We start from the raw sequence: 57,365 nt of genomic DNA, 5'->3' as shown, positions 1-57,365 counted from the left end.
TCCGCCCGCGTGATGAAGCAGGCCGTTGCTCACCTGATCCCGTTCATCGAACTGGAAAAAGGCGACAAACCGGAAGCCAAGGGCAAGATCCTGATGGCCACGGTCAAGGGCGACGTGCACGACATCGGCAAGAACATCGTCGGCGTGGTGCTGGGCTGTAACGGCTACGACATCGTCGACCTGGGCGTGATGGTGCCGGCGGAGAAGATCCTGCAGGTGGCCAAGGAAGAAAAGTGCGACATCATCGGCCTGTCCGGCCTGATCACGCCGTCGCTGGACGAGATGGTTCACGTGGCGCGCGAGATGCAGCGCCAGGACTTCCACCTGCCCTTGATGATCGGCGGCGCGACCACCTCCAAGGCGCACACGGCGGTGAAGATCGAGCCCAGGTACAGCAACGATGCGGTGGTTTACGTCACCGACGCCTCCCGCGCCGTGGGCGTGGCCACGCAGTTGCTGTCCAAGGAACTCAAGGCCGGTTTCGTCGAGAAGACCCGCGAGGAATACATCGAGGTCCGCGAGCGCACCGCCAACCGCAGCGCCCGCACCGAACGCCTGAGCTACGCCGCCTCGATCGCGAAAAAGCCGCAATTCGACTGGAGCACCTACACCCCGGTCAAGCCGACGTTCACCGGCAGCAAGGTGCTGGATAACATCGACTTGAAAGTGCTGGCCGAGTACATCGACTGGACGCCGTTCTTCATCTCCTGGGACCTGGCCGGCAAATTCCCGCGCATCCTGCAGGACGAAGTGGTCGGCGAAGCCGCTACTGCCCTGTACGCCGATGCCCAGGAAATGCTCGCCAAGCTGATTGACGAGAAATTGATCAGTGCCCGTGCGGTGTTCGGTTTCTGGCCGGCCAACCAGGTACGCGACGATGACATCGAGCTCTACGACGATCATGGCAAGCCGCTGGCCAAGTTGCATCACCTGCGCCAACAGATCATCAAGACCGATGGCAAGCCGAACTTCTCCCTGGCCGACTTCGTTGCGCCGAAGGACAGCGAACTGACCGACTACGTGGGCGGCTTCATCACCACCGCCGGCATCGGTGCCGAGGAAGTGGCCAAGGCCTACCAGGACGCCGGTGACGACTACAACTCGATCATGGTCAAGGCCCTGGCCGACCGCCTCGCCGAAGCCTGCGCCGAGTGGCTGCACCAGCAGGTCCGCAAGGAATACTGGGGTTACGCCAAGGACGAAGCATTGAACAACGAGGCGTTGATCAAGGAGCAATACAGCGGCATCCGCCCTGCTCCGGGTTACCCGGCCTGCCCGGATCACACCGAGAAAGCCACGCTCTTCGCCCTGCTCGACCCCGAAGCCGCCGAAATGCGCGCCGGCCGCAGCGGCGTGTTCCTCACCGAACACTACGCCATGTTCCCGGCCGCCGCCGTCAGCGGCTGGTACTTCGCCCACCCGCAGGCGCAATACTTCGCCGTGGGCAAGATCGACAAGGACCAGGTGCAGAGCTACACCTCGCGCAAAGGCCAGGAATTGAGCGTGACCGAGCGCTGGCTGGCGCCGAATCTTGGGTATGACGACTAAGGCGCCTGACCCGAATCTGCCTTGAACCTGTGGGAGCGGGCTTGCTCGCGAAAGCGTCGTTACAGCCGACGGTTGTGTCGATTGGACTACCGTCGCGGGCAAGCCCGCTCCCACAGTGTTTCGCGCCGTACGCAAAGGCTGGGCTCACTTCAATACCTGTGGGAGCGGGCTTGCCTGCCCCCACACAGACCCCGCGTGGCTCGCAGGATTGGCTATGCTCAGTGGGCTTACGTCAAGACGAGGGGTTTATGGACGATCCAATCGACAACAAGCCGCCGACCTTCTGGCAAATGCTGCACAGTGTCATGGCTGCGGCATTCGGGGTGCAGAGCGGGAAGAACCGTGCCCGGGACTTCACCCACGGCAAGCCCAGTCATTTTGTGATCCTGGGGATTGCGTTCACGGCAGTGTTCGCCCTGTCGCTCTATGGCATCGTGCAACTGGTGCTGTTTCTGGCCGGGGTCTAGCGCATCAGGGTCTGCAGGTTGAACGGGTAGCGATAGGACGACGGCCGGCCCTTTGCGGACAGGCGACGGAAGTTCACCTCGTAGTCCGGTGAGTCGCCCATGGCCAGCATTCGCTTCGCGGTAGCCGTGTCGATCAATTGCAGCAACGGGATCTGTCGATCCCGCCCGCCGTAACGGCCGATGTCCACGCCCCGGTCGATGTCGTGCAATTGCACCAACGCCCAGCCACCGAGGGTGAAATGCCCACCCACCAGCACGCTCAGGCGCCCCTGCACTTTGGCCTGCAACGCCGCGGCAGAGGTGTTGACCGCGCTGAACAACACGTCTTTTCCGGGCACGCTGCCCGCCTCGGTATACGCCTGCATGGCACCAAAGGCCATTTCATCATTGGCCGACCACACCAGCGAAACATTCGGGTAGCGATGGCGCAGCAGTTTCGCCTGTTCGTAGGCCCGTTTGCGCGTCCAACCGCCATAGACCAGTTGTCGCAAGCGCACTTCGGGGTGCTCGGCCAAGGCCCGCATCATGCCTTTCTCACGCAGTTGCGCCGAAGGGGTGATCTTCAGGCCGGAGAAGGCGAGCAATTCGATTTCCTCGCCGGGGGCCACGGGCGGATGCTGGCGAATCAATTCCTTGAGCATCAGGTAACCGCCCTCCTCGTCGTTGGGCACCAGGCTACCCAGGCGATCCGGGCGCTCGCCGAGCAGGCTCAGTTGGTTCGGCGTCAGCGACGCGTTGACCATGAACAGTTTCACACCGCTGCCCTGCGCCAGCCGCAGCACTTGCGGGGCGATGTACTGTTCGTTGGCGAAGAGCAGATAGTCTGGACGATCGGGACCTTGCAACGCCTGGCGGGCCTGCGCCACCGTCAGCTCCGGCATGCGCCGGGAATAAAGAATGCGCAGGTCGATGCCCAGATCGCGGGCGGCCGCCTGCATGAACTGCGAGTAGCTGACCCAGAACGCTTCGTCCACATCCCCGGGATTGAGGAACAGCACCGACTCCGCACGCGCGGCAGAACCGTAACCTGCGCCCAGCACCAGCAGGAAGGTGTAGAAAAACTTCAGCATGGATCGTCCGAGCCCCCGGAAATTCGCCGCGCATTATAGCCAGCGATTCCCGTTTAACGGTGCTAATCCCACAGATTGTCGGACAAACTGTGGAGCCAGGGCCCGGACCGGGTCAATTATTGATGGCTGACCCAGAACACGGCCGTGCCCACGACCAGGATGATCAGAAACAGAATGGCCCAGGCATCGACCGTACTGTCAGGCTTTGAAGCTTTGGTAGGGTTGCTCATTGCATCGCCTCTTGTCGGTTTTATCGGTGATTGCACGAAGACTCGAGCAGAGTAAAGACGACGATTGCCCATACTACAAATGCGGGTATAGCAATAACGATTCTCGTTAGTCGTTTTGGTTCTTTACATATACTCAAACATCACTTTTGCGCATAACTCCAAACTGGTATCTTGCCCCGGCTCCGTATGGAGTGCGCGGCCGTGCGCGCAGAATTGCCGAGGCAGTATCGGAGTCTTCAGCCAGCGACAAACGCAACTGGATCCGACCGGCCCAGCCTGAGAACAGGACTTATATGTACGTATACGACGAGTACGATCAGCGGATCATCGAGGACCGCGTCAAGCAGTTCCGTGATCAGACCCGACGCTATCTGGCAGGCGAGCTGAGCGAGGAAGAGTTTCGCCCCCTGCGCCTGCAGAACGGGCTTTACATCCAGCGTTTCGCCCCCATGTTGCGGGTGGCGGTGCCTTATGGCCAGCTGACCTCGCGCCAGGTGCGCATGATCGCGAAGATTGCCCGCGACTACGACAAGGGCTACGCCCACATCAGTACCCGGCAGAACATTCAGTTCAACTGGCCGGCGCTGGAAGACATCCCGGACATTCTGGCTGAACTGGCCACCGTGCAGATGCACGCGATCCAGACCAGCGGCAACTGCCTGCGCAACGTCACCACCGACCAGTTCGCCGGTGTCGCTGCCGATGAACTGATCGACCCGCGGCCGTGGTGCGAAATCGTTCGTCAGTGGACCACGTTCCACCCCGAGTTCGCTTACCTGCCACGCAAGTTCAAGATCGCCATCAACGGCTCGACCTCCGACCGGGCGGCCATCGAAGTCCACGACATCGGCCTGGAGCCGGTGCGCAACGCGGCCGGCGAAGTCGGTTTCCGCGTGCTGGTGGGGGGTGGCCTGGGCCGCACACCGGTGGTCGGCGCGTTCATCAATGAATTCCTGCCGTGGCAAGACCTGCTCAGCTACCTCGACGCCATCCTGCGTGTCTACAACCGCTATGGCCGTCGTGACAACAAGTACAAGGCGAGGATCAAGATTCTGGTCAAGGCCCTGACGCCTGAAGTGTTTGCCCAGAAAGTCGACGCGGAAATGGAACACCTGCGCGGTGGGCAGACCACGCTGACCGAAGCCGAAGTGCATCGCGTCGCCAAGCACTTTGTCGACCCGGACTACAAGGCGCTGGACAACCAGAGCGCGCAACTGGCCGAGCTCGACCAGCAGCATCCAGGCTTTGCCCGCTGGCGCAGCCGCAATACCCTGGCGCACAAAAAGCCGGGTTACGTGGCCGTGACCCTGTCCTTGAAGCCGACCGGCGTAGCGCCGGGCGACATCACCGACAAGCAGCTGGACGCCGTCGCCGACCTGGCCGAGCGCTACAGCTTCGGGCAACTGCGCAGCTCCCACGAGCAGAACATCATTCTGGCCGACGTTGAACAAAGCCAACTGTTCACCCTGTGGGGCGAACTGCGCGAGCAAGGTTTTGCCACGCCGAACATCGGCCTGCTGACCGACATCATCTGCTGCCCCGGCGGTGACTTCTGCTCCCTGGCCAACGCCAAGTCGATCCCGATCGCCGAATCGATCCAGCGCCGTTTCGACGACCTGGACTACCTGTTCGACATCGGTGAACTGGACCTGAACATCTCCGGCTGCATGAACGCCTGCGGTCACCACCACGTGGGCCACATCGGCATTCTCGGGGTGGACAAGAAAGGCGAAGAGTTCTACCAGGTGTCCCTGGGTGGCAGCGGCAGCCGCGATGCCAGCCTGGGCAAGATCCTCGGCCCGTCCTTCGCCCAGGACGACATGCCTGACGTGATTTCGAAACTGATCGACGTGTACATCGAACAACGTACCGAAGACGAGCGTTTCATCGACACCTACCAGCGTATTGGCATCGACCTCTTCAAGGAACGCGTCTATGCAGCGAATCATTAAGAACAACGAAGTCGTCGACGAAACCTGGCACCTGCTGCCCAAGGACTTCAACATCGACGACATCAGCAACTGCGACGACTACATCGTGCCGTTGCAGTTGTGGCGTGAACACGGGCGCATGCTCCTGGCCCGCGATGGCGGCCTGGGCATCTGGCTGGATGCGGACGAAGAAGCCGAAGAGATTGGTGAAGACGTAGCCAAGTTCCAGGTCATCGCCCTGAACTTCCCTGCCTTCACCGACGGTCGCAACTACTCCAACGCCCGCCTGCTGCGTGACCGTTACGGTTTCAAAGGCGAGCTGCGGGCGATTGGCGATGTGCTGCGCGACCAGCTGTTCTACCTGCGTCGCTGCGGGTTCGACGCCTTTGCCCTGCGCGCCGACAAGGACCCGTACGAAGCCCTTGAAAGCCTCAAGGACTTCTCGGTGACCTACCAGGCCGCCACCGACGAGCCGCTGCCGCTGTTCCGTCGTCGCTGAGCCGTAGCCAGCTGTCCAGGCAAGGCCCTGATCCCATACGGGATCAGGGCCTTGTCGTTTTCAGGGATGGTCCTCTTCTACCGGAAACGGTCGTCCCAGAGCCACCCAGTCGTGATAAACCCGCGCACGCCCTTCCAGTGCCGTGAATACCGCCACCGGGTTGTCCAGCGCCCCTGAGGGCGCAGGCCCGTCCTGGGTCAGCCGTTCCCACAAGCCCTGGGAGGCATCGGCCTCGGCCAGCAAGCGCCAGACCCGCGCCTGCAGGTCCAGGTAATTCACCTGAAAATCCGCGGTGAGCGTCAAGGTGTTGATCGACCCCAGAAACCGTCCACCGCGCGGCTTGAGTGCCAGCCGCCGCCAGACGTGCAGGTGCGCCTCGCGCTGCGCCGGCGCAATGACGCGCAACCAGACCGCCGGGTCCGAATACTGTGCGTCCTGGGCACGCAGCCACAGGTTGAGCCCGGTGCGTTCCCGGTGCCGGACCAGTCGCTGCAAGGTGTCCTCATCGGTCAGCGGGTTGTTCCACAGCAGCACGCGGTCCCTGGCGATGGCTTGATTGAGGATGGCCTGCGGAACACGATGGATCTGGTTGTTGCGCAGGTCCAGCGTGGTCAGGCAAGGGTGCTCCATGATCCCGACGGGGCACGCGCTGATGCCGGTGTCGTTGAGTTTCAACACCCGCAACTGATCCATGCCCATCACCACCGGCGGGACCCCCAGCGGGTTGTGGCTCAAGTCCAGGTATTGCAGCTGGGTCAACGAACTCAATTGAGCGGCGGTGTTTTCCCGAAACGTCAGCCGGGTCGATCGCAGGTTCAATGTCGTCAGGTGCTGTAACCGGGGGATAGTCGACGGCAAGGCACCTTGCAGTTGCCCATTGATATCGGGCAGGCGCAAGTCAGTGTCTTCGAGATTCAAGGTACGCAGGTTGGGAAAGTGCTCGAGAAAGCCGTTGAGTGTCCCGCGTTCGAACACATGGATCTTTTCCAGGTTCAACCCGACCACGTCGTTGAAGCGGACATTGAGCACCGGCAGTCGATGAAATTCTTCGCGGCTCATTTCCAGCGTATAGCCGGCGATATGATCCCCGGTAAACAGGCTGCCCTCCTGAGGCGCCTGTTTGCGCAGGATGGCAATCAGTTCATCCCCTACTTCGACGCGGGCCTCGACTTCGGACGCCAGCGCCGCCTGCACCCGCTGGGCATTCAATTGCCCAAGCTCGAACAGGTCGAGCGTCTCGGTACCCGGGTCGCCAGGCTGCAGCAAGGGGATATCCATCATTTCGATATCCTGCGCAACCTGCTCGATCCATTGATCGAGGCCCACGCAGAGTTGATGCAGGTGCTGGCGGGCCCTGTCGAAATGCGCCTGAGCGCCGTCACCCAGTGCTTGCAACAAGGCCTCGGCGTCGTCATTGGAAAACTCGGGGTAGGCTTCCCTGACCTGCAACCGCATCATGGCGCGCGTCAAGTCGGCCTGTTGCGGGGTGGGTGGAAACCCTCCGCCTCGCAGGCCCTGGGCGTCGAACGGCAAGCGCGAGTCCATCCGGCCCAGCCCCAGGGCCAGTTCCGAGCGGGAAATCGGCTGTCCGCCGAGTCTGAGCCGCAGCGCCGCCCCAGGCTCCACGGCAGGCAAGTGCAACGCCGCGCGTTCCATCTCGGAAAGCAGCTCGGAGATGGCCTCCGCAAAATCGCTGGTGTCGGTTGAAATACCGTAAGCCTGATAACCGCTCGCGGACTTGATCAGGCGTCGGCAATCCGGTGCGTCCACCGGGCCACAGTGATCCAGCAGCCGACCGCCGTCGTCGAGCACTTCGATCCGTACCCCTGGCGGCCACCCCGCAAGGTTGTTCAGCGAGTGCAAGGCCAGGGTGTCCGACTCGGGGCTGGGCACAGAGCTAAGATAGAGCCCCTCATAGGCCCGGTTCAGGCGTACATGCTGCTGAAACTGGCGCGCCTTGCTGTCAAGCTGTCGGAACAGGTGCCGGGCTTGCCCTGCGTCGGGTGCTGTCGTGAAGTCGATGCCGTAACGGTCGAGCATCTGCTCGATGGCGGCCTTGGGCACGCCGGGGTATTGCCGTTGGAACAATCGAACCCATTCGTGCTCAGATTGCTGCAAGCGCAGGTAGCGGCTGTTGAACAACGCGCTGCGCCCGGCGGGCGAATCGGCCAACCCGGCGATATCCTGCTCAATCCGAAAGCGCTCGATGATGTCCGCCAACAGGGGCGTCGGCGGTCGCCCGGCCTGCATCAGGCGCAGCATGTCATCGTCGATGGCGCTGACCCTGGCAATCTGCGCCAGCACCTCGTCACTGAACGTCCCGGCGGGCGCGCCGATGCCGCGCAGAAGCTGCACACGGGTGGGCACGTGCAGTGTCTGCGTTGCGTTCACGGCCACGTCGGCCATCGCTCCAGACGCCAAATCGCCCGCGTCGACCTCACGGCTCAGCAGGCCCGCTTCGGCACCTTCGCGAGCGATCAAGACGGCGCCTGCGGCCAGGGGCAAGGCATTGAGCAAGCCGAACACCGTGCGGCTCGCACCCTGCGCGCGCTGGCCGGTCGTCTCGCCGTTGAGCGTCTGATCCAGCCCAAAACCCGCGTCGATCAGCCCCGCCAGCGCCATCACGCCCTCACCGCCCGGGACGAACAACGCCAAGGGGCCGAACCGGTTGATCCATTGCACCAGCGGCTCGACGAATGCAGTCAGGTTGTCACGGTTGACCTGAGCATCGTTGCGAATGGTTTTGACGCTGTCCTGGGCCGCCTGCTTCATGCTCAGCACCAGTTGCGCATAGGGATCGGTGCCCGAGGGTGGACAGTCGAAGCCGATGTAGTCGGCGGGGTCCCAGTAGCCGTCGTTGTTGAAGAAACCGGCCTCTTTGCTCAACCGGTGCTCTGACGGAAACATCGCCATGCCGTCCAGTGCGGTGAGCACGCCTGCGTGGAAGGTGCCGTCACGGCGATCGTCTTCGGCGAAGTGCGCCGCGAGCGCCTGGCGGGTGGCGGCGTTCCTTGCCTGCTGCACCACCCATTGGCGCACATGGCCGGTGTCGGCAAACTCATGCAGGGGCGAAGAGTTGCCCGGCACGTACATCAACACCCGGCCGCTGGCACGGTGCCGATAGCACCAGATGTCCGTGGCGGTGTAGCGGTAGAGCCGCAGCCGGCTGGCTTCGACCAGCGGCGCCGGCCGGGTTGGTGCTTGCAACTGCGCCAGCGTCAGGGCGTCCCATGTCTGGTCCGGTGCCAACGCCGCCGCCTGCATGGCCAGCTCCAGGCCCTTGTCCGTCAGGCGATTTTCGTGCCGCTGCAGCCAGGCCGTCATGACAAACGCGGCTTTGGTCGAGGTCCTCAGGGGATAGGGTTCGCGCCCGCGAACCACTTCATCAGCGGGCCAGGCCTGATCGACATAGGCCTGATACAACTCGTCGAAAAACAGTGTCCAGACCCATTGTCTGAAGTCTGCCGGTCGCAGGCTGAGCTGGGTCTGCGGACCGTAGGTTTGCGGCACGGTGTGCCGGTAGATGCCCTCATAGGTGCGGTGGTCATCGGTCGGATCGGGGCCCTCCATGAGGCTCACCGACGGGCCGACATCCGGCGGCGTGTACAGCCCGAAAGCCGTTTCGCCAAAGCGCCCATCGCCCACTGTCTGGTCGTTGGACAACAGCACCTGCACCAGGGACTGCGAACGCGCAACGCGCCCCTGATGGCTGCCGCCGAGCGGCGCGCGCAACCAGTAGTCGTAATGCAGCGTCACCAACTGTGCGGTCTGCGGATCGAGCCCCTCCCCCCATTTTTCGCGGATCTTGCGTTCGGCGAACCCGGCCGGGGTTTGGGGCAGCGCGATATCGACCGCCGCCTGCAATTCGTCACGCAGGCGCGGCGCGAGCGGCGGGTCAGGCACGACCGGCAAGGCATGTGATGGCTGTTCTGATTGATCGAAAGAAACGCCCGTTGGAGCGGGCGGCAGGTTGGGCGGTGTTGCGTGACGCGTGTTCACATCCATGTTGAACGACCTTGAAGCCAAAAGGAGCCCCTCAGCTTAGGATCGAACTTTTGCTGAAAAAAGCGCAATTGCCCGATGGGTATTGGCGCTAAAACACCCGGAATCCGAGAGCAAAAAACAGATATGTACCGCCGCCGTGCTGGCTCGGTATGCAACTGGGGCCTGAAACGGATTCAGGCCCCTGCCCAGGGCTTACCAGAAGCGTTGTTGGGTCAGACGGCTCCACCAGCTCAGGAGCACGCGATCGACCGAACCGCTGGCCGCCATGCCGATACGCTCCTGCAGGCTTTTGCGCTCGGCGTAGTGCAGGTGATAAACCTCGGATTTCTTCGCTCGCTCGGCCAGGTATTCATCGCTGGTTTTGAGCTCGTCCACCAATTGCTTGTCCAGCGCGGCGATACCGAGCCAGATTTCCCCGGTGGCCACTTCATCGATGGCCAGTTGCGGGCGGTAGCGCGACACGAAGTTCTTGAACAGCTGATGGGTGATGTCCAGGTCCTCCTGGAATTTTTCGCGACCTTTCTCGGTGTTTTCACCAAACACGGTGAGCGTGCGTTTGTACTCGCCCGCAGTCAGTACTTCAAAGTCGATGTCATGCTTTTTCAGCAGGCGGTTGACGTTGGGCAACTGCGCCACCACACCGATCGAGCCAAGGATGGCGAACGGTGCACTGATGATCTTCTCACCGATGCACGCCATCATGTAGCCGCCACTGGCCGCGACCTTGTCGATGCAGACGGTCAGCGGTACACCGGCGTCGCGGATACGCGCCAGCTGCGAAGACGCCAGGCCGTAGCTGTGGACCATGCCGCCGCCGCTTTCCAGGCGCAGCACCACTTCATCCCCGGGCGTGGCCAGGGTCAGCAGCGCGGTGATTTCATGGCGCAGGCTTTCGGTGGCCGAGGCCTTGATATCGCCGTCGAAATCCAGCACGAACACCCGCGGTTTGGCTTGCGGTTTGTTCTTTTTCTTCTTGTCGGTCTTGTCAGTCTTGGCTTCGACCTTGCGCAGGGCCTTGAGCTGATCCTTGTCGAGCAGGGTCTGTTCCAGGCGCTCACGCAACCCCTTGTAGAAATCGTTGAGCTTGCTGACTTGCAACTGGCCGCTCGATTTGCGTCGCCCTTTGCTGCGCAGGGCCGCGAAACTGGCAAGGACCACCAATATCGCGATCACCAGCGTCACGGTTTTAGCCAGGAAAACGGCGTAATCGGTCAAAAAATCCACAGGGACTCCTTCAATACGATGCGCTGCACTACGCGCGCGGGATGACACCAGCATACCCATGCGCCGGGCCTGCGGCCAGCCGGAAACCTTTGGCAACACGGCTGGAACAGGCATTTCAAACAAGCGTATGTTTTTTCATTGACAGCTCACCCTCATCCTCATAACCTCGCCGAACCTTCAACGTACCGGGAAGACGCGGACGTGGGCAGCATCTATCTGATTCGACATGGCCAGGCCTCCTTTGGTGCAGACGATTATGACGTTCTGTCGCCGACCGGTATTCGTCAGGCAGAAGTCCTCGGCCAGCACCTCGCCGGGCTGGGCCTGAGCTTCGATCGCTGCCTGGCAGGCGACCTGCGCCGCCAGCAACATACCGCGAGCAGCGCACTGGCACAGTTCGCCGCCGTGGGCCTGCCGGTGCCGATCCTCGAAACCGACGCCGCGTTCAACGAGTTCGATGCCGACGCCGTCATCCGCGCCCTGCTGCCCGCCATGCTCGATGACGAGCCCGAAGCGCTGGACATCCTGCGCAACGCCGCGCAAAACCGTAGCGAGTTTCAGCGCATCTTCGCCCTGATCATCGAGCGTTGGCTGGCCGGGACCCATGACACTCCGGGCCTGGAAAGCTGGCTGGGGTTTGTCGAACGGGTACAGGCCGGCTTGCACCGAATTCTGGAAGCCGCCGACAATACCCAGAAAATCGCCGTGTTCACCTCCGGCGGCACCATCACCGCCCTGCTCCACCTGATTACGCAAATGCCTGCCCGCCAGGCGTTTGAACTGAACTGGCAGATCGTCAACACCTCGCTCAACCAACTGAAGTTTCGTGGTCGCGAGGTGGCACTGGCTTCTTTCAACAGTCATGCGCACCTGCAACTGTTGAAAGCCCCGGACCTCATCACCTATCGCTGAGTCCGGACTGTTGTGACCCTGGCTGTAACTCACCCAAAAAGGATCGAACCATGACCTCCGTAGCTGATGCCGTACAAGCAATGCAAGCCAAGTTCAACCCAGCCGCTGCTGCCGGTCTGGACCTGGTTTTCGGTTTTCGCATCGACGACACCAAGCACTTCTCGCTGATCGTCAAGGACAGCACCTGCGAGCTGAAAGAAGGCGAAAACCCTGACGCCCAGGTCACCCTGGTGATGGATGGCGAAACCCTGGAAGGCATCGTCAGCGGTGAAACCGACGGCATGCAGGCCTTCATGGGCGGCAAGCTGCGCGCTGAAGGCGACATGATGCTGGCGATGAAACTGTCCGAGCTGTTCCCGGCGTAAGACGGCCGCGACTGCACACGAAACCCGCCGTTGTGGCGGGTTTCGTCGTTTCAGGGCCGGTGTCGCCCATTGTGGGAACAAGCCTGCTCGCGGGTGCGGTGCGTCAGGTGTCATTGATGCTGGCGGTGATGACCTTGGCCGGAGCGCCGCCCGCAGCACGCCCGTTGTCACGGATTTACCGTGAGCAACGCCACCTGTCGCGGCTGTGACATCTCGCCACAGTGCTCTTACAATGCCATTACTTTCCGCACCGGCTACCCCATGGACATCGATCTCGCCCGCACCTTTCTGGAAATCGTTCGCCACGGCAGCCTCGCCGCGGCCGCCGAAAAGCTCCACGTCACCCAGACCGCGATTACCGCGCGGGTGCAGAAACTCGAAAGCCAACTGGGCAGCACCCTGTTCGTGCGCAATCGCGCCGGTGCGCGCCTGACGCCCAACGGCGAAGCCTTCGTGGTGTATGCCAACCAACTGGTGGAGACCTGGGAAGCGGCGCGTCGGGACCTGCCGCTGCCGGAGGGTTATCACGACGTCCTGCACATCGGCGGCGAGGTCAGCCTGTGCAATCCGTTGATGCTCAGTTGGGCCGGTGAGTTGCGCGAGAAAATTCCGAGCCATGCGCTGCGCATGGAGATTCGTGACGGCGAAAACCTGCTGCGCCAGCTCGAGTTGGGGGTGCTGGATGCCGCCCTGGTCTATCAACCGGAATACTGGCCGCGCCTGCAGGTCGAGCAGATTCTGGAAGAAAAACTCATTCTGGTGCGCCAACCCGGTCGCGAGACGCCCTACGTGTACATCGACTGGGGCCAGGATTTCCGCCGTCAGCACGATGCCGCCCTGCCGGAAAAAGCCAAGGCCGCGCTGAGCTTCAACCTCGGCCCCCTGGCCTTGCAGTACATCCTGGAAAATGGCGGCAGCGGCTACTTCCGTACCCGCGTGGTGCAGAGCTACCTGCAGAGCGGCATGCTGGAGCAGGTGCCCAAGTCCCCGGAGTTCAGTTATCCGACCTACCTGGTCTACTCCCGTGACCGCGACTCGGCGACCCTGCAGCGGGCCTTCAACCTGCTGCGTGAAGTGATCCGCGCCGACGACGACTGGTCGCAACGCTGGAACCCCCTGACCTGAAATCCGCCATACACCGGAACATGGCATTTGTGTCCCCCAGGTTCAACCGGCGCAGGCGCTGAGATCGACTAATCTGCTGGGACAACGATCAACGCGGGGTGCATGCAGTGAGGCAGACCACCGACTCTTTTCGTAGCCGCTACCGGGCGGCCATTCACCCCCGCTACAACCCTTGGCTGCACGGCAGCTTCGTCCTGCTGTTCGGCCTGCTGGCCGTTGCTGCCTTCTGGAGCACGGTGCATGAGGTACTGGCGCTGCAATGGCTGGCAGTACCGGTGACCTTATTGCTGTTCAACCTGGGCGTGTACGTCGTACATCGCCACCTGGGGCATCACAAAAAAAGCTTTGCGCGCATGTTCTACGCGCGCCATGCCGGCGACCACCACAGTTTTTTTGCCCCGGGCAGCATGTCCTGGGAGGAGCCGCGAGACTGGCGCGTGATCCTGTTCCCGGCCTGGCTGATCGTCGTGCACACGCTGCTCGTCACCCTGCCGATCTGGTGGCTGCTGCAACGTTTCGATGCCAACGTCGCGGGCCTGGTCGCCGGCTTTCTGGTCCTGGGCTACCTGGCCTATGAGGTGTTCCATGCCTGCGAGCACCTGCCCCACACCCATCCCCTGGCACGCTGGCCGTGGATTCGGCAGATGCGTCGCCTGCATGAACTGCATCACCGTCGCGAACTGATGCAGGAACGCAATTTCAACATCGTTTTCCCCCTGATGGATTATCTGTTCGGCACCCTCTACTGGGAGCCCGAACCCACCCGACTGGACATGACGAGAGCACCCATGACCCGCATGCAGCATCAGATCAGGATTGCCGGTAATCCGATTGACGTACTCGCCTACGCCAGCACCGTGACCCGCTGGCCGGAGTGGCACCCCTCGTCGCTGAGGATCGATGGCCAGGGCGGTCCGCTGCATGCCGGTGCACGCTTCGAAGAAGACATCCGCGCAGGTGGCCGTGACGGGCACCTGCGCTGGCGGGTGACCGAGTACCTGCCCGGCCGACGCTGGAGCGCCGAGGCGGCTGGCGACAATGGCCTGTCGCTGGTGTTGACCTACGAATGCGCCGCCGAAGACGATGGCACGCGGTTTATCCGCACCCTCGAGTATCAATTCAGCGGGCTGGCCATGCGGATCGCCAATCGCCTGCTGCTCAAGCGCCGTATCGATCGGGAATCGGCCGCGTCGATGCGGGCCTTGCGTGACCGAGCCGAAAGTAACCTGGTCGCCGCAGGAGTCACCGTGTGAGGCGAAGCATCAGGTTTCATCACCTGCTCTTGTCCGTCATCGTCGCCATCGCCGCCTTCCTGCTGCTGATGCCGACCAAGGTGCAACCGGTGGCCTGGACACCCCCGCCGGCGCCTTCGCTGTCCAACGGCCCCTACGCCGACAACCAGCGCCTGAAAAGCCTGGAGCGCGTGGGACCCGACGACATCGACGGCCCGGAAGCCTTGCTACTGGAAAATGACTGGCTGATCACCGGCTTGCATGACGGGCGCCTGATCCGCAGCAGCCTCGATGGCAAGACCAACCAGGTGCTGGCCGATACCGGTGGGCGGCCGCTGGGCCTGGCGCGTCACCCCAACGGCTTGCTGGTGATCGCCGATGCGGTCAAGGGCCTGCTGTCACTGGACGCTCAGGGTCGGCTGATCGCACTGAGCACGGCGGCGAATGGCGTGCCCTTCGGTTTCACCGACGACGTGGTCATCGAAAAGTCCGGCCACTACGCCTATTTCACCGATGCCTCCAGCCGCTTCGGCTACGGCCACGACGGCGAGGCGATCATTGAACACAGCGGTGATGGCCGCCTGCTGCGCTATGACTTCCAGACCGGTAAAACCGCCCTCCTGCTGGACAAGCTGGAGTTCGCCAACGGCGTGAGTCTGGGGCCGGACGAGGCCTTTGTGCTGGTCAACGAAACCGGCGCCTACCGCATCAGCCGCTACTGGCTCAGCGGACCGAACGCCGGTACCCACGACCTGTTCATCGACAATCTGCCAGGGCTGCCCGACAACCTGTCGTTCAATGGCCGCGACCGCTTCTGGGTGGCGCTGTACGCGCCGCGCAACGCCTTGCTCGACGCCACGGCACCTTACCCTTTCGTGCGCAAGATGATCACACGGGCGTTGCTGGTACTGCCCAAACCGGTGGAGAAACGCGGATTTGCGCTGGGGCTGGACCTCGAAGGCAAGGTGATCGCCAACCTGCAGGATGGCAGCAACGGCAATTATTCGCCGATCACCACGGTGCGTGAGTATGGGGAATGGCTGTATTTCGGCTCACTGAAGGAAAATTACATGGCGCGATTGCCGTTGAGCACGGCATTGAAGGACTGACATTTTCCCACCTGTGGGAGCAAGCAGGCTCGCTCCCACATTTGATATCAGTGTGGCGGAATCAGCGGGGATTGATCTGCCCATCGCGCTCGGCATTATCGGTCTCTTCCTGCACCCGCTCCGGGTCAAGGTCGGTACCGTCATCCTGCCTCAGGGGAATCGCGCCTTCATTGTTCGGCAGTTCGTCGATGCCCGGTTCGTCTTCGGGGTTGACGGTCGTGCGCCCCGGGCTCAAAGGCTGGGGTTCGGTGGGGATGGGGTCGTAGCCGCCCTGCTCTTCGCTGGGGAATTTGGGATCGTTCATAGGGCACCTCGCATGGAGCCGGAAATTCGGACTCTGATCATTCGAGGTGCCGGGCTTTAGCGCCGTTCCAATTATTCAGTCACCGATTGTCGGTGGCTGGCGCGAATGTTTCAGGACGGCGCCTGAAGCTGTTGAACGATCTTGTCCTTGACCTGCAACCGCTTCTCCTTGAGTTTTTTCAGCGCGTCATCGCTGGGCGCATCCGATTGGGCGGTTTCCGCCTTCACCACATCAGCGTCCGCTTGCAAATACTTGTTGAGCAGTGAATCCAGTAACGGATCCTGGGTGCGTTTTTGCTGGATATCTTCCTTTGAATACTTCAAATCCTCGTAAAGATTGTGTGGCACCGGCATGGAACACCTCCGTTAGTTGGTCAGTGGCAAACGCGATCGATTGCGCTCGCCAACCATCAGAATGGCCTCGGTCGACGTATTCTGTCGACCGCCTATCAGACCAGCGGTGGCCGTTCGTCGCCCTTTTTCAAACCCGAGTAAACCTTTGACCGCTCGTCAGCCTCCACTGATCAACGATCATCTGATCGCATAAAACCAGCGTGGAGAATGACCCATGAAAGGATTTACCTTGCGCCACCTCGCCCTGGCCGTTGCCCTGAGTAGCAGCATGGGCGCGGCACTCGCCGCCACTTCCAATGATTTCGTCGACAATGCAGCCGCAGGCGGCATCGCCGAAATCGAAACCAGCCGCCTTGCCCTGGAAAAAAGCCAGTCAGCCGACATCAAGGCCTTCGCCAACATGATGATCACCGATCACGGCAAGGCGAACGACGAGCTGGCGACCATCGCCAAGAAGAACGACATCGAAGTGCCGGACACCACCACGCTGGTGAAACAGGCCAAGGAAAAGATCCTCGACATGCGTGACGAGTCGTTCGACGCCGCCTATGCCAACAATCAGGTCAAGGCTCACGAAGAAACGATCGAGCTGTTCAAGAAGGAAGCCAACTCCGTCACCGACGACAAAGTCAAGGGCGCAACCGAGCTCAAAGGTTTTGCGCAGAAAATGTTGCCGGCGCTGGAGAAACACCTGGAGATGGCGAAGAAACTGCAGGCTGCCCGCCCAAGCAAGTAATTCGCCCATCGCCCATCAAAAAGGCCGCACTCCTGGAATGCGGCCTTTTTATTTACCTGATCAACCGCTAGCCACCATCGGTATCGATATCGGCATCCGTGTCGTCACCCGACTGTGGCCGGTCGGGGTCCGGCTTGAAGCCGGGGCTGAACTCGTTGTCGTTATCGGTGTGATGGTTCTTCTGGTCGACGGACTCGTCGGCGCTCTCGGGTTCGGCAGTCTGCCCCTGATCTTGCGTCTGCTCTTTCATACTGGCCTCGCTGGTCACTGCCATTGGGTGGCAGCCATGTTATTTCGAAGCTCTTGCCCGGCCGGGGTTCCCACCAATGGGCAAATGAAATCAAAAGAGCGCAACTTCGCGCAGCGCCAACTAGAGTCGTGGTGCATCGGAATAAAAAATCTTCTTGACGAACAACTATTTGAACACGCAAATGTCATTCATCTGCGCCGGTCATCATTTGGGGAATCGGCGCGACCTCACGAGGAGTCACCGCACATGGCAGCACTGCAGACCAGCACACTCGAAGCAATCCAGAACAACCAGGCCCAGTTGCTGGTCGACTGGTATGCCGGCCTTGACGCCAGCGGTGCCACGCGCAACCTCAAGGAACACGAGATCAAGCAGGAAACCTCGCAATTTCTGCAATTGATCATCAACGGTCTGAAAGATGGCGCCGACCGGAACCTGAGCACGGCTGCCTGGGACGACATCCGCCTGTTCCTCGAGAAGCTCTCCCGCAGCCGCGCCCTGCTCGGTCGGGACTCCCAGCAAACCGCCAGCTTCATCTTCGCCTTGAAGGGCCCGCTGTTCGCCGCCCTGCAGAATCACTACCAGGACAACCCGGCCCTGCTCGCCGAGCAACTGCTGGAAATTTCCGAACTGCTCGACAACCTGGGTCTGCACACCATCCGCACCTTCCAGAAATCCCGTGAAGAGGTGATCAAGCGCCAGCAGGAAGAGCTGCTGGAACTCTCGACCCCAGTGGTCAAGCTGTGGGACGGCGTCCTCGCGTTGCCAATGATCGGCACCCTCGACTCCCAACGCACCCAGGTGGTGATGGAGTCGCTGTTGCAGCGTATCGTCGACACCGGCTCGGAAATCGCCATCATCGACATCACCGGCGTGCCGACCGTGGACACCCTGGTGGCGCAGCACCTGCTCAAGACCGTGACCGCCATTCGCCTGATGGGCGCCGATTGCATCATCAGCGGCGTGCGTCCGCAGATCGCCCAGACCATCGTGCACCTGGGCCTGGACCTGCAAGGCGTGGTCACCAAGGCGAACCTCGCCGATGCCTTGAAACTGGCGCTGACCCGTCTGGGCGTCACCATCGGCAAGTCGGTGTAACCGATGGAACGCATTCCGATTTTGCAAATGGGCGATTTCCTGCTGGTGACCATCCAGGTCGACATGCATGACCAACTCGCCCTGACCCTGCAGGACGATCTCTCCGAGCGCATCAGCCGCACCTCGGCGCGCGGCGTGTTGATCGACATCTCGGCGCTGGACATGGTCGATTCGTTCATCGGCCGGATGATCGGCACGATCTCCGGGCTGTCGAAGATCATGGACGCCGAAACCGTGCTGGTGGGCATGCAGCCTGCCGTTGCGATCACCCTGGTGGAACTGGGCCTGACCCTGCCCGGGGTCAGCACTGCCCTGAATGTCGAGCGCGGCATGAAACTGCTGCAGGCACGGGTACGCGAGCAATGACCGTACGCAGCAGCGGCTCCCATCCGATTCACATCGAACAGGACGTGGTGCTCGCCCGGCAACTGGCGCGCAAGCTGGCCACCGAATGCGGCATGCGTCTGATCGACATGACCAAGATGGTCACGGCTGTCAGCGAGCTCGCACGCAATACCATGGTGTATGGCGGTGGCGGCGACATGGACTGGCAGATCCTCGATGAGAACACGCGCACCGGTCTGCGCCTGGTGTTCCGCGACGAAGGGCCCGGCATCCCTGACCTCAAGCTGGCCATGACCGACGGCTGGACGTCCGGTACAGGCATGGGACTGGGCCTGACGGGCGCCAAGCGCCTGGTGGAAGAGTTCGAGCTCGAGACCGAGCCCGGTAAAGGTACGCGGATAACGATCACCCGATGGACATGAACATTGGCGGGTCGATGACCCAGGTGCTGCTGATCGAAGACACCAGCCAGGTCGGTCACGCACGGCGCATCGCTCAACAGCTCGCGCAACACCATGGCTTCGATGAAACAGACGCCGGACGCGTGGCGCTGGTGACTACCGAGCTCGCCAGCAACATTCTCAAGCACGCCTCACACGGCGAACTGCACCTGAGGGTGTTGCCACGCGCTACGGGCGCTGGAATCGAAATACTCGCCATCGACCGCGCCCAAGGGTTTGACCTGCAAGCCTGCCTGGCCGACGGTTTTTCCACACGCGGCACGCAAGGCATTGGCCTGGGCGCGGTGTCGCGACAGGCCGAAGTCTTCGATGTGCATGCCGATGCCCGGGGCACCGTACTGCTGGCGAGGTTTTACCCACGCAGCGACAAGGCGCCGGATCGACGGATCGGTGTCAGTCAACACTCGCTGGGCAACGACCCGGCCTGCGGTGATGTCTGGCATCTGGCGTTCGACGGGCCACGCATCAGTGCGTTGGTGATCGACGGACTGGGGCATGGCGAAGAAGCCGAGCGCGCTGCCCGCGCCGGTGAAAAAGCTTTCGCCCAGGCGCCGCTCGCGTCGCCGGTGCTGTTGCTCGAAGACATGCACATCGCCATGACCGGCACGCGTGGCGGCGCAGTGGCCATCGCCCAGTTCGATGGCGACGCGCTGCGCTTCGTCGGTATCGGCAACATCGGTGCCTCTATCATTGGCCCGGATAAATCCCGTGGCCTGGCGTCCCTTCCCGGTATCGTCGGTGGGCAATACCGCAAAGCCCAACCCTTTGACTACGCTCAAGTGAATGGACACCTGTTGATCATGTACAGCGACGGCCTGCAATCGCGGTGGAACCTTCAGGATTATCCCGGCCTGGTGCACCGCCATCCCGCCGTGATCGCCGCCGTCCTGCACCGCGACTTCTGTCGCGGTCGAGACGACGTCACGGTACTGGTCATTGCTCTGGAGGCGGCCCATGGCTGATACCACCCCGAGTCAGATCGACGAAACCGCTGCGCTGGTGGCGCGCTTGCAGGGCGAGGCCGATGCGCTGCGCGAAGAACTGGACGAAACCAACCAGGGAGTCCTGGCGCTGTACGCCGAACTGGACACCCAGGCCGAGCAACTGCGTCAGGCTTCGGACCTCAAGAGTCGTTTCCTGTCGTACATGAGCCATGAGTTCCGCACGCCGCTGGGCTCGATTCTGAGCATCGCCAGTCTGCTGACCGATGAACTGGATGGGCCGCTGAGCCCGGAACAACACAAGCAGGTGGCCTTTGTCAGCAATGCCGCTCGCGAACTGAGCGACATGGTCGACGACCTGCTCGACCTGGCGAAGATCGAGGCCGGGCGCATCACCATCTCACCCGCCTGGTTCGACATGCTCGACCTGTTCTCCGCCCTGCGCGGCATGTTCCGGCCGATCGTCGACGCCAGCACCGTGGACCTGATCTTCGAAGAACCGATCGGTCTGCCAAGGCTGTACACCGATGACAAGAAGCTTGGGCAGATCCTGCGCAACTTCATCGCCAACGCGCTGAAGTTCACCACCCGTGGAGAGGTTCGCGTGTCGGCGAGCCTTGCGGGCGACGATAAAGTGCGTTTTGCCGTCACCGACACAGGAATAGGTATTGCGCCAGAGCTACATGGCGCATTGTTCGAAGACTTTTCCCAGGTCGACTCGCCGTTGCAGAAGCGCTTGCGCGGAACCGGCCTGGGCTTGTCCCTGTGCAAACGCTTCGCAGCACTGCTGGGAGGTGAAGTCGGGGTCGAGAGTACACCGGGGGTCGGTTCGACCTTTTTCGTGATCATCCCGCTGGCGATTGCCACGGAGCCTGCCGATGAAACGTGATATCCGCCTGCTGATCGTCGACGACAACGTCGCCACGCGCTACGCCCTGCGTCGACGCCTGGAGCGGCATGACTACGTCGTGATGGAAGCGGGAACCGGCAGCGAGGGGCTGGCCCTGATCGACAGCGAAGACTTCGACGCGCTGATTCTGGATGTCAATCTCCCGGACATGAGTGGCTTCGACATCGTGCGCAAACTGCGCGCGGACGCCACCACCGCCCTGCTCCCGGTGATCCACGTGTCGGCGGCGTCGATCCAGACCGGCGACATCATCACCGGCCTGGACGCCGGCGCCGATGCCTACCTGATTCACCCGGTGGACGCCGATGTGCTGCTCGCGACCCTGCGCACGCTGCTGCGGGTGCGCGACACGGAAAATGCCTTGCGTGAGAGCGAGGCGCGATTCCGTGACATTTTCGCCAACGTGTCTGCCCCCATCGCCGTGCTCGACGCCGAGCTCAAGGTGCACGAGTGCAACCATGCGTTTGCCCGGCTGATCCAGGACAACCGGACACCGGACGCCCTGCGTGAATCCTTTGCCGATCACCAGGAAGCCATTCTCGACGAGTTGCGCATGCGCCTGAGCGTGGGCGAGCGCTGGAAAGGCACGCTGAACATGCGCGTCGAAGGTGAACTGCGGGAAACCGAGTGGCAGATTTCGCCCTACCGTACACCGGAGCTGAGCCTGGTGTTCGTCGAGGACGTGACCGAACACCGCCACCGCGAACGCTCGCACCTGGCCCGGCTGGATGATGCCACCTCGCAGCTGGAGCGTGAAATCGCCGAGCGGGCGCGCACCGAGGCGCAGTTGCTGCAAGTGCAGAAGATGGACGCACTGGGCAAGCTGACCGGGGGCATCGCCCACGACTTCAACAACTTGCTGACCGGCATCATCACCAGCCTGGAACTGATCCAGAAGCGCATGGCCGATTCGCGGCCCGAGAAGGTCCAGTTCTATGCCGAGGCGGCCCTGAGTTCGGCGATGAGCGCCGCCTCCCTGACCCACCGCCTGCTGGCATTCGCCCGTCAGCAACCGCTCAATACCCGGCCGGTGGACATCAATGACCACATCCGCTCGCTGGAAGAGCTGCTGGTGCGCACCATCGGTGAACACATCGCGCTGAGGCTTGAACTGACATCCAAGGCAGCCATTGCCCTGGTCGATCCGGCGCAACTGGAGAGTGCCGTGCTGAACCTGGTGATCAACGCCCGGGATGCCCTGCCCCAGGGCGGCAATATCTGGGTCACTACCTATGCGGCCTATTCCCATGGCGACCCGAAACTGGCGGACGGCGCCTACGTTGCGCTGGCGGTGCGCGATGACGGCACCGGCATCGAGCACAACGTGATCGACAAGGTGTTCGACCCGTTTTTTACCACCAAACCGCTGGGCCAGGGCACGGGCCTGGGGCTCTCGAGCATCTACGGCTTCGCCCGCCAGTCAGGGGGGGACGCGCACATCCGCAGCGTGGCCCGGCGCGGCACCGAAGTGACGATCATGCTGCCGGCCAGCAGTGACCCGACGACCGAGAGCGAAGAACCGCCAGTCGTCGACGCGCCAGGCTTGGGCGAGCACATCCTGATCGTCGAAGACATGGCATCGGTGCGCATGTTCGTCACCGAGGTGCTGGTGGATGCCGGTTACCGCTGCACCCAGGCCAGCGATGTCGAAGCCGCCCTGGAGCGCCTGCAGAACGACCCGTCGATCGACCTGATGCTCACCGATGTCGGGCTGCCGCGCATGAATGGACGCGAGTTGGCGGACATCGCCCGTGGCTGGCGCGACGGCTTGCCGATCCTGTTCATGACCGGTTACGCCGAAAGCGCCCTCAATCGCGAGCTGTTTCTCGGCGATGGCATGGAGATGCTCATCAAGCCGTTTCAGATCAGTGAGCTGCTGGACAAGGTTCGCCGCAGTCTGGATGGCGGCTGACAGTCAATCGCGAGCAAGCTCGCTCCCACAGTGTTTTGTGTACGCCGCATAACCTGTGGGAGCGAGCCTGCTCGCGATGAATCCAGACGTTTCAACCCAAAACCCTGGCCAGGAAAGGCGCCGTTCTGCTCTTTCTACTGCTGGCCACCTTCTGCGGCGTCCCCGCCACCACGATTTTCCCGCCCTGATCGCCCGCCCCCGGCCCGATGTCGATCACCCAGTCACTCTGCGCCACCACGCGCATTTCATGCTCCACCACAATCACCGTGTGCCCCGCCGCCACCAGCAGGTTCAACTGCTCCAGCAGCCGATCCACATCCCGAGGATGCAAGCCGGTGGTGGGCTCGTCGAGCACATAGAGCGTGGCCCCCCGTTGATTGCGCTGCAGCTCGGTGGCCAGTTTGATCCGCTGGGCTTCGCCGCCCGACAGTTCGGTCGCCGGCTGACCAAGGCGCAGATAGCCCAGGCCAATGTCGCGCAGCACTTCCAGCGAGCGCCGGATGCTGGCTTGCTCGCTGAACACATCCACGGCCTGGTCCACGGTCAACTGCAGCACCTGGGCGATGTTCAAGCCTTGCCAGGTAATGGCCAGGGTCTCGGGGTTGTAGCGCGCGCCATGGCACGTGGGACATGGCGCATAGACACTGGGCATGAACAGCAACTCGACGCTGACAAAACCTTCGCCTTCGCAGGTCGCGCAGCGTCCCTTGGCCACGTTGAAAGAGAATTGGCCGGCGTCATAACCGGCGGCCTGCGCCTCGGCAGTGGCCGCATAGAGTTTGCGCACGTTGTCGAACAAACCGGTGTAGGTCGCCAGGTTCGAGCGTGGTGTGCGGCCGATGGGTTTCTGATCGACCTGCACCAGGCGCTTGATCGATTCCAGCCCGGCGCTGACCTGGCCGCCACTGACCTGCGGCGCATCATCCTCCAGGCTCAACTCGGTCGCTTCACCCTCGCCCGCCCCACGCCCGAAGTGCGCGCCCACCAGTTCCAGCAGCGCCTGACTGACCAGGCTGGATTTACCGGAGCCCGACACGCCGGTCACGGCGGTAAAGCAGCCCAGCGGAAACTCGGCGCTGAGATTGTTCAGGTTGTTGCGGGTGATGCCCTCCAGCCGCAGCCAGTCCTTGGGCTTGCGCTGGCTGGACGTCGTACCGAGCTGTTCGGCAAACAGGTAGGCACGGGTTTGTGACTGCTCCACCTCGGCCAGGCCTTGGGGCGGCCCGCTGTACAGAATGCGGCCGCCATGCTCGCCAGCGGCCGGGCCGACATCGATCAGCCAGTCGGCGCGGCGCATGGTCTCCAGGTCGTGCTCGACCACGAACAAGGTATTGCCGGCGGCTTTCAGGCCCTGCAAGGCCTCGAACAGCGCTTCACCATCCGCCGGGTGCAGGCCCGCCGAAGGTTCATCGAGCACGTAGATCACGCCGAACAACTGCGACCCCAGTTGTGTCGCCAGGCGCAGGCGCTGCAACTCGCCAGACGACAGGGTCGGCGTGCTGCGCTCCAGCGCCAGGTAGCCAAGGCCGAGGTCGGTGAGGATGCTGACGCGTTCCAGCAGGTCCTGGGCGATGCGTTGCGCAGCCAGGCGTTTTTCCACCGACAGGTTCGGCGTGTGGCGCACGTCCGGGGCATTGGCGTGGGCGCTGGCGCCATGGGCCGCGCGATCCTGCCGGGCATCGCGCGTCTGCTCATGGGTCATGACAGCGCCGGCTTCATCGGCCTGTTCGAGGTAGCTGTGGGCGGCCACCGGCTTCAGGACCTCGGCCACTTGCAGCAATGGCATTTGCGACAACTCGCCGATGTCGTAACCGGCGAACGTCACCGACAGCGCCTCGCGCTTGAGCCGTTTGCCGGCGCATAACGGACAGGGGCTGCCGATCATGAACTGCGAGACGCGCTTCTTCATCAACGCGCTTTGCGAGTGACTGAAGGTGTGCAGGATGTAGCGCCGGGCGCCGCTGAACGTGCCCTGGTAACTCGGCTCCATCTTGCGTTTGAGGGCGACGCGAGTTTCTTCCGGGGTCAGGCCGGCGTACACCGGCACGGTCGGGGTTTCTTCGGTGAAGAGGATCCAGTCGCGCTGTTTTTTCGGTAAGTCGCGCCAGGGAATATCGACGTCATAACCCAGGGTCACCAGAATGTCGCGCAGGTTCTGGCCCTGCCACGCCATGGGCCAGGAAGCGACGGCGCGCTGGCGGATGGTCAGGCTCGGGTCAGGGACCATGAGCGCCTCGGTCACTTCATACACCCGGCCCAAACCATGACATTCAGGACACGCCCCCTGGGGCGTGTTCGGCGAAAAGTCCTCGGCGTACAGCATCGGTTGATCCGCCGGGTAACTGCCGGCGCGGGAATAGAGCATGCGGATCAGGCTGGCCAGTGTGGTGACGCTGCCCACCGAGGACCGCGTGCTGGGCGTACCGCGCTGCTGTTGCAAGGCCACTGCCGGGGGCAAGCCTTCGATGGAATCCACGTCCGGCACCCCGACCTGATCGATCAGGCGCCGCGCATAGGGGGCCACGGACTCGAAATAACGGCGCTGCGCCTCGGCATACAGGGTCGAGAACGCCAGTGACGACTTGCCCGAGCCGGACACGCCGGTAAACACCACCAGCGCATCGCGGGGGATGTCGACGTCGACGTTCTTGAGGTTGTGTTCACGGGCCCCGCGCACTCTGACCATGCCTGAGGGAGGATTGGAGGTGCGTTTGGAGGTCATTGTGCGGCCTTGATTGAATTGAAGAAAACTCTGATACCCCGCTCCCCCGTTCTCAGTTGTGTTCAGCCATTGAGCACGGTCCGGACCATCCGGGTGAGCGCTTCGGGACGGTAGGGTTTGCTCAGCAGGAAGGTTTCGGGACTCAGCTGATGGTTGCGCGAGATCATGTCACGGGTGTGGCCGGAGGTGAACAGTACCGCCACCGGCGGGTTCTGAACCTTGGCCCAGGCCGCGAGGTCGGTGCTCTTGATCAGGCCGGGCATGACCACGTCGGTGAAAATCAGCTGCACTGCCGCCCCTTCCAGCAACATCTGCATGGCGGCATCGGCGTTGGCCGCCGTGAGCACCAGGTAGCCTTCTTCGGTCAGCAACTCCACCACCGACGTCCGCACCGCTTCATTGTCCTCGACCACCAGTACCGTTTCATGGCCACCCTGGTGGTGGGCATCATGGCCGGTCTCCTCAGTGGGCAAGGTCCGCCGGCTTCGCGGGAAATACAGCTGCACCCGTGTGCCCTCGCCTTCGACACTCGACATCTCGATGTGGCCACCGCTCTGCTTGACGAAACCGAACACCATGCTCAGGCCCAGTCCCGTGCCCTTGCCATCGGCCTTGGTGGTGAAGAACGGTTCGAACGCCTGATCCAGCACCTGTCGCGACATGCCGACGCCGGTATCGGCCAGGACCACGCGCACGTAATCGCCTTCGACGATGCCTTTGCCCGCACAGAACGGCCGGTCGAGCGTGACGTTCTGGGCCTGCAGCTCGATGACCCCTTCGCCTTGCATGGCGTCACGGGCATTGATCGCCAGGTTGAGAATGGCGTTCTCCAGTTGGTTGCGGTCGACGTGAATGTACCAGGGCTCCTCAGGCAGTCGCACCTCGAGCCGAATGGTCTCGCCCAACGCCCGTTGCAGCAGTTCGCCCAGCCCTTCGAAAATCTGCCGCGGCTCGCAAACCGCTGGCGACAGCGGCTGGCGACGGGCGAACGCCAGCAGTTGCGCCGACAGTTTCGCACCGCGTTCAACCGCCGCAATCGACGCCGTGACCCGGCGCTGCACATTGGCATTGTCCGGCTCATGCCGCGCCAGCAAGTGCAGGTTGCCGGCAATCACCTGCAGCAGGTTATTGAAGTCATGGGCCACGCCGCCCGTGAGGCCACCGATGGCTTCGAGTTTCTGCGACTGGCGCAACTGCTCCTCCGCTGCCAGTCGTGCGCCGACTTCATCGGCGACGCGCTGCTCGAGGTTGCGGGTGAACTTCAGCAGGGACTCTTCGGCGGTCTTGCGCTCGTGGATATCGATCAATACACCCGGAAAGCGAAACGGCTTGCCCTGCTCATCGAACTCGCAGCCACCGCTGGCTTGCACCCACAGGTAACTGCCGTCGGCACGCCGCACCCGGTATTCGGTGTTGAAGGGTTCGCCGGTAGCCACGGATCGCTTGGCCTGCTCGTCGACCCAGGCAAAGTCATCGGGGTGAATGCGTGATTCGGCGAACGCACTCGGCAGATCGTCGAGGTTCTGGTCGGGCGCAAAGCAGAAGGTGCGGGCAAAACGTTCATCGCCGGAGAGCCGGTCAGCCTTGATGTCCCAGACGAACGAGCCGAGCAAGGCGCCGGCATTCAGCGCAAGGCGCACCCGTTCATTGTCGGCGCGATAGGCCGCCTCGGCTTCCTGGCGTCCACGTTCGGACTTCACATGCTCAGTGGTCTCGACCACGATCGCCATGACCCCGGCGGGTTTGCCTTCATCATCGGCTACCGGGCTGTAATAGAGGTCCATCCAGACGTCTTCGGGCACGCCGTCGCGCAACAGCACCAGTTCCTTGCTGCGATAGGACAAGGTGCCGCCGGCCAGGCAGGTATCGACGACATGGCGGTTGAACTCGGCGACTTCCGGCCAGCCCAGTTCCACCGGGGCCCCCAGCAGATAAGGATGGCGCCCCCCGGCGAACTCCGAGTAGGCGTCGTTGTAGATCATGTACCCCGCCCGCCCCCAGAGCATCACGATCGGCACGGGCGAGGCCAACAGCATCTGTACCGCGCTGCACAGGCTGGCGGGCCAGGTGTCGAGCGGCCCCAACTCGGTATGGCTCCAGTCGAACGCACGGATTCGCCCGGCCATTTCACCGCGCCATCCGGCACACCCGTGGCTATCGTCTAGAAAATGCATTGACTGATTTTGAGTCCTGTAATTGACACCCGTTTGTTTCGAGCATCATGCACGTCAATGGTTTCATAGCGATATAGCGGATTTATCCACGGGCAACTCCCCCCCTGTAGGAGCGAGCATGTCGAGGCGTCGAACCGTCGCGATGGTCGTTAACGATGACGCTAGCTGCCTGGACGCCCGCGGTATCCCTGCTACCATCGCGAGCATGCTCGCTTCTACAGGGGTGGGCGTGGATCAGGGATCAATGGAAATCCCGACTCCGCACACTGATCCCGTCCAGTAACGGGCTCAGGTCGCTCAGGCGGCCGGCGATCAGGTGGCGTACGTCGCCTTCCTTCTCCCAGCGGCCATCGACCTTGAGCAACTGCGAACCCACCAGAACCTTGCGCTGACGTTCGGCCAGGTCGCGCCAGACCACCACGTTGACGTTGCCGAACTCGTCTTCAAGCGTCACGAAGGTCACGCCACTGGCCGTGCCCGGTCGCTGGCGGCCGGTCACCAGCCCGGCAATGCTCACCGGACGGCCGTGCTCGACCTCCAGCAACTCCCTGGAACTGCGGCAGCGCCGGGCCCTCAACTCGCCGCGCAACAGGGCCAGCGGGTGCGGACCCAGCGTGGTGCCGAGGCTGTTGTAATCGGCCAGCAGGTTTTCGCCCACCGTGGGCTTGGGCAGCGATACCACGATCTCTTCCTGAGCGGGCAAGCCGGCGAACAACCCCAATTGCTTCTGCACCCCCGCCACTTCCCAGCGGGCTCGATGACGATCGCCCGCCAGGCCGCGCAAGGCCCCGGCATCGGCCAGTTGCTCCTGGGCGCGGCTATCGAGACGGGCCCGCTCGCCGAGGTCGGCGATGTCGATGAATGCGCCCTTGGACCTCGCGTCCTCGATACGCCGCGCATCGTCCTCGCGAAAGCCCTTGATCATGCGCAGGCCCATGCGAATCGCCGGTTGCGCACCGCTGACCGGTTCGAGGCTGCAATCCCAGTCACTGGCGCGCACGTCCACCGGGCGAATCTGCAAATGATTGCGGCGCGCGTCCTGCAGAATCTGGTCCGGGCTGTAGAAGCCCATGGGCCAGCTGTTGATCAGCGCACAGGCGAAGGCCGCCGGCTCATGGCATCGCAACCAGCAACTGGCGTAGGTCAGCAGGGCAAAACTGGCGGCGTGGGACTCGGGAAAACCGTAGCTGCCAAAGCCCTTGATCTGCTCGAAGATCTGCGCGGCAAACTCGGCGGTGTAGCCGTTTTTCTGCATGCCGGCGGCCAGGCGCTCCTTGTGCGGTTCGAGCCCGCCATGGCGTTTCCACGCGGCCATGGCGCGGCGCAGCTGATCGGCCTCGCCGGGGCTGTAGTCGGCGGCGACAATCGCGATCTGCATCACCTGCTCCTGAAACAGCGGCACACCGAGGGTTCTTTTCAACACCACTTCCAACTGCGGTGACGGATAACTCTCCGGCTCCTGCTTGTTACGCCGCCGCAGGTAGGGATGCACCATGCCCCCCTGGATCGGCCCCGGCCGGACGATCGCCACCTGGATCACCAGGTCGTAGAAGGTTTGCGGTCGGAGCCGGGGCAGCATGGACATCTGCGCCCGGGACTCGATCTGGAACACGCCAATGGTGTCGGCGCGGCTGATCATGTCGTAGGTGGGTTTGTCCTCCGGCGGGATGGTGGCCAGCGTCAGGTCCTTGTTTCGATGCCGGCGCAGCAAGTCGAAACAGCGGCGAATCGCGCTGAGCATGCCCAGCGCCAGGATGTCGACCTTGAGCAGGCCCACCGCGTCGAGGTCGTCCTTGTCCCACTGGATGATGGTGCGATCGGCCATGGCGGCGTTTTCCACCGGCACCAGGGTATCCAGCGGCTGCTCGGAAATCACGAAACCGCCAGGATGCTGCGACAGGTGCCGGGGAAAGCCGATCAACTGCGCGGTCAGGCTCAACACCCGGCGCAGCACCGGGCTCTCGGGGTCGAAACCGCCTTCGAGCAGGCGCTCCAGCGGCGGTGTCTCGTCACTCCAGTGGCCGCAGCAGTCGGCCAGGGCATTGATCTGGTCCGGCGGCAAACCCAGGGCCTTGGCCACATCGCGCACGGCACCGGCGGCGTGGTAGCTGCTGACCACTGCCGTCAACGCGGCACGCCCCCGGCCGTAACGACGAAACACGTATTGCAGCACTTCTTCGCGGCGTTCGTGCTCGAAATCAACATCGATGTCCGGCGGCTCGTTGCGTTCCTTCGACATGAAGCGCTCGAACAACAGCGTTGTCATGTCCGGGTTGATCTCGGTGATGCCCAGGGCGTAGCACACGGCCGAGTTGGCGGCCGAACCGCGACCCTGGCAGAGAATCTGCTGCTCACGGGCGAAGCGCACCACGTCGTGCACCGTGAGGAAGTAGCTTTCATAGCCGAGTTCGGCGATCAGCCTCAGTTCCTTGTTGATTTGCCTGAGCACCTTGATCGATGCACCGTTTTTCCAACGCCAGGCGATACCCTCCCGGGTCAGTTGCCGCAGCCAGCCGCTGGCGGTGAATCCCTGCGGCACCAGCTCCCTGGGATATTGATAACGCAACTGCTTCAGGTCGAAGGTGCAGCGCCGGGCCAGGTCCACCGACGCCTGCAACAACGCGGGCGGATAGAGTTCGCCCAGCAGATCGAGGCTGCGCAGGTGCCGCTCGCCATTGGGATGCAGGCGCAGCCCCGCGTCGGCCACCGGCAGGTGATGACGGATCGCGGTCATGGTGTCCTGCAAGGCGCGACGGCCACGGCAATGCATGTGCACATCGCCGCTGGCCACGGCGGGGATGTCCAGCGACCTGGCCAGTGCCAGCAACTGGCTCAACCTTCGCTGATCGTTCTGGCCGCGATGCAGTTGCACCGCCAGCCACAAGCGGTCGGCAAACACCTGCTTGAGCCAGCGGCCCGGCTGCGGGTCATCGACCTCGTCCGGCACCCACAACGCCAGCAACCCCGGCAACGGCTCGCTGAAATCCTCACGCAGTACCTGGTACTGGCCTTTCTGCGTACGCCGGCGCGCCTGGGTGATCAGCCGGCACAGGTGCTGATAGCCTTCGAGATTCTCCACCAGCAACACCAGTTTCGGACCGTCCTCAATCCGCACTTCGCTGCCGATGATCAGCGGCAATTCCACTGATTTGGCCGCTTGCCAGGCGCGGACAATCCCCGCCAGTGTGCATTCGTCAGTGATCGCCAGGGCCTGGTAGCCGTGTTTTTTCGCCCGCTGGAACAGCTCGAGGGCGCTGGACGCACCGCGCTGGAAACTGAAGTTCGACAGACAGTGCAGTTCGGCATAGTCGAGGCTCATGCGAACCAGCCCTGCAACCACAACGGTCCGTCCTCACCGACCGCCCGATAGGCCCAGCCCTGCTGCCCGGTGCGGGTCTGGATCAGATAATAATCGCGGCGCACGTCGTCGCCGTCCCACCAGCCGGACTCGATGCGTTCGGGCCCCATGAGGATGCGCGTCGAGGCTTCATGGACCGCCTGCGGCTCAGTCAGCAGCCAGCCCGGACGCTGCACACCCGGCAGGCCCGGGCAACGTTGCTTGTCGTCACGGGCCTGCCACGCGCACTCGGGCCGGTGATCGGCCTGGAAGCGCAAGCCATGCACCGCATCATCGCCCAGTCGGGCGCGCAGGCGCTCGCGCAGTTGCTCCCAGGGCAACGTCTGCTGCGGGCGCTCGTCGAACAGCTCCTGATACTGCGGCACGAAGGCCGGCAGGTCTTCGGCGCGCAGACGAAAACCACGTACCGGGGCCTCGACCTGCACCTGTTCCAGGCGCCCACGGGCCAGTTCGAAAAGCATCGCCGGATCGCGCTCGGCGCTGAGCAGCCCCACCTTGATCACGCTGTCCGGCAACCCGGCGTGCTCCAGGTGCAGGTCAAAGCGCTGCACGCCACTGTCCCGCCCGCAGAGAAACGCTGACAGGTCACTGGTCAGGCGGCGCAGCGGAAACAGCAGCGCCTGATGGGATTGCACGTCGAAGTTGAGCTCGATGCGCACATCGAAGCGGTCCGGCGGCAAGTAGAACGCCAGCGCCAGTCGCCGCCGCCCTTGCAAGGCGTCCAGATGCTTGAGCACCTGCGCCTCGAAGCGCCGGGCCAGGGTTTGCCGGGGCAACGCCTGCACCTGGTGCAAGGTTCGCAGGCCCATGCGCGACAACGCCGTGGCGACATTCGCTTCAAGACCGATGCGGTCGACGGGCAATGGCCCCAGATGATGCTGCAAGGCTTGATCGTCGCGTACCACCAGGCCGTCATGGGCGTTGGCCAGAATCCGCGCCGCCACCGGGTTGGGCGCGGCGACGATGCGATGGCGAAACCCCAGTTCGTCGAGTTCAGCGCGCAGGCGCGCTTCCAGTTGCGCCCAGTCGCCGAACAAGCCGAGGCTGGACTCGATTTCAAACACCACCGCCCGCGGGTAATGCACGCTGACCTGGGAACTGAAGCGATAGGCCCAGGCCGCCAGGAACTGTTGCCAGTGCTCGATCTCGGCGACGTCGTATTGCGCCGTGGCAAAACCTTTGCTCAATGCCTGGGCGGCGGTCATCGACTGGCCGGGGCGCAGGCCCAGGGCTCGCGCCGACGCATTGACCGCCTGCAGCACCCGACGCTGCGCCGGACCGTTCAGCAGCGCCAGCGGCTCATCAGGGTCGGAACGCTGGCGCAGTACCGCGTCCAGCGCCAATTGCGGGAAAACAATGCACACCCAACGCATGGCAACCTCAATGCCCCACGGCAAAGGCTATCGGTGCCGACCGGGCCAGCCCGCCCCGGCACTTGAGCACACGCAATTGCGCAGGCCGGGCATCGATGGCGATGCGCAGGGCCGCCGGCGACGGGTTGATCGCTTCCTGGATCGAGCGATAGGCAAACGCCAGGGTCGATCCGGTTTCCGCCGCCACCTGCAAGCGCCGCAGCGCCCGGTCATCGGCCTTGTGCGGCCAGCACAGCACCGCGCCGCAACTGCCTGAGCGCAGGCATTGTTCCGCCGCCCACAGGGCATCGCGCTCGCTGGCCTGGATGATCGACAGCTGACGCAGGTCGATCCCGGCGTTTTCCCAGGCCTGGGGATAGGGCACGAACGGCGGCGCCACCAGCACGATGCGCTCGCCCGCCGCCGACAACCGCGCCAGGGTCGGCCACACCAGTTGCAATTCGCCGATGCCCTGCCCGGCCAGGAGGATTTCGCTGAGCGCCGCTTCCGGCCAGCCACCGCTGGGCAACGCCGCATCCAGGGCGGCATGCCCGGTGGGTTGCGGGCTGACGGCAGGCGGCGCCGGCCGGCCCCTCCAGACCTGGCCGCCATTGAACAGCGTGTCCAGCGCAACGACGGCACCCATCAGCCTTGCCTCACCAGGCCGCAGAACACCCCTTCGATGGCGAGGTCCTGATCGGCTTCAACGATGATCGGCTGATAGGCCGGGTTGCGCGGCAACAGGCGCACAGCATCGCCGACCCGCTCGAAACGCTTGATGGTCACCTCGCCATCCAGGCGTGCGACGACGATCTGCCCGTTGAGTGCCTCGGGGCTGCGGTGCACGCCTACCAGGTCGCCATCGAGAATGCCGTCCTCGATCATCGAGTCGCCACGAACCCGCAGCATGTAATCGGGCGTTCTGGAGAAGATCGACGGGTCGAGCAGCAAGCGGCCATGGACATCGGCATCGGCACCAATCGGTGCACCGGCAGCCACCCGGCCCAGCACCGGAATGTCCAGCAATTCGGGACGCGCTGGCTGGCCGAGCAGGCGAATGCCCCGGGCCTGATGCGGGTTGACCTCGATAAAACCGGCTTCGGTCAACGCCAGCACATGCTTGCGCGCCACGCTGCGCGAGGCAAAACCAAAGGCCTCGCTGATTTCAGCAAGGCTCGGGGATTGACCGTGCTCGGCGATGCGCTCGCGGATAAAGGTCAGGATGGCGGTACGGCGGGGAGTCAGATTGGTCATGGAGTACATTTGTACTCTTCTGGGAAATTTCTGACAAGGATTTACAGACAAGCTGTAGGAACAGACCCCACGAACGCCCTGCCCCTGTAGGAGCGAGCATGCTCGCGATGGAGGCATAGGCACCGCAGGGCTTCAGACAGTCCACGTCATCGTTGACGACCATCGCGACGGTTCGACGCCTCGACATGCTCGCTCCTACAGGGGCATCAAGGCGCTGATGGGGTCATGTTTTCCAGGTAACTCCAGGGGTAGATACCGCGCTCATGGCCGTCGCTGAAAACCAGTTGCAGGCCATAACCCTGGGCATTGAGTTCAACCACGCGGATACGCGGATCGACTTTTACCCTGAGCCCCTGCAACCGAAACGCCCGGCATTGCGAGCACGGGCATTGGCGGCGCAGATCGGCGTGGGCCAACAGTTGCTCACGCCCGTCCGGCCAGTTCAGGCGCAGTTGCTGCTGGCTGCGCGAGTTGCCGATCGCCAGCGGGTTCATTGCAACTGACTCAAGGCGATGCGCACAGCCTTGCGCACTTCCGGGTCGCCGTCGTCCTGTGCGGCGAGCAAGGCGGCGATCGCGCCTTTTTCATTGAGCTCACCCAAGGCCAGCGCGGCTTCCTTGCGCAGGTTGCTGATGCGATGGCCAAGGGTTTCGATCAGCGCGTCCAGCGCCGGGGCGTAGCGCAAGCGGCCGAGGCTGCGGGTGGCGCGCAGGCGCACTTGCCAGTAATCGTCGGCCAAGGCTTCGATCAAGGCCGGACCGGCATCGCTGTGACCGACCTTGCCCAGGGTGGTTGCCGCTTCCTCGCGCACTTGCCAGGCCTGATCCTGCAAGGCCTGACCCAGCGCCGGCAGCACCTGGGCATCAGACGCCAGCCCCAGCGCTCCGGTGGCGGCACGACGCACTTCAGTGTCCGGATCATCGCTGGCCAGTCGCGCCAGCGCAGGCAGTGCATCGAGCTGCTTGAGCCAGCCGAGGACACCCACCGCTTCACGCCGGACATTGGCGTCGGCATCGCGCAACGCCAGCAACGCTGCCGGCGCCGCCTCGGCAAAGCGCAATTCGCGCAGGGCGCGGAACGTGGCAATGCGCACGCTGGTATCGGCATGCCCTGTCCACGGCAGGATCACCCGCCCCGCCGCCTCACTCTTGAGCAGGCTCAAGCTCTGCGCAGCAGCGGCCTGCACCGCCAGCGCAGGATCGGTCAGGGCCTGGCACAACGCCGCGACCACCGGCTCATCCTCCCAGGCTTCCAGCAAACGCGCCGCTTCGGCGCGGACCTCTTCGCTCGGGTCTGCGGCCAGTCGATCGACCAGCCACAGCAAGCCATCCGGCTCTTCGAGGTCGGCCAGCTCGATCAGGGCAATGCGCCGCACACCGGGGTCTTCATCGGTCAGACGCGGTTGCAGGGCGAGGATGTCGTCGTTTTCGGTTACATCGAATAGGGAGGTCATAGGGCAAATCGCGGCAGTTTATTTTCAATGGGAAGTCCGAGAGGGTTCAGGCGCGGTAACTGCCGGCCCTCCTGGTGGTGCAGCAGCTCGAGGCAGTGGCGCTTCAAGTGGGAAAATTCGTGACTGGTCACCAGCTCGGTGGTACGCGGCCGGGGGAAATCCAGGCGCAGGTCCTCGATGATCCGGCCAGGGCGCGAACTCATCACCAGCAGACGGTCGGCCAGGAACAGCGCCTCGTCGATGTCATGGGTGACGAAAACCACGGTGGTGCGAATCCGCGTCCAGATATCCAGCAGCAACGCCTGCATGTTCAACCGGGTCAGGGCGTCGAGAGCACCAAAGGGCTCGTCCATCAGCAGCAGGCGCGGCCGGTTGATCAGCACCCGGGCGATTTCCACCCGTTGCTGCATCCCGCCGGACAGCTGATCCGGCCAGCGCTCGGCGAAGCCTTCAAGGCCGACCAGTTCGAGGATTTCATCGGCCGCCCGGTGTCGCTCGGCTTTGCCGATGCCGCGCATCTTCAGGCCGAACGCCACGTTGTCGCGCACCGTGCGCCAGGGGAACAAGGTGTGCTGCTGGAACACCATGCCGCGCTGCGGCGAAGGGCTCGACACCTCGGCACCATCGACCTTGAGGCTGCCGGCGCGGGGTTGCAGGTGGCCGGCCAACGCGCCGAGCAAGGTGGATTTGCCGCAGCCGGACGGCCCGAGGATGCACACGAACTGCCCCGGGTCGATCTGGCAGTCAAGACTCTGCAGCGCTTCGAACGCTGCCGGGCCTTCGCCCAGACTGATCGACAGGCCGCGAATGTCGATACGCCCTTCAGGCTGTTGAAAAATACTCATCAGGCTTTTCCTCGTGGTCGATGCCATGGCGTGAACAGCCCGCCCAGGCGTTTGATCAGCAGGCTGCTGCCCATGCCGAGTACGCCGATCAGCAACATGCCGACCACGATGTCGGGGTAGTTCTGAATGGTGTAGGACTCCCAGGTGTAATACCCGATGCCGAACTGGCCGGAGATCATCTCCGCCGTGACCAGGCAGAACCACGACGTGCCCATGCCGATGGCCAGCCCGGTGATGATGCTCGGCGCAGCGCCCGGCAGAATCACCTCCAGCAGCATCGCCCGACGCCCTGCCCCGAGGCTTTTGGCCGACGCGATCAGGCGTGGGTCGACGCCTTCGACGCCGTGCACGGTGTTGAGCAGGATCGGGAACAAGGCGCCGGTGAACGTGATGAACACCATCGACAGCTCCGAGGAGGGAAACATCAGGATCGCCAGCGGAATCCAGGCCACGGCGGGAATCGGGCGCAGCACTTCCAGCGGTGGCAGCAACAGGTCCTCGGCCCATGTCGAACGGCCGATGGCCAGGCCCAGGCCAATGCCGATGACCATCGCCGCGAGGTAACCGGCGAACACCCGGCTGAGGCTGCTGCCCAGGTGCTGGATGAGTTTGCCCGAGTCGCCCAGGCCCAGCGCAGCTTCGATGACCGACCAGGGCGTGGGCACATTGGCGAAGGTGACCAAGCCGAGGTTCCAGTGGTGACTGGCGGCGAGCTGCCAGAACAGCAGGCACAGCAGCAGTGATGTGGCTCGGGGGAGCCAGCGTTTGAGTGATCGGTGCACAGTTCTTCCTCTCAACATGTGCTTCCTGTAGGAGCGAGCATGCTCGCGAGGGTCGTCAACGATAAAGTTGGCATCCTGAATGCCCGCGTTGTCTGGGCATTCATCGTCGGAACGCCGCCCGGAGCATGCTCGCTCCTACAGAGGGCATCGTTTGGCGTTAACGAACAGCGACGGCCTGAGTGGTCGCATCCGTGAAATCAAACACCTTGCCGCCCTGGGCCGTGGCGTACTGCTGGGCCTGGCCCTTGAGCAGGAAGGCGCTCAAGCGGCCCTTGGCGTCACTGGCAAACCAGGCCTGATCCGCCAGCAGCTTGATTCCGCTGTCGCTGGCCTGGGCATACACCGCACGGATGTTCCTGCCTTCCTGCTTGAGGCTGGCCAAGGCGTTGAACGCCGATTCCGCCGAGGCGTACTGACGGACTTTCGGCTCGCCACGCACCCAGATCTCGGCCACGTGCTTGAAGTCGGTGATGGGTTTTCCGCTCGTGGCATCCACTGCCTTGAGCGGGGTCTGGGCGTAGTTGGCCAGTTGCGCGGTGTAATCGAGGTTCGAAGCCTTGAACGCGGCACGGATGTATTGGTCGTCGATGAAGGTATTGAGGTCCAGGCCACGGTCAGCCTTCTTCAACAGTTTCAGGGTGTCGATGGCGGTGCCGACGGCCTGGCGGTATTCCGGCTTCCAGCTCAGGTCGCGGGTCTGCACGCCCAGCGGACCGTGGAACAGGTAGTTGACCTCGGCATCGACGCCGGTGACCTTGGCGATCAGCTCGCTGTATTTCTCCGGCTCATCGGCCAGCAACTGGTTGGCTTCGATGCTGGCGCGCAGGTAGGCGACGACGATTTCCGGGTACTTTTTCGCGTACGCCTGATCCACCAGCGCGCCATGGAACGTCGGCGCGTTGGCCTGGGAGCCGTCGAAGATCTTGCGGGCAAAACCACGGCTGGTGAACAGCTCGGCGAAGGGCACAAAATCGGCGTGGGCATCGATCTTGCCGGCCTGCAGGGCGGACCCGGCAACTTCCGGCGCCTGGGCGATGATGTTCACGTCCTTGAGCGGGTCCCAGCCCTGGTCGGCCACGGCGCGCAACAACATGCCGTGGGCCGTCGAGGCGAACGGCACGGAAATGGTCTTGCCCTTCAACTCGGCCAGGGACTGCACGCTCGAAGCGCCCGGCACCACGATACCGTTGCCACTGCCCTTGATGCTGCCCGACAGCACGTTGATGAACAGGCTGTGCTTGCCCGCCGTCTCGAAGGCGACGCCATTGAAGGAGCCGGGGAAGTCGGCCATGGCGCCAAAGTCGAGTTTGCCGGCGACCATCTCGTTGGTCAGCGGCGCACCACTGGTGAAGTTCTTCCACACCACATCGTACGTGGCGTCCTTGTACTTGCCGTCATGGGGCAGGTATTTGTCCAGCAGGCCGAGTTCGCGAATCAACAGGCCGCCGGCGGCGCAGTTGATCGTGGTGTCCTGGGTGCCGATGGCAATGCGGATGGTTTCGGCCGAAGCCGACAGGGTGAACGAAGCCAGTACCAGACCGGCGAATGCTGCACGCAGCGGCGTTGAAAAAGCCATGGTGAATCCCCTCGAATCATTTATAGGATGTTCGTCTCCGCCACGATCAGGGCGTGGTGGGAAACGAGGGGTGTTGTGAATCAGGCGTCCGGGGGTGGCCGGGTAGCTTTTTTGTTGTTTGTGGGGCCTCATCGCGGGCAAGCCCGCTCCCACAGGTTTCTCGGGTGTCTGCAAAAAACGGTTCGCCACAAATCCTTGTGGGAGCTGGCTTGCCAGCGATTAGGCCAGATCAGTCAGCGCAAAAGGTATGGAATCTCCACCTTCACCGCCCCCGTCGGGCAGTCCTTTTCACACGGCATGCAATACCAGCACTCATCGAAGGCCATGTAGGCTTTCTGGGTGGCCGGGTTGATCGCCAGCAGATCCATCGGGCAGACGTCGACGCACACCGTGCAGCCCTTGTGGGCGATGCACAGGTCTTCATCGACCGTCACCGGCGCGTTGGAGCGAAAGAAGATTTCCTGGGGTTGATAGGCCATTTCACGGTCTCTCTTGTTGGGGGCTCAGGCCGCAAAGGCACCGACGCGCAGACGGTCGTAAGCCTGCATTTCCTCGGCATCCAGCGGGATGATGTAGGGCTCGACGGCTTTCTTGAAACTGCTCATCAGGCCGTGTTCATCCTTTTTCAGGTGGCAGTGGCAGAACCACTCGCTGTCGTTGCGCTGCGGGTGATCGACCCGATAGTGGTAAAGCCCCCAGCGACTCTCAGCGCGGAACAACGAGGCGCGGGCGGCCATTTCCGCGCAGTCGCGGATCATGCTGACTTCCATGGCGCGCATCAGTTCGTGGGGGTTGTGCGCCTTGATCTGGTCGAGGTCGCGCTGGATATCGCTGAAGCGTTGCAGGCCGATCTGCATCTTTTTGGTCACTTTCGGCGGTTGCAGGTAATCGTTCACGAAGCGGCGCAACTTGTATTCGACCTGGTCCGGCGGCAGGCCATGCTCACGATCCAGCGGGGCATAGACCCTTTGCTTTTCCGCCTCGACCTGCCCGGCATCCACCGCAGAAAACTCACGCCCGGCCACGAAATCCGCCGCGTTGTTGCCGGCAAACCAGCCGTAGGTAAACGCCCCCAGCATGTAGTTGTGCGGTACGGCGGCCATGTCGCCTGCCGAGTACAAACCCTTGACCGAGGTTTCCGCCTTCTCGTTGACCCACACCCCGGACGCCGAATGGCCGCTGCAAAAACCGATTTCGGAAATGTGCATCTCGACCATCTGCGTGCGGTAGTCGGTGCCGCGATTGGCGTGGAACTGGCCGCGACTCGGGCGTTCGTTGCTGTGCAGGATCTCCTCGATGTTCTGGATGGTTTCCTCGGCCAGGTGATCGAGCTTGAGAAACACCGGGCCGTTGCCGCTTTCGAGTTCCTGGTGGAACTCCCACATCATCTGGCCGCTCCAGTAGTCGCATTCGATGAAACGCTCACCCTTGTTGTTGGCGGTGTAGCCACCCAGCGGACCGGTGACGTAGGCGCAGGCCGGGCCGTTGTAGTCCTTGATCAGCGGGTTGATCTGGAAGCATTCCAGGTTCGCCAGTTCCGCCCCGGCGTGATAGGCCATGGCGTAGCCATCGCCGGCATTGGTCGGGTTTTCGTAGGTGCCCATCAGGTAACCCGAAGACGGCAGGCCCAGGCGCCCGGCGGCGCCACAGGCGAGAATCACCGCCTTGGCCTTGATCACATGGAAATCGGCCGTGCGGCAATCGAAGCCCATCACGCCGTTGACCGCACCCTCCTCGTCCTTGAGCAGGCGGGTGCAGACCACCCGGTTGGTGATGCTGACCCGCGCCCGCTTCAACTGGCGGTACAGGACTTTCTTGATGTCATGCCCTTCCGGCATCGGCAGCACATAGGCGCCCATGTGGTGGACCTTCTTCACGGCGTAGTCGCCGGTTTCGTCCTTCTCGAACTTCACGCCCCAGCGGTCCAGTTGTTCGATGGTCTCGAAGCTGTGGGTCGCGTAGGCGTACACCGCCGCCTGATTGACGATGCCGTCGTTGGCGATGGTGATTTCCTTGGTGTACTGCTCAGGCGTCGAGTGGCCGGGAATGATCGCGTTGTTCAGGCCGTCCATGCCCATGCTGATCGCACCGCTGCGCTTGACGTTGGCTTTATCGATCAACAGCACGCGCAAATCGCGGTTGCGCTCCTTGGCCTTGATCGCCGCCATGGGGCCGGCGGTGCCGCCGCCGATCACGACGATGTCGAATTCCTGCTCCAGGGTGGCTCTTGTCACGGAATGGCTCATGCCTGATCCCCCTTCTGGCGGTCGATGCGCAGGCGGTACTGAAAGGCATCGCCACGGTAATAAAGGTGTTCGAAGTCCAGGGGCTGGCCGCTGGCATCGTGGGTCAGGCGTTCGATGCGCATGATCGGTGAGCCCGCCTCGACGCTCAGCGCCTGGGTCAGATCGCTGTCGGCCAGCACGGCGTCAATGGCCAGGTCGGCATGACCGAGGGCCAGGCCGCAGTCGTTTTCCAGAATCAGGAAGATGTCGCGGGTGACCAGGTCGGCCTTCTCCAGCCGCTCGCCAATGGCTTTGGGCAGGTAGGTGATTTCCAGCGAGATCGGCTCACGGTTGATCAACCGAACCCGCTTGATCTGGGCCACGGTCTCGCCTTCGGCCACCTGCAAGCGCTCGGCGACCAGCTTGTCGGCGGCGATGAACTTGAAGCTGCGCAGGCGGTTGATCACCTCGTAGCCGCGACCGGTCATGGACTCGGCGAGGCCTTGCAGGGTGCTGACGTTCTGAAAGGTTTTCGGCTTGGCGACGAACGTGCCCTTGCCGTGGATCTTGAAGATCAGCCCTTCCTTTTGCAGGTCGCCCAAGGCCTGGCGCACGGTGATGCGGCTGACCTTGAACAAGGCACCCAGCTCGCTTTCGGACGGCATCTGGCTGTCCTGCGGGTACAGGCCATCGAGGATACGCGCACGTAACACGTCCCGCAGTTGGGTGTGCAACGGGACGCTGCTCAGAGATAGAACGTTGTCGGTCATGGGCTCATCACTTGTTATAACGAGTTATGACGTGATCTTATGGTTCTAATGACCGTGGTGAGAAATACTGTTTGAGAATAAGGTTAGAGCTACAAGTGGTCCGCTTCTCTGTAGGAGCGAGCATGCTCCGGGCGGCGTTCCGACGATGGTCTTCAGAACACCGCTGGGTGTCAGGCATCCAACGTCATCGTTCACGACCATCGCGAGCGTGCTCGCTCCTACAGTGGAAAGTCAGCGTCTGTTGAGGGCACGCAAATCCAGATGCCCATCCTTCAGCGGCGGGCACCAGTAGTACCCGCCGGTGATCGGCCGGCTGATGCGATACAAGCCGTCGGTGATGCCATCTTCCAGGCCGCTCATGCGCCGCAGTTGCGCTTCGAAGGCATCCAGGGAAAAGCCGAACGCCAGGAACATCAGGCCCGCACGATTGCCTTCGATCCACGGCATCGAGCGGCGCACCACAAAGGCTTCGGGGGCGAAGCTTTCCTGGGCGGTGCGTTTGACGTGGGCGGAGATCGGCGCGTCGTCGATCTCCTCGTTATCGCTCAGGCGACGGCCCATGATGTCGTCCTTCGCCTGCGGCGTCAGGGCATGAAAGCCCTTGAGGTCGTGCTGCCACTGCTGAATCGCGGCAAAACTGCCACCTACCAGGCCTTCATCGCCTTCGCTCGCCAAGGCTGCGGCAACGGCAGCTTCGTCGTGAGGGTTCTCGGTGCCGTCTTCGTAGCCCGTCAGGTCGTGGCCGGTCAGGTGGCGGAAGGTTTCGTTCATCTGCACCAGGCGCAACGCGGGCGCCAGTGCGGCTTCGATGGCGGTGCTGCGGTTGAGCAGCTCGCCACGGTCGACGCCGTGCAACCAGCACCACAGCGCGTGTTGGGTCGAGGGGTTGTCGACGCCCACGCCGGTCAACGCCGGAAAAGGTCGCAAGCCTTCGATCTGCCCGTGCATGGCCTTGACCAGGGACTCACCGAAACCGACCACCGCCGACTTGCCGTCCACCAGCCCCATCAGCCTGTCGAGCGCCGCTGGCAGTGCCTCGGCCGATACCAGCGCAAAGAACATGTGACGGGCCTGAAGTGGTACGGGTGTGGCGAGAATGCCCGGCTGGTAGTAGCTCATATCGACTCCTTAAGAATGAGCGCGAAGTTTACCCGCAGCGCTGGCTGTTGTGGGCGATCAAGGCAAAAGATCGCAGCCACGTGAAATCGGCGCTTAAAAAGTCGGACCAATAAGGCGTATAACCTCTTAAGAGAATCTGAACGGCAAGCCGCCAGCAACTGACTGGGCTTACATGGAGTAGCAACATGACCACAGCATCTATCCTTGGCAACCTGTTTCCCGACTCCAGCGACATCCCGGAAAAATATCGCCTCGATGGCCCGACCGAGCAGCGCGAATACCTGGTCGATGGCCAGCTTAAAACCTGGTCGGGCGCCCTCGCCCAGGTGCGCAGCCCGGTGTACCTCACGGGTGAAAACGGCGACGAACAAGTGATCCTCGGCAGCACCCCGCTGCTCGATGCCGACACTGCACTGACCGCCCTCGACGCCGCCGTGCGCGCCTATGACCGGGGCCAGGGCCTGTGGCCGACGATGCGCGTGGCCGAGCGCATCCAGCACGTCGAAACCTTCCTCGTCCGCATGCGTGAACAGCGCGACGCCGTGGTCAAGTTGCTGATGTGGGAGATCGGCAAGAACCTCAAGGACTCGGAGAAGGAATTCGACCGCACCTGCGACTACATCGTCGACACCATCAACGCGCTCAAGGAACTCGACCGCCGCTCCAGCCGCTTCGAACTGGAGCAGGACACCCTGGGCCAGATCCGTCGCGTGCCGTTGGGCGTGGCGTTGTGCATGGGGCCCTACAATTACCCGCTGAACGAAACCTTCACCACGCTGATTCCGGCGCTGATCATGGGCAACACCGTGGTGTTCAAACCGGCCAAGCTCGGGGTGCTGCTGATTCGTCCGCTGCTGGAAGCCTTCCGCGACAGCTTTCCGGCCGGGGTGATCAACGTCATCTACGGCAGCGGCCGCGAAACCGTCAGCGCACTGATGGCCAGCGGCAAGATCGACATCTTTGCGTTCATCGGCACCAACAAGGCCGCCAGCGACCTGAAAAAACTCCACCCAAAACCGCACCGCCTGCGTGCCGCGCTGGGGCTCGATGCGAAAAACCCCGGCATCGTCCTGCCCGAGGTGGACCTGGACAATGCGGTGAACGAAGCCGTCACCGGTTCCTTGTCATTCAACGGCCAGCGCTGCACCGCGCTGAAAATCCTCTTCGTTCATGAGGACGTGGTCGAAGCGTTCATCGACAAGTTCAACGCCAAGCTCGCCACCCTCAAACCGGGCATGCCCTGGGACAGCGGCGTGGCCCTGACGCCGTTGCCGGAGTCGAGCAAGGTCGCTTACCTGCATTCGCTGGTCGCCGATGCCGTCGACAAGGGCGCCCGGGTGGTCAACCCCAATGGCGGCGAGGCCCGCGCCTCGTTCTTCTACCCGGCGGTGCTGTACCCGGTGACGCCGCAGATGCGCGTCTATCAGGAAGAGCAGTTCGGCCCGGTGGTGCCGATCGTGCCGTACAAGCACCTGGACACGGTCATCGACTACGTCCTGGAATCGGACTTCGGCCAGCAGTTGAGCATCTTCGGCACCAACCCGGTGGCCGTCGGCCGGCTGGTGGACACCTTCGCCAACCAGGTCGGGCGGATCAACCTCAACGCCCAGTGCCAGCGCGGGCCGGACACCTACCCGTTCAACGGCCGCAAGAACTCGGCCGAAGGCACATTGTCGGTACATGATGCGCTGCGGGTGTTCTCGATTCGCACGTTGGTCGCGACCAAGTTCCAGGAGAACAACAAGGAACTGATCAGCGAGATCATCAGCGGGCGCAACTCGAGCTTCCTGACCACCGATTACATTTTCTGAGGAGCACCGCCTGAAAGCGTTCAACAGCCACCGACTGCCTCCACTGGTGCGCCGGGTATTGCGTCCCCTGCTGGACCCGTACCGGCGCTACCGCCATGCCAAACTGATCCACGCGGTGCGCGTGTCGCTGGGGTTGCTGGCGACCATCCTGCTGACCACCGGCATCAACCTGCCCCACGGCGAGTGGGCGTCGGTGACGATGCTGGTGGTGATCGGCGGCTTGCAGCACCACGGCAACATCGGCAAGAAAGCCGCCGAGCGTGCCATCGGCACCCTGCTCGGCGCGACCATCGGCCTGCTGTTGGTGGTGCAACAGGCGTGGCTCGGCCTGCCATGGCTGACCTATTTCGCGATGGCGGTGATCTGCGGCTTTTTCTCCTACCACGCCATCGGCAAAGGCGGTTACACCGCGCTGCTGGCCGGGATCACCGTGTTCATCGTCGCCGGGCATGGCGACAACCCGATCTCGGACGGGTTGTGGCGCGGGGTCGACATCCTGATCGGGATTGGCCTGGCCCTGGCGTTTTCCTTCGCCCTGCCCCTGTATGCGGTGTATTCCTGGCGCTACAACCTGGCCGATGCGCTGCGCGATTGCGCGACCCTTTACGGACGAATCATCAACGGCCATCCGGTCACCGATGACGAGCACGTGAAGCTGATCAATCGCCTGAACACGGTGATGGTGCAACTGCGCTCACTCATGCCTTCGGTGTCCAAGGAAGTGAAGATTTCCATGACCGAACTCGACGCCATCCAGCGTCATTTGCGCATGTGCGTCAGCACCCTGGAAATCCTGGCCAACACCCGGCCCGATGCGAACGATCCCGATGCCATGGCTCACCTGCAATCGGCGTTGAAAGCCGAACATCGGCTGATCCGTGTGCAACTGGTGGGGATGGCGCGGGCGCTGAAGTCGGGAAGCTTTCAGCGCCTGAACCGGGTTGTCGAGTGGCCGGAATCGAGCCTGGACGCACCGGTTTATCACCCGCTGGACGGCTACCGATTATTGATCCGCCAGATGGCCAACAACATTGGCGAGATGCGCCAGCGACTGGCCAAGACCGCACCGCGCTGGAGCATCTGATCAGGACGTGACCGTGCGCCGAAACTTCAGGCTCCAGCCTTGCTGCATGCCGGCGGCCGCCAGCAGAATGGCCGCGACACCGATCCATTGCAGCACTTCCAGGCGATGGCCGAAGGCAAACCAGTCGACGAAAATCGCCGCAATGGGGTAGATGAACGACAGCGCACCGGTCAGCGCCGTCGGCAATTTCTGAATCGCGCCGTACAGCAGCACATACATCACGCCGGTGTGCACGATGCCCAGGGTGATCAGGCTGGTCCAGGCGCTCGGCGTGTGCGGCAACGCATCAAGATGCGCGAAGGGTGCCAGCAACAAGACGCCGGTGCTGACCTGGATCAGCGCGATCAAGTGCGGCGGCGTGCCGGTCAGGCGCTTGATGATCAGCGCAGCGATGGCGTACAGAAATGCCGCCCCCAGCGCCAGGGCGATACCCAGCAAATAGTCGTTGCCCGCCGCGCCCTGCTCGCCATGGGCGCTGACGATCGCCAGCATCCCGAGAAACGAAATGCCCAGCCAGAACAGTTTCTGCAGGGTGATTTTTTCGTTGAGAAACAGCGCCGCCAGCCCGACCAGCATGAACGGCTGGACGTTGTACACCGCCGTGCCGATGGCAATCGAGGCGCGCGAGTAGGAAGCGAACAGCAGCACCCAGTTGCCGACAATCGCCACGCCACTGAGCACCGCCAGCAGGAAGGTGGTGCGGGTCAGAATGCCCGGGCGCAGGAAGCCGAACGCCGCGCAGATCAGCAGCAAGGTGCCCGCACCGAACACGCAGCGCCAGAACACCACATCGAGCACCGGTTGCCCGGACACCAGCACGAACCAGCCGATGGTCCCGGAAATCAGCATGGCGGCGGTCATTTCAAATGATCCGCGACGTAGGGTCTTGTCCATCATCAGGCTCCTCAAGGTGTGGGATGAATTATGGCGAGCCACCGGTGGCCTTCTCCAGAGCAAAAATCAGGCTAAACTTGGCATCTGCCTTTTTTATCAAGGCAGTTTCGCTAAATTGCCTAACAGGGGTTGCGCCATGACCGACGATATCGACCAAGTGCTGATCAGCGCGCTGATGGAAGACTCACGACGCTCGCTCAAGGCCCTGGCAAACCTCAGCGGCCTTTCTTCGCCCAGCGTCGCCGAGCGTTTGCGCCGCCTCGAAGAGCGTGGCGTACTCAAGGGCTACACCGTCGAGATCGATCCCCGGCACTTTGGTTACCAACTCCAGGCCATCGTGCGCATTCGCCCGTTGCCGGGGCAATTGCACGAAGTGGAACGGCAGATCCAGGCGATTCCCGAGTTCACCGAGTGCGACAAGGTCACCGGCGATGACTGCTTCATCGCCCGCCTGCATGTGCGCTCGATGGAACAGCTGGATACACTCCTCGACCGCCTCAACAGCCACGCCGAAACCAACACCGCCATCGTCAAGAAAACCCCGGTCAAGCGCCGCCTGCCACCCATGGCCTGAGCCCTTGCGCAAACGCCGTGCAATAAAAAACCCGCCGAAGCGGGTTTTTTATTGAAGGCTGACGATCAATCGTCGCGGCCCATGATGCCGAATATCTGCAACAAGCTGATGAACAGGTTGTAGATCGATACATACAGGCTGATGGTCGCCATGATGTAGTTACGCTCGCCGCCATGGATGATGGCGCTGGTCTGGAACAGGATGCAGGCCGACGAGAACAGCACGAAACCTGCGCTGATCGCCAGTTGCAGGCCGCTGATCTGGAAGAAGAAGCCAGCAACCACCGCAGCCAGCAGGACGAAGAAACCTGCAGTGATGAAGCCACTGAGGAAGCTCATGTCCTTGCGGCTGATCAGCACGTAGGCTGACAGACCACCGAACACCAGCGCCGTCATGGCGAACGCCGAGCTGACGACTTCAGCGCCGCCCTGCATGCCCAGGTAACGGTTGAGGATCGGGCCGAGAATGAAGCCCATGAAACCGGTCAGGGCAAACGCCGACACCAGGCCCCACGCGGAATCACGGAGTTTGTTGGTCAGGAAGAAAAGGCCGTAGAAACCGATCAGCACCACGAAGATGTTCGGGTAGCCGACCCGCATCTGCTGGGCGACAAACGCCATCACACCGCTGAATGCGAGGGTCAGCGCCAGTAGGCCGTACGTGTTGCGCAGGACGCGGCTAACCTCTAGCTGCTCAGCCTGCACGCTGTTGTTCACTGCGTAATCCTGTTCGCGCATGGCGACACTCCTGTTGGTTTGAAACGTTCAGTCGCAAAGATCATAACAGACGCTCTGTAACAAGCTATGGGGAGAGTTTGACAGTGTGTTTCATTCAGGTATTATGGCGCCCGCAACGCAAACGGAGGTGTGGCCGAGTGGTTTAAGGCAACGGTCTTGAAAACCGTCGACTGTAACAGGTCCATGAGTTCGAATCCCATCGCCTCCGCCATCTTTATACGACAAAGCCCTGATTATTCAGGGCTTTGTCGTTTCTGGGGTTTGATGCAAGCCCGATAGGCGATCCCGTCCACGGCGAGCTGCAGGACATCGCAGCCTACTCAGCCTGTACCTCCGAGGCGCTCTGCATCTTTCTAACTGGGTCATGTGAGCGAACACGACCACCAGCGGCCGTGTATTTGGATTGAATCGGGGGCAAGGTCAGGCCCGGTCTTGCAACGCCTTGATGTGCTGCCACATCAGCGTGGGGTTGGAATACATCGGGAAATGGCCACAGTGGGGAATACAAGCCAACTGCACCCCCTGGGCAGCAATATCTTTCAAATACGACAGGTGGGAGTTGGTCTCGCCATACATGTACTGACGCGGGACTGGCAATTCCAGAAACTTGGCCATGAGGCCACCATTATCGGACAACTCAACCATGGACTCGAAGATCCCACGCACAGCCCCGGTCCGCACTTTGTGTGAAAGGCTGGCCGCGTAGAGTGCGCTGGCAGGATCTGGTGTCAGGCGGGTGCGCTTGATGAAGTCACGAAAGAAGCGTGCGTCGTCGCACGGATAATCGTGGATCTGGCGGCTGAGGAAACAATCTTCCGGTGCGATATTGCCCTCGATGTCGACGAAACTCAGCACACGTTCGGGGTTGGCGTGAGCGAGCATCAAAGCGGTCAAACCGCCCATGGAGTGGCCTACCAGATGGAATTGCTTGATTCCGAAGTGAGCAAGCAACGCCTGGGCAGTCTTCACCAACAAGGGGATGTTGATGCGAGATAGATCGCCACACTCCGTTTCTCCGCATCCAGGCGCATCGTAAGCAATGAATGGGTGACCTTCGAATGCCGACTGCAGAGTGATATCGGCGTAATCCTCTTTGGTAGAACCAAAACCGTGCAGGAACAAGATCGGTGCCTTTGGACCGGCTCGGTGGATTATCGCCAGTTCAAGCTGCACGCCGTCGATGTTCAACGGCAATTTCTCGTAAGTGAAGCGAGCAGTGTGCTGCACGGGGGAGACCTCCTTCTAAAGACTTCCCAATGTCGAGCTCCCGCGACAATCTGTAAAATACGAAGCCGCGATGCCTGTCATATGCTCAACCTATGATCCGTAAACTTGTTTGGCCTGATCGATCATTGCGTCGATCAACGGATTGTTATGCCCGCCATCCCACGCCATCGCGGCGGTGACTATCCTGACCTCCGGCTGCAGCGGCCGTACCAGCACATTTTCCGGGGCGAGCTTGTCCATGGACGTTGGCACCAGGGCTATTCCTTGCCCGCAACTGACGAATGCGACCTGAGACGAAACTGAACGGACCTGATGCACGATACGCGGTGCAAATCCACTGGCTTTGCATAGCCCCACCATGTAGTCGAAATACACCGGGCTGACATCACGCGAAGCCATGACCAGGGTTTCATCGGCAAGCGCCTTGAGTTCAATGGCCTCAGAGGCGGCCAGAGGGTGGTCATTGGGCATCGCGACTGCCAGACGATCCTCCGACAGGGACATCGACTGAAGGTGCCGGCCCAGATTGCCCTCCAGACGTGCGAAAGCGATATCGATATCTCCGGCCTCCAGCGCCGGAATCGCCTCTGCGCTGTCGATTTCCCGCACGGACACCGTGATCAACGGATGCTCTTGCTTGAAGCGCTCGATCAATGGCGGCAGCACATCGATCATCGCCGAGGTGATCGCGCCGATCGTCAAAACCCCCGCATGGCCGGCAACGGCTTCATGTACCGCCAGCTCGAGCCGTTCCAGCTGATCGGCAAACTTGCGTACCGCGGGGAGGATCGCAGCTCCAGCCGACGTGAGTTGTGCACCACGGCGCGAGCGGGTGAACAGTTGAACCCGCAACGACTGTTCAAGCGCTTGGATTTGCTCGGTCAAGGGTGGCTGCGACATGCCCAGCCGTCTGGCTGCGCGGCTGAAATTCTGGTCTTCTGCGACAGCCAGAAACAGCCAGAGATGGCGTATCAAGCGAAAATTGATCACGGTACATTTCCATAGGTTTGGAGTATGACAGGCTTAGCTTCTTCGTAATATACGTATCAAAGGGTCTTGCTGATACTCAAGCTTCATTAACACGAGGTCAGCAACCGATGAGTTTGAAAAGCCCGCTGGATCGCCTGGCTGCGCTGGATACCAACACGATTTCCGACGCGCTGGATTTTCTCAACCTGCCCGGAGCTACCAACGGCCTGATGCCGCTCTGGAAATGTCCAAAAATCGTCGGTCGTGCCAGTACCGTGCAGCTTGGCCCGAAACAGGATATGGCCCCCACCGTGCACCTGATCACCCCAGTGGTAGAGCAAATCATCACTGATGACCGCGTGCTCGTGATAGCCGGCGGCGTGGACGGAATTTCCAGCTGGGGCGACATCCTCGCCAACGCAGCCCAACGCAAAGGTATCCGTGGTTCGATCATCGACGGCTTCAGCCGCGATATCCATGGCAGCGCCGACATTGGCTACCCGATATTCGGCCGCGGCGTGACCATGATCAGTGCCCGTAACCGGCTCGTGCAAATCGACGCCGCCGTCAAAGTGCGCATGGCAGGCGTGGACGTCGAGGAAGGCGACTATGTTATCGCCGACGAGTGCGGCACCCTTTTCGTGCCTGCCAAGGCGATCGACCAGGTCCTGGACCTCGCCGAACGCATTGACCGTCGCCAAGCCGGCATGGTCGACGCTGTCCGCGCGGGCCGCTCAGTGGAGGAAGTCATGCACGACAGCCAATTCGAAGCCATCAAGGTGGAGCACTGATATGAGCCTTTCTGATAAAGATCTCGTCGCCTTGTTCGAAGGCCTGGATACCCCTGGCGTTTCCGACGCGATGGACAAATTGGGAATGCCAGGTCAAGCATTCGATATAGCGCCACTCGCCAATTACAGCAAGGTCGTGGTCGGCCCGGCCTTCACCGTGCAGTACGTGAGCGCGAGCACCCCGCCAGGCACAGTCGGCGATTTCATCGATGACGTGGCACCGGGCGATGTCGTGATGATTGCCAACGATGGCCGTACGGATTGCACCGTCTGGGGCGACATCATGACCCAATACGCCTTGGCTCGCGGCATTGCCGGCACGGTCATTGACGGCGTCTGTCGTGACGTGAACAAAGCGCTCGATGAAGGCTATCCGCTATTCAGCAAAGGACGCTTCATGCGTACCGGCAAGGATCGGGTGCAGGTGGTCGCCGTCAACCAACCAGTGTCGGTGGGTAACGCTCGGGTGTGCGCACGCGACATCGTGGTGGCCGATGCCAATGGCGTGGTCGTCGTGCCCCGCGCACGTGCCCAGGAAGTCGCCGAAACCGCGCGCCGTATCGAGTACGTCGAAGCGCAGATTCGCGAGCAGATCGCTGCCGGCAAGAGCCTGAAAGAAGCTCGTGCTGCCCTCGGTTACCATTCTCTGCAGAGCAAACCACAATGAGCCTTCCACGCGATTATCAGAACATTTCCAGAATGCTGGGTAGCTCCACCTTGTATGAGGCTTCGGGCCTTCCGTGTGCTGTCGACCGCCAAATCCGCCCTGTCTGGAAAGGCGCTTTCATCGCTGCACCGGCCTATCCGGTGCAATGTTCGCCAGGTGATAACCTTGGCCTGCACCTGGCCGTCGCCAATGCGCCGCGTGGCAGCGTACTGGTATGCGATACCGCTGATTTCGTGGCGGGTTACTGGGGGGAGGTGCTGACCGTTGCTGCAGAAACCGCCGGCATCGTCGGCCTGGTAATCAATGGTGGAGTGCGCGACATCGCGGCCCTCGAGGCCCATGGCTTTCCAGTGTTCGCACGTGGTATCTCGGTCAAGGGCACGGTCAAGGCGACCGCACCTTCGGTTGGCAAGCCATTCGATTTCAGTGGCGCGATGGTCAACGTTGGGGACCTGGTCGTTGCGGATGAAGACGGTGTCATCATCATTCCCGGCGCTGCTGTCGAGCGCACTCTGCTGGAAGGACAAAAGCGCATGGACAAGGAAGTGGTATTCATGAGCAAGCTGCGCGAAGGGTCTACCACCATGGAGCTGATGGGCCTCGCCCATCCGGAGGCGCACGCGTGAGCCTGAAAACACTGAACCGTCGCTTGGAGGCCGCCAGCCCTTCGGCCACCTACAAGATCATCGATCGAGTGGCGGCGCGCCGCGCTGAAGGTGCCAGGATCATTTCGTTGTGTGCCGGCGAGCCAGACTTCGATACGCCTGAGCACATCCGTGCAGCCGCAATCAGCGCAATTGACAGCGGCCACACTCGCTACACCCAGGTCGCTGGCCTCCGCGCCCTGCGTGAGGCGATAGCTCGCAAGTTCCAGCGTGAAAATGGCCTGGACGTCAGTTGGCAGGATACCTTGGTATGCAGCGGCGGCAAGCAGGTGATTTTCAATGCCCTGGCCGCGACCCTCAACGACGGTGAGGAAGTCGTCATTCCTGCTCCGTACTGGGTGAGCTACCCGGAGATGGTGCAACTTTGCGGAGGTGAGTCGCGGATCGTCACCTGTGGTGCGGAGTCGAGCTTCAAGCTGACCCCCCAGGCGCTGTCCGAAGCAATCGGGCCAAACACCCGCTGGGTGATTCTCAACTCTCCGTCCAACCCAACCGGTGCAGTCTATGAGCGGGAGGAACTCAAGGAGTTGGCCGAGGTACTGCTGACTCATCCGCATGTACTGATCCTGGCAGACGACATCTATGAGCACCTGATTTTCGATGGACGCGATTTCCTTACACTTGCTCAAGTCGAGCCACGTCTGGCTATGCGCACCCTGACGATGAATGGTGTGTCCAAGGCCTACGCCATGACAGGCTGGCGAATTGGTTTTGCGACCGGCCCGAACTGGCTGCTCGAAGCGATGGAGAAACTGCAAGGCCAGCAAACTTCGGGCGCATGTTCAGTTTCCCAGCATGCCGCTATCGCTGCCTTGGATGGTCCCAAGGACTTTATCGCTCACAGTCGAGAGGTGTTCCAGCGTCGCCGGGACTTCATGGTGCAATTGCTGAACGAAGCACCGGGCATCTCCTGCGGAACACCAGGTGGCGCGTTCTACGCTTTCGCAGACTGCAGCGGACTGATCGGCAAGCGCTCGGCAGGCGGGCGTGAACTGGTCGATGACGAAGCAGTAGCTGTGGCTTTATTGGAGGAAGCCAATGTAGCAGTGGTACAAGGTAGCGCATTCGGGCTACCCGGATACCTGCGGATTGCCTACGCGCTGGATGATGAATCTCTGCGTGGGGCCTGTGAGGCAATTCACGGTTTCTGCGAAAGCGCGCGATAGTCAAGGCCGCGTCCACTCATCATCTGCTTGACGAGCCAGGCCGATCTTACTTCACCACCGGAAACTTTCTGCTTCCGACAATGAGGGGATCGGCAATGCTCTCCGACAGTTTCATCTGTAGCGTTAAACAGCGCCTTGGTGATGAGGTCGTGATCACCCTCGACTGAGCACCAAGGTATGCCATTCGGGCATATCTCAAAGAAAAAAAAGGTAGTCGTCGTGCTCCCTGGTTCGCCCCATGATGAGGCGAAACAAGAGCAGCACTGGAGACAACCATGTCATCGCAAGAAGCTGAACAAAACTGGCAGGAAGACGTATTCCGCGTCCTCAAAGCCCACGACGTCAAGCACGTTGTATTCGTTCCGGATGCCGGTCATTCAGCCGCCATTCGTATGTCTTATCAAGATCCCGATATCAAGGCTGTCGTCCTGACTACCGAGGAGGAAGGCATTGGTTACCTCGCCGGTGCCTGGCTTGGAGGCGAGCGCGGTGCACTGTTGATGCAGTCGAGTGGTGTAGGCAACTGCATCAACACACTGGCTCTGCAGAATTGCGCAGGTTTTCCATTGCTGATGGTCGTGACCATGCGCGGTGACTGGGCCGAGTTCAATGCGTGGCAGAACCCGATGGGACAAGCCACCGAAGCCTCCTTGAATCTGATGAAGGTCATGACCTGGCGGGCGGACAAGCCCGAAGACGTCGCGCCTCTGCTGCACGGCGCTGCAACCATGGCCTTCAACGGCGATGCCGCCACCGCCCTGCTGCTCGGTCAGCGCCTGATCGGAGAAAAGAAATGGGTCAAGTAAGCGCAAATCATACGCTGTGCCGCCGCGAAGTGGTCAGCATCTTGCTGGCCGACCGCAAGGATGTCCTTGTGGTCACAGGACTCGGCTCCGCCTCCTATGACGTTATGGCTGCTGGCGATCACGACAACAATTACTACCTCTGGGCCGCCATGGGCAGCGCCATCACCGTGGGGCTGGGTCTGGCCAACGCTCAACCAGACAAGTCCGTGGTGGTTATCACGGGCGACGGCGAACTGCTGATGGGCTTCGGAGCCCTGGCTACTGTGGCATTGCAGAAGCCTGCCAACCTCACTGTTGTTGTACTGGACAACGGACACTTCGGCGAGACCGGCATGCAGGTCAGCCACGCGGGTTTTGGTATCAAGCTGGACAAGGTGGCACAAACCTGCGGATTCAGCTGGACCGATGAAATCAGGGACATGGAAGGCGTTCACGACCTGCGAGAACGTTTTGCCAGTCGCGATGGCGTGAAACTGGCCACCGTGAAGATCAAGGCTGAAAACCCTCCACGAGTGCTACCGCCGCGAGACGGGCACTACATCAAGAACCGCTTCCGCGCCGCGCTGGGCTTCCAACCGATCTGACCGTTTAAGGGAGGGGCTGGAGGTCAAGCCACGACGTGACCCCCCGCCCTGCCCGATCTGGAGAACAATAATGAGCGACATCAACAGCGAAGAACTCAATGCCATCCGCGAAGGCGTACGCGCCTTGTGTGCCGATTTCCCTGCTGAATACTGGCGCAGGATAGACGAGGAAAAAGGCTTCCCGGAGGCCTTCGTAAAAGCCATGACCGAAGCCGGTTGGCTGTCGGCAATGATCCCCGAGGAATACGGCGGCTCAGGCCTGGGGTTGGCAGAAGCCTCGCTGATTCTTGAAGAGGTCAATCGATGCGGAGGTAACTCCGGAACGATTCACGGCCAGATGTACAACATGTTCACGCTCTTGCGTAACGGCAGCGATAAGCAGAAGAGTTACTATTTGCCCAAACTTGCCAGCGGCGAACTGCGCTTGCAGTCAATGGGTGTTACAGAACCCACCACCGGAACTGACACCACCAAGATCAAGACCACTGCCGTTCGCAAGGGCGACAAATATGTGATCAACGGGCAAAAGGTATGGATCTCCCGTATCCAGCATTCTGACCTGATGATCCTCCTGGCCCGCACCACACCTTTGGCAGAAGTGAACAAGAAGTCTGAAGGGATGTCGATCTTCCTGGTCGACCTGCGCGAAGCCATCGGCAATGGGTTGACTGTCCAGCCGATCGCCAACATGGTCAATCACGAAACCAACGAACTGTTCTTTGACAACCTTGAGATTCCTGCGGACAGTCTGATCGGTGAAGAGGGCAAGGGTTTCCGCTACATCCTCGACGGCCTCAATGCTGAACGCACACTGATCGCCGCCGAATGCATCGGCGACGGACGCTGGTTCATTGAGAAGTCCAGTCAGTATGCTCGCGATCGCGTGGTGTTCGGACGGCCGATCGGCCAGAACCAGGGCGTGCAGTTTCCCATCGCCGAAGCGCACATCGAGATCGAGGCCGCAGACCTGATGCGTTGGCGCGCCTGCGCGGAGTACGACAGCGGCAAAAATGCCGGCGCCGCTGCCAACATGGCCAAGTACCTGGCGGCCAAGGCCAGCTGGGAGGCCGCCAATGCCTGCCTGCAGACCCACGGTGGTTTCGGTTTTGCCAACGAATATGACGTCGAGCGCAAATTCCGCGAGACCCGCCTGTACCAGGTCGCACCCATCTCGACCAACTTGATTCTGTCGTATGTCGCAGAGCACCTGCTCGAACTGCCACGCTCCTTCTGATCCGGATTGCCCCTTGCCGTACACGACAAGGGACTCGCCATGACAAAAGAGACAATAACCATGAGCCAGCCCAAGGGTATCCGCCCCCTCGACGGCATCACTGTCATCAGCCTGGAACACGCTATTGCCGCGCCGTTCTGTACCCGACAATTGGCCGACCTGGGAGCCCGGGTCATCAAGGTCGAACGCCCTGGTGTCGGCGATTTCGCACGTGGTTACGACCAACGCGTCAACGGCCTTGCTTCACACTTCGTGTGGACCAATCGCTCCAAGGAAAGTCTTACCCTTGATCTCAAACAACCCATCGCGGCTGACATCCTCGACCAATTGCTCGAGAAAGCTGACGTACTGGTTCAGAACCTCGCTCCCGGTGCCGCGGCGCGCCTGGGGTTGTCCTTCCCAACGCTGCACGAGCGCTTTCCCCGTCTGGTGGTCTGCGATATCTCGGGCTATGGGGTGGGCGGGCCTTATGAACAGAAAAAGGCATACGACCTGCTGATCCAGAGCGAAGGAGGCTTTCTCTCGGTCACTGGCGGGCCCGGTGACGATCAAATGGCCAAGGCGGGCAACTCGATCGCCGACATCGCAGCGGGCATGTATGCCTACACCGGCGTGCTGTCAGCCTTGCTGCTCAGAGACAGGACAGGCGTCGGCAGCCATGTGGATGTGTCGATGCTCGAAAGCATGGTCGAGTGGATGAATTATCCAATGTACTACGCCTACGACGGCTCGCCTCCACCACCACGTGCCGGTGCCGCCCATGCCACCATCTACCCCTATGGCCCCTTCCCCATCGGCGACGGCAACACAGTAATGCTGGGCCTGCAAAATGAGCGGGAATGGCGCCTGTTCTGCGAGCAGGTACTGCTCCAGCCGCAGCTTGCAGACGATGTGCGGTTCGAGGCGAACTTCAAACGTGTCGAGAATCGCGAGACATTGCGCAAATTGATAGTCGAGGCCTTTGCAGCGCTGGATTTCGACACTGTCATTGCACGCCTTGACGCAGCCAGCATCGCCAACGCGCGGGTCAATGACATGCAGGGTGTGTGGCAGCATCCGCAACTGAAGGCGCGAGATCGCTGGCGTGAAATCGGGACATCGCAAGGTTGCGTTCCCAGCCTGCTCCCACCGGGTAGCAGCAATGCCTTCACTGCGCGCATGGACCCCGTTCCAGGGTTGGGTGAACACAGCGCCGATATCCTGTCTGACCTTGGGCTATCCAGCGACCGTATCCAGGAACTGCGAACTGCGGGAGTCATCTGACCGCTGTTTTACGTCTCTTGCCGACCTATCCAGAGAGTCATACTGCCCATGAAAGTAGTCGTCGCTATCAAACGTGTGGTCGACTTCAACGTGAAAGTCCGCGTCAAGGCGGACCGCACCGGTGTCGACCTGGCCAACGTGAAAATGGCCATGAATCCCTTCTGCGAAATCGCAGTGGAAGAAGCCGTACGCCTGAAAGAGAAAGGCGTTGCGACTGAAATCGTCGTCGTCTCCGT

52 protein-coding genes, 1 tRNA gene and 1 pseudogene (1 of these 54 running past the window's edge) are annotated in these 57,365 nt (G+C 62.0%); 29 read left to right on the top strand and 25 right to left on the bottom strand.

The features are described from left to right. Together metH and QIW53_RS18240 are read left to right on the top strand one after the other, a co-directional pair. Positions 1–1,548: the final stretch of a methionine synthase gene (gene metH / locus QIW53_RS18245; protein WP_371051013.1), read on the top strand. It extends 2,163 nt beyond the left edge of the window; the window shows 1,548 of its 3,711 coding nt (coding positions 2,164–3,711); its start codon lies beyond the left edge, outside the window; it ends in the stop codon at positions 1,546–1,548. A 248-nt stretch (positions 1,549–1,796) separates the two neighbouring features. Beyond that, on the top strand, positions 1,797–2,015 hold the full coding sequence (locus QIW53_RS18240) for a DUF2970 domain-containing protein (RefSeq protein ID WP_371051012.1): 219 nt from the start codon (positions 1,797–1,799) through the stop codon (positions 2,013–2,015). Here QIW53_RS18240 and QIW53_RS18235 read toward each other — a convergent pair. Beyond that, positions 2,012–3,085, bottom strand: coding sequence for an ABC transporter substrate-binding protein (locus QIW53_RS18235; protein WP_371051011.1), 1,074 nt, complete (start codon positions 3,083–3,085; stop codon positions 2,012–2,014). The genes QIW53_RS18240 and QIW53_RS18235 overlap by 4 nt on opposite strands. Before the next feature lie 523 nt (positions 3,086–3,608). On the opposite strand from QIW53_RS18235, the gene QIW53_RS18230 reads away from it, so the two are divergent. Then, on the top strand, positions 3,609–5,267 hold the full coding sequence (locus QIW53_RS18230; RefSeq protein WP_201192149.1) for a nitrite/sulfite reductase: 1,659 nt from the start codon (positions 3,609–3,611) through the stop codon (positions 5,265–5,267). Then, a complete protein-coding gene (locus QIW53_RS18225; RefSeq protein WP_371051010.1) occupies positions 5,251–5,745 on the top strand; it encodes a DUF934 domain-containing protein in 495 nt (164 codons plus the stop codon). Before QIW53_RS18230 ends, QIW53_RS18225 begins: the two co-directional genes overlap by 17 nt. Before the next feature lie 60 nt (positions 5,746–5,805). On the opposite strand, the gene QIW53_RS18220 is transcribed toward QIW53_RS18225, so the two are convergent. Beyond that, positions 5,806–9,750 carry a dermonecrotic toxin domain-containing protein gene (locus QIW53_RS18220; RefSeq protein ID WP_371051009.1) on the bottom strand — a complete coding sequence of 1,315 codons (3,945 nt, stop codon included), beginning with the start codon at positions 9,748–9,750 and terminating at the stop codon, positions 5,806–5,808. 192 nt (positions 9,751–9,942) lie between these two features. Continuing rightward, positions 9,943–10,974 (bottom strand): protease SohB, encoded by a 1,032-nt coding sequence (gene sohB, locus QIW53_RS18215; RefSeq protein ID WP_371051008.1) that lies wholly within the window; start codon positions 10,972–10,974, stop codon positions 9,943–9,945. Positions 10,975–11,175: 201 nt separating this feature from the next. Between sohB and QIW53_RS18210 the strand changes: the two genes are divergently transcribed. The 5 genes from QIW53_RS18210 to QIW53_RS18190 all read left to right on the top strand — a co-directional run bounded on the left by QIW53_RS18210 (position 11,176) and on the right by QIW53_RS18190 (position 15,717). Next, positions 11,176–11,886: a histidine phosphatase family protein gene (locus QIW53_RS18210; RefSeq protein ID WP_371051007.1), complete on the top strand. Its 711-nt coding sequence runs from the start codon at positions 11,176–11,178 to the stop codon at positions 11,884–11,886. Positions 11,887–11,936: 50 nt separating this feature from the next. Continuing rightward, the gene (locus tag QIW53_RS18205; protein ID WP_192308152.1) at positions 11,937–12,251 is read left to right on the top strand and encodes an SCP2 sterol-binding domain-containing protein; all 315 of its coding nucleotides are present in this window, start codon (positions 11,937–11,939) and stop codon (positions 12,249–12,251) included. A 261-nt stretch (positions 12,252–12,512) separates the two neighbouring features. Next, complete coding sequence (locus QIW53_RS18200) at positions 12,513–13,376, top strand: LysR family transcriptional regulator (RefSeq protein ID WP_371051104.1); 864 nt, start codon at positions 12,513–12,515, stop codon at positions 13,374–13,376. Positions 13,377–13,483: 107 nt separating this feature from the next. Further along, positions 13,484–14,629, top strand: a complete 1,146-nt coding sequence (locus QIW53_RS18195) for a sterol desaturase/SRPBCC family protein (RefSeq protein WP_371051005.1) — start codon at positions 13,484–13,486, stop codon at positions 14,627–14,629. Between the two features lie 68 nt (positions 14,630–14,697). Further along, complete coding sequence (locus QIW53_RS18190) at positions 14,698–15,717, top strand: SMP-30/gluconolactonase/LRE family protein (protein WP_371051102.1); 1,020 nt, start codon at positions 14,698–14,700, stop codon at positions 15,715–15,717. A gap of 61 nt (positions 15,718–15,778) precedes the next feature. On the opposite strand, the gene QIW53_RS18185 is transcribed toward QIW53_RS18190, so the two are convergent. Both QIW53_RS18185 and QIW53_RS18180 read right to left on the bottom strand, forming a co-directional pair. Continuing rightward, on the bottom strand, positions 15,779–16,021 hold the full coding sequence (locus tag QIW53_RS18185; RefSeq protein ID WP_371051004.1) for a hypothetical protein: 243 nt from the start codon (positions 16,019–16,021) through the stop codon (positions 15,779–15,781). A 110-nt stretch (positions 16,022–16,131) separates the two neighbouring features. Beyond that, positions 16,132–16,374: a DUF465 domain-containing protein gene (locus QIW53_RS18180; protein ID WP_371051002.1), complete on the bottom strand. Its 243-nt coding sequence runs from the start codon at positions 16,372–16,374 to the stop codon at positions 16,132–16,134. Positions 16,375–16,588: 214 nt separating this feature from the next. On the opposite strand from QIW53_RS18180, the gene QIW53_RS18175 reads away from it, so the two are divergent. Further along, positions 16,589–17,110, top strand: a complete 522-nt coding sequence (locus QIW53_RS18175; RefSeq protein ID WP_371051000.1) for a DUF4142 domain-containing protein — start codon at positions 16,589–16,591, stop codon at positions 17,108–17,110. Positions 17,111–17,177: 67 nt separating this feature from the next. Here the strand turns inward: QIW53_RS18175 and QIW53_RS18170 are convergent, their stop codons facing one another. Continuing rightward, positions 17,178–17,360 carry a hypothetical protein gene (locus tag QIW53_RS18170; RefSeq protein ID WP_371050999.1) on the bottom strand — a complete coding sequence of 61 codons (183 nt, stop codon included), beginning with the start codon at positions 17,358–17,360 and terminating at the stop codon, positions 17,178–17,180. A 246-nt stretch (positions 17,361–17,606) separates the two neighbouring features. On the opposite strand from QIW53_RS18170, the gene QIW53_RS18165 reads away from it, so the two are divergent. From QIW53_RS18165 to QIW53_RS18140, 6 genes are read left to right on the top strand one after another with little or no spacing between them, the layout of a single operon-like run. Next, positions 17,607–18,458: an STAS domain-containing protein gene (locus QIW53_RS18165; protein ID WP_371050998.1), complete on the top strand. Its 852-nt coding sequence runs from the start codon at positions 17,607–17,609 to the stop codon at positions 18,456–18,458. A 3-nt stretch (positions 18,459–18,461) separates the two neighbouring features. Next, a complete protein-coding gene (locus QIW53_RS18160; protein WP_371050997.1) occupies positions 18,462–18,824 on the top strand; it encodes an STAS domain-containing protein in 363 nt (120 codons plus the stop codon). After that, a complete protein-coding gene (locus QIW53_RS18155; RefSeq protein WP_371050996.1) occupies positions 18,821–19,225 on the top strand; it encodes an anti-sigma regulatory factor in 405 nt (134 codons plus the stop codon). The genes QIW53_RS18160 and QIW53_RS18155 overlap by 4 nt, the downstream gene beginning before the upstream one ends. Continuing rightward, positions 19,222–20,226: an ATP-binding protein gene (locus QIW53_RS18150; RefSeq protein WP_371051100.1), complete on the top strand. Its 1,005-nt coding sequence runs from the start codon at positions 19,222–19,224 to the stop codon at positions 20,224–20,226. Before QIW53_RS18155 ends, QIW53_RS18150 begins: the two co-directional genes overlap by 4 nt. Continuing rightward, positions 20,219–21,094 carry a sensor histidine kinase gene (locus QIW53_RS18145; RefSeq protein ID WP_371050994.1) on the top strand — a complete coding sequence of 292 codons (876 nt, stop codon included), beginning with the start codon at positions 20,219–20,221 and terminating at the stop codon, positions 21,092–21,094. Before QIW53_RS18150 ends, QIW53_RS18145 begins: the two co-directional genes overlap by 8 nt. Continuing rightward, complete coding sequence (locus tag QIW53_RS18140; RefSeq protein ID WP_371050993.1) at positions 21,084–23,027, top strand: response regulator; 1,944 nt, start codon at positions 21,084–21,086, stop codon at positions 23,025–23,027. Before QIW53_RS18145 ends, QIW53_RS18140 begins: the two co-directional genes overlap by 11 nt. 91 nt (positions 23,028–23,118) lie before the next feature. Here QIW53_RS18140 and QIW53_RS18135 read toward each other — a convergent pair whose 3' ends face one another. From QIW53_RS18135 to QIW53_RS18065, 15 genes are all read right to left on the bottom strand, one after another. After that, positions 23,119–25,749: an excinuclease ABC subunit A gene (locus QIW53_RS18135; protein WP_371050992.1), complete on the bottom strand. Its 2,631-nt coding sequence runs from the start codon at positions 25,747–25,749 to the stop codon at positions 23,119–23,121. Positions 25,750–25,811: 62 nt separating this feature from the next. Then, positions 25,812–27,923, bottom strand: a complete 2,112-nt coding sequence (locus QIW53_RS18130; protein ID WP_371050991.1) for a hybrid sensor histidine kinase/response regulator — start codon at positions 27,921–27,923, stop codon at positions 25,812–25,814. Positions 27,924–28,164: 241 nt separating this feature from the next. Then, positions 28,165–31,263, bottom strand: coding sequence for an error-prone DNA polymerase (locus QIW53_RS18125; RefSeq protein WP_371050989.1), 3,099 nt, complete (start codon positions 31,261–31,263; stop codon positions 28,165–28,167). Then, positions 31,239–32,654, bottom strand: coding sequence for a Y-family DNA polymerase (locus QIW53_RS18120; protein ID WP_371050988.1), 1,416 nt, complete (start codon positions 32,652–32,654; stop codon positions 31,239–31,241). The genes QIW53_RS18125 and QIW53_RS18120 overlap by 25 nt, the downstream gene beginning before the upstream one ends. 7 nt (positions 32,655–32,661) lie before the next feature. Next, a complete protein-coding gene (imuA, locus tag QIW53_RS18115) occupies positions 32,662–33,279 on the bottom strand; it encodes a translesion DNA synthesis-associated protein ImuA (protein ID WP_371050986.1) in 618 nt (205 codons plus the stop codon). After that, positions 33,279–33,896 (bottom strand): transcriptional repressor LexA, encoded by a 618-nt coding sequence (gene lexA / locus QIW53_RS18110; RefSeq protein ID WP_371050985.1) that lies wholly within the window; start codon positions 33,894–33,896, stop codon positions 33,279–33,281. The genes imuA and lexA overlap by 1 nt, the downstream gene beginning before the upstream one ends. 197 nt (positions 33,897–34,093) lie before the next feature. Continuing rightward, positions 34,094–34,381 (bottom strand): DUF971 domain-containing protein, encoded by a 288-nt coding sequence (locus tag QIW53_RS18105; protein WP_371050983.1) that lies wholly within the window; start codon positions 34,379–34,381, stop codon positions 34,094–34,096. Next, on the bottom strand, positions 34,378–35,340 hold the full coding sequence (locus tag QIW53_RS18100) for a HEAT repeat domain-containing protein (RefSeq protein ID WP_371050982.1): 963 nt from the start codon (positions 35,338–35,340) through the stop codon (positions 34,378–34,380). Before QIW53_RS18100 ends, QIW53_RS18105 begins: the two co-directional genes overlap by 4 nt. Then, complete coding sequence (locus tag QIW53_RS18095) at positions 35,337–36,185, bottom strand: ABC transporter ATP-binding protein (RefSeq protein WP_371050981.1); 849 nt, start codon at positions 36,183–36,185, stop codon at positions 35,337–35,339. Before QIW53_RS18095 ends, QIW53_RS18100 begins: the two co-directional genes overlap by 4 nt. After that, positions 36,185–36,985 (bottom strand): ABC transporter permease, encoded by an 801-nt coding sequence (locus QIW53_RS18090; RefSeq protein WP_371050980.1) that lies wholly within the window; start codon positions 36,983–36,985, stop codon positions 36,185–36,187. Before QIW53_RS18090 ends, QIW53_RS18095 begins: the two co-directional genes overlap by 1 nt. 139 nt (positions 36,986–37,124) lie before the next feature. Further along, positions 37,125–38,543 carry an ABC transporter substrate-binding protein gene (locus QIW53_RS18085; protein WP_371050979.1) on the bottom strand — a complete coding sequence of 473 codons (1,419 nt, stop codon included), beginning with the start codon at positions 38,541–38,543 and terminating at the stop codon, positions 37,125–37,127. Between the two features lie 233 nt (positions 38,544–38,776). Further along, entirely contained in the window at positions 38,777–39,022 is a 246-nt protein-coding gene (locus QIW53_RS18080) for a 4Fe-4S dicluster domain-containing protein (protein WP_007946457.1), read from the bottom strand. Between the two features lie 24 nt (positions 39,023–39,046). Continuing rightward, positions 39,047–40,789 (bottom strand): fumarate reductase/succinate dehydrogenase flavoprotein subunit, encoded by a 1,743-nt coding sequence (locus QIW53_RS18075; RefSeq protein WP_371050978.1) that lies wholly within the window; start codon positions 40,787–40,789, stop codon positions 39,047–39,049. Beyond that, positions 40,786–41,538 (bottom strand): GntR family transcriptional regulator, encoded by a 753-nt coding sequence (locus QIW53_RS18070; RefSeq protein ID WP_371050976.1) that lies wholly within the window; start codon positions 41,536–41,538, stop codon positions 40,786–40,788. The genes QIW53_RS18075 and QIW53_RS18070 overlap by 4 nt, the downstream gene beginning before the upstream one ends. Before the next feature lie 231 nt (positions 41,539–41,769). After that, entirely contained in the window at positions 41,770–42,657 is an 888-nt protein-coding gene (locus QIW53_RS18065; RefSeq protein WP_371050975.1) for a Dyp-type peroxidase, read from the bottom strand. Between the two features lie 185 nt (positions 42,658–42,842). Between QIW53_RS18065 and QIW53_RS18060 the strand changes: the two genes are divergently transcribed. Continuing rightward, positions 42,843–44,468, top strand: coding sequence for an NADP-dependent glyceraldehyde-3-phosphate dehydrogenase (locus QIW53_RS18060; RefSeq protein ID WP_371050973.1), 1,626 nt, complete (start codon positions 42,843–42,845; stop codon positions 44,466–44,468). A 43-nt stretch (positions 44,469–44,511) separates the two neighbouring features. Beyond that, positions 44,512–45,552 carry an FUSC family protein gene (locus QIW53_RS18055; RefSeq protein ID WP_371051098.1) on the top strand — a complete coding sequence of 347 codons (1,041 nt, stop codon included), beginning with the start codon at positions 44,512–44,514 and terminating at the stop codon, positions 45,550–45,552. Here the strand turns inward: QIW53_RS18055 and QIW53_RS18050 are convergent, their stop codons facing one another. Next, positions 45,553–46,446 carry a DMT family transporter gene (locus QIW53_RS18050; RefSeq protein ID WP_371050972.1) on the bottom strand — a complete coding sequence of 298 codons (894 nt, stop codon included), beginning with the start codon at positions 46,444–46,446 and terminating at the stop codon, positions 45,553–45,555. It abuts the gene before it with no gap. Between the two features lie 136 nt (positions 46,447–46,582). On the opposite strand from QIW53_RS18050, the gene QIW53_RS18045 reads away from it, so the two are divergent. Beyond that, positions 46,583–47,020, top strand: a complete 438-nt coding sequence (locus QIW53_RS18045) for an Lrp/AsnC family transcriptional regulator (protein WP_371050971.1) — start codon at positions 46,583–46,585, stop codon at positions 47,018–47,020. A 65-nt stretch (positions 47,021–47,085) separates the two neighbouring features. On the opposite strand, the gene QIW53_RS18040 is transcribed toward QIW53_RS18045, so the two are convergent. After that, positions 47,086–47,757 (bottom strand): Bax inhibitor-1/YccA family protein, encoded by a 672-nt coding sequence (locus QIW53_RS18040; RefSeq protein ID WP_192308182.1) that lies wholly within the window; start codon positions 47,755–47,757, stop codon positions 47,086–47,088. Between the two features lie 123 nt (positions 47,758–47,880). Between QIW53_RS18040 and QIW53_RS18035 the strand changes: the two genes are divergently transcribed. Continuing rightward, positions 47,881–47,968: transfer RNA gene (locus QIW53_RS18035), tRNA-Ser, on the top strand. A 209-nt stretch (positions 47,969–48,177) separates the two neighbouring features. Here QIW53_RS18035 and QIW53_RS18030 read toward each other — a convergent pair. Together QIW53_RS18030 and QIW53_RS18025 are read right to left on the bottom strand one after the other, a co-directional pair. Then, positions 48,178–48,984, bottom strand: a complete 807-nt coding sequence (locus QIW53_RS18030) for an alpha/beta fold hydrolase (RefSeq protein WP_371050970.1) — start codon at positions 48,982–48,984, stop codon at positions 48,178–48,180. Positions 48,985–49,074: 90 nt separating this feature from the next. Beyond that, positions 49,075–49,974, bottom strand: coding sequence for a LysR substrate-binding domain-containing protein (locus QIW53_RS18025; RefSeq protein ID WP_371050969.1), 900 nt, complete (start codon positions 49,972–49,974; stop codon positions 49,075–49,077). 107 nt (positions 49,975–50,081) lie between these two features. Here QIW53_RS18025 and QIW53_RS18020 point away from each other — a divergent pair, with 107 nt between their 5' ends. The 9 genes and pseudogenes from QIW53_RS18020 to QIW53_RS17980 all read left to right on the top strand — a co-directional run. Next, positions 50,082–50,744: an RraA family protein gene (locus QIW53_RS18020; RefSeq protein WP_371050967.1), complete on the top strand. Its 663-nt coding sequence runs from the start codon at positions 50,082–50,084 to the stop codon at positions 50,742–50,744. Position 50,745: 1 nt separating this feature from the next. Further along, a complete protein-coding gene (locus QIW53_RS18015) occupies positions 50,746–51,411 on the top strand; it encodes an RraA family protein (protein WP_371050966.1) in 666 nt (221 codons plus the stop codon). After that, a complete protein-coding gene (locus QIW53_RS18010; protein WP_371050965.1) occupies positions 51,408–52,037 on the top strand; it encodes an RraA family protein in 630 nt (209 codons plus the stop codon). Before QIW53_RS18015 ends, QIW53_RS18010 begins: the two co-directional genes overlap by 4 nt. Beyond that, positions 52,034–53,242, top strand: a complete 1,209-nt coding sequence (locus QIW53_RS18005) for a pyridoxal phosphate-dependent aminotransferase (protein ID WP_371050964.1) — start codon at positions 52,034–52,036, stop codon at positions 53,240–53,242. Before QIW53_RS18010 ends, QIW53_RS18005 begins: the two co-directional genes overlap by 4 nt. Positions 53,243–53,517: 275 nt before the next feature. Beyond that, positions 53,518–54,048, top strand: a complete 531-nt coding sequence (locus tag QIW53_RS18000) for a thiamine pyrophosphate-binding protein (RefSeq protein ID WP_371050963.1) — start codon at positions 53,518–53,520, stop codon at positions 54,046–54,048. Beyond that, positions 54,036–54,632 carry a thiamine pyrophosphate-dependent enzyme gene (locus QIW53_RS17995; RefSeq protein ID WP_371050962.1) on the top strand — a complete coding sequence of 199 codons (597 nt, stop codon included), beginning with the start codon at positions 54,036–54,038 and terminating at the stop codon, positions 54,630–54,632. Before QIW53_RS18000 ends, QIW53_RS17995 begins: the two co-directional genes overlap by 13 nt. 70 nt (positions 54,633–54,702) lie before the next feature. Beyond that, positions 54,703–55,866, top strand: a complete 1,164-nt coding sequence (locus QIW53_RS17990; RefSeq protein ID WP_371050961.1) for an acyl-CoA dehydrogenase family protein — start codon at positions 54,703–54,705, stop codon at positions 55,864–55,866. A 60-nt stretch (positions 55,867–55,926) separates the two neighbouring features. Further along, on the top strand, positions 55,927–57,129 hold the full coding sequence (locus QIW53_RS17985; RefSeq protein WP_371050960.1) for a CaiB/BaiF CoA transferase family protein: 1,203 nt from the start codon (positions 55,927–55,929) through the stop codon (positions 57,127–57,129). A gap of 48 nt (positions 57,130–57,177) precedes the next feature. Beyond that, positions 57,178–57,365: pseudogene (locus QIW53_RS17980) on the top strand (electron transfer flavoprotein subunit beta/FixA family protein); the annotation flags it as partial.

Origin of the sequence: Pseudomonas fluorescens, assembly GCF_041354075.1 — a bacterium.
Lineage (GTDB): Bacteria > Pseudomonadota > Gammaproteobacteria > Pseudomonadales > Pseudomonadaceae > Aquipseudomonas > Aquipseudomonas fluorescens_CE.
The sequence above is the reverse complement of the archived record's forward strand: the minus strand, read 5'-3'. Positions and strand labels throughout refer to the sequence as shown.

Excerpts from the sequence above, each read along its gene's own strand:
- QIW53_RS18070 (WP_371050976.1), bottom strand. The coding sequence starts at position 41,538 with ATGACCGACAACGTTCTATCTCTGAGCAGCGTCCCGTTGCACACCCAA.
- QIW53_RS18175 (WP_371051000.1), top strand. The coding sequence starts at position 16,589 with ATGAAAGGATTTACCTTGCGCCACCTCGCCCTGGCCGTTGCCCTGAGT.
- lexA (WP_371050985.1), bottom strand. The coding sequence starts at position 33,896 with ATGTACTCCATGACCAATCTGACTCCCCGCCGTACCGCCATCCTGACC.
- QIW53_RS18230 (WP_201192149.1), top strand. The coding sequence starts at position 3,609 with ATGTACGTATACGACGAGTACGATCAGCGGATCATCGAGGACCGCGTC.
- QIW53_RS18010 (WP_371050965.1), top strand. The coding sequence starts at position 51,408 with ATGAGCCTTCCACGCGATTATCAGAACATTTCCAGAATGCTGGGTAGC.
- QIW53_RS18080 (WP_007946457.1), bottom strand. The coding sequence starts at position 39,022 with ATGGCCTATCAACCCCAGGAAATCTTCTTTCGCTCCAACGCGCCGGTG.
- QIW53_RS18075 (WP_371050978.1), bottom strand. The coding sequence starts at position 40,789 with ATGAGCCATTCCGTGACAAGAGCCACCCTGGAGCAGGAATTCGACATC.
- QIW53_RS18200 (WP_371051104.1), top strand. The coding sequence starts at position 12,513 with ATGGACATCGATCTCGCCCGCACCTTTCTGGAAATCGTTCGCCACGGC.
- QIW53_RS18140 (WP_371050993.1), top strand. The coding sequence starts at position 21,084 with ATGAAACGTGATATCCGCCTGCTGATCGTCGACGACAACGTCGCCACG.
- QIW53_RS18000 (WP_371050963.1), top strand. The coding sequence starts at position 53,518 with ATGTCATCGCAAGAAGCTGAACAAAACTGGCAGGAAGACGTATTCCGC.
- QIW53_RS18090 (WP_371050980.1), bottom strand. The coding sequence starts at position 36,985 with ATGTTGAGAGGAAGAACTGTGCACCGATCACTCAAACGCTGGCTCCCC.
- QIW53_RS18235 (WP_371051011.1), bottom strand. The coding sequence starts at position 3,085 with ATGCTGAAGTTTTTCTACACCTTCCTGCTGGTGCTGGGCGCAGGTTAC.
- QIW53_RS18130 (WP_371050991.1), bottom strand. The coding sequence starts at position 27,923 with ATGCATTTTCTAGACGATAGCCACGGGTGTGCCGGATGGCGCGGTGAA.
- QIW53_RS18160 (WP_371050997.1), top strand. The coding sequence starts at position 18,462 with ATGGAACGCATTCCGATTTTGCAAATGGGCGATTTCCTGCTGGTGACC.
- QIW53_RS18045 (WP_371050971.1), top strand. The coding sequence starts at position 46,583 with ATGACCGACGATATCGACCAAGTGCTGATCAGCGCGCTGATGGAAGAC.
- QIW53_RS18145 (WP_371050994.1), top strand. The coding sequence starts at position 20,219 with ATGGCTGATACCACCCCGAGTCAGATCGACGAAACCGCTGCGCTGGTG.
- QIW53_RS18085 (WP_371050979.1), bottom strand. The coding sequence starts at position 38,543 with ATGGCTTTTTCAACGCCGCTGCGTGCAGCATTCGCCGGTCTGGTACTG.
- QIW53_RS18185 (WP_371051004.1), bottom strand. The coding sequence starts at position 16,021 with ATGAACGATCCCAAATTCCCCAGCGAAGAGCAGGGCGGCTACGACCCC.
- QIW53_RS18105 (WP_371050983.1), bottom strand. The coding sequence starts at position 34,381 with ATGAACCCGCTGGCGATCGGCAACTCGCGCAGCCAGCAGCAACTGCGC.
- QIW53_RS18135 (WP_371050992.1), bottom strand. The coding sequence starts at position 25,749 with ATGACCTCCAAACGCACCTCCAATCCTCCCTCAGGCATGGTCAGAGTG.
- QIW53_RS18180 (WP_371051002.1), bottom strand. The coding sequence starts at position 16,374 with ATGCCGGTGCCACACAATCTTTACGAGGATTTGAAGTATTCAAAGGAA.
- QIW53_RS18060 (WP_371050973.1), top strand. The coding sequence starts at position 42,843 with ATGACCACAGCATCTATCCTTGGCAACCTGTTTCCCGACTCCAGCGAC.
- QIW53_RS18240 (WP_371051012.1), top strand. The coding sequence starts at position 1,797 with ATGGACGATCCAATCGACAACAAGCCGCCGACCTTCTGGCAAATGCTG.
- QIW53_RS17995 (WP_371050962.1), top strand. The coding sequence starts at position 54,036 with ATGGGTCAAGTAAGCGCAAATCATACGCTGTGCCGCCGCGAAGTGGTC.
- QIW53_RS18065 (WP_371050975.1), bottom strand. The coding sequence starts at position 42,657 with ATGAGCTACTACCAGCCGGGCATTCTCGCCACACCCGTACCACTTCAG.
- QIW53_RS18155 (WP_371050996.1), top strand. The coding sequence starts at position 18,821 with ATGACCGTACGCAGCAGCGGCTCCCATCCGATTCACATCGAACAGGAC.
- imuA (WP_371050986.1), bottom strand. The coding sequence starts at position 33,279 with ATGGGTGCCGTCGTTGCGCTGGACACGCTGTTCAATGGCGGCCAGGTC.
- QIW53_RS18100 (WP_371050982.1), bottom strand. The coding sequence starts at position 35,340 with ATGACCTCCCTATTCGATGTAACCGAAAACGACGACATCCTCGCCCTG.
- QIW53_RS18050 (WP_371050972.1), bottom strand. The coding sequence starts at position 46,446 with ATGGACAAGACCCTACGTCGCGGATCATTTGAAATGACCGCCGCCATG.
- QIW53_RS18040 (WP_192308182.1), bottom strand. The coding sequence starts at position 47,757 with ATGCGCGAACAGGATTACGCAGTGAACAACAGCGTGCAGGCTGAGCAG.
- QIW53_RS18150 (WP_371051100.1), top strand. The coding sequence starts at position 19,222 with ATGAACATTGGCGGGTCGATGACCCAGGTGCTGCTGATCGAAGACACC.
- QIW53_RS18020 (WP_371050967.1), top strand. The coding sequence starts at position 50,082 with ATGAGTTTGAAAAGCCCGCTGGATCGCCTGGCTGCGCTGGATACCAAC.
- QIW53_RS17985 (WP_371050960.1), top strand. The coding sequence starts at position 55,927 with ATGAGCCAGCCCAAGGGTATCCGCCCCCTCGACGGCATCACTGTCATC.
- QIW53_RS18170 (WP_371050999.1), bottom strand. The coding sequence starts at position 17,360 with ATGAAAGAGCAGACGCAAGATCAGGGGCAGACTGCCGAACCCGAGAGC.
- QIW53_RS18225 (WP_371051010.1), top strand. The coding sequence starts at position 5,251 with ATGCAGCGAATCATTAAGAACAACGAAGTCGTCGACGAAACCTGGCAC.
- QIW53_RS18220 (WP_371051009.1), bottom strand. The coding sequence starts at position 9,750 with ATGGATGTGAACACGCGTCACGCAACACCGCCCAACCTGCCGCCCGCT.
- QIW53_RS17990 (WP_371050961.1), top strand. The coding sequence starts at position 54,703 with ATGAGCGACATCAACAGCGAAGAACTCAATGCCATCCGCGAAGGCGTA.
- QIW53_RS18165 (WP_371050998.1), top strand. The coding sequence starts at position 17,607 with ATGGCAGCACTGCAGACCAGCACACTCGAAGCAATCCAGAACAACCAG.
- QIW53_RS18205 (WP_192308152.1), top strand. The coding sequence starts at position 11,937 with ATGACCTCCGTAGCTGATGCCGTACAAGCAATGCAAGCCAAGTTCAAC.
- QIW53_RS18120 (WP_371050988.1), bottom strand. The coding sequence starts at position 32,654 with ATGCGTTGGGTGTGCATTGTTTTCCCGCAATTGGCGCTGGACGCGGTA.
- QIW53_RS18095 (WP_371050981.1), bottom strand. The coding sequence starts at position 36,185 with ATGAGTATTTTTCAACAGCCTGAAGGGCGTATCGACATTCGCGGCCTG.
- QIW53_RS18015 (WP_371050966.1), top strand. The coding sequence starts at position 50,746 with ATGAGCCTTTCTGATAAAGATCTCGTCGCCTTGTTCGAAGGCCTGGAT.
- QIW53_RS18190 (WP_371051102.1), top strand. The coding sequence starts at position 14,698 with ATGCCGACCAAGGTGCAACCGGTGGCCTGGACACCCCCGCCGGCGCCT.